The 56599-nt window shown below is 73.5% G+C and carries 50 protein-coding genes and 7 tRNA genes (2 of these 57 cut by a window edge); 14 read left to right on the plus strand and 43 right to left on the minus strand.

Going from position 1 to position 56599, the window contains the following annotated elements; all coding sequences use genetic code 11:
• The 5 genes from rpsD to J5Y05_RS24865 all read right to left on the minus strand — a co-directional run.
• Positions 1-96, minus strand: partial view of a 30S ribosomal protein S4 gene (gene rpsD, locus J5Y05_RS24845; protein ID WP_210875307.1) — the 5' end (the start) only. Its footprint begins 519 nt before the window's first position; the window shows 96 of its 615 coding nt (coding positions 1-96); it begins with the start codon at positions 94-96; its stop codon lies off the left edge, out of view.
• 341 nt (positions 97-437) lie between these two features.
• Positions 438-1793 (minus strand): replication-associated recombination protein A, encoded by a 1356-nt coding sequence (locus J5Y05_RS24850; RefSeq protein WP_210875308.1) that lies wholly within the window; start codon positions 1791-1793, stop codon positions 438-440.
• Positions 1794-1838: 45 nt separating this feature from the next.
• Positions 1839-2504 (minus strand): vitamin K epoxide reductase family protein, encoded by a 666-nt coding sequence (locus J5Y05_RS24855; protein ID WP_210875309.1) that lies wholly within the window; start codon positions 2502-2504, stop codon positions 1839-1841.
• A gap of 204 nt (positions 2505-2708) precedes the next feature.
• Entirely contained in the window at positions 2709-3971 is a 1263-nt protein-coding gene (hisS, locus tag J5Y05_RS24860; RefSeq protein ID WP_210875310.1) for a histidine--tRNA ligase, read from the minus strand.
• Positions 3972-3984: 13 nt separating this feature from the next.
• Positions 3985-4692, minus strand: a complete 708-nt coding sequence (locus J5Y05_RS24865; protein ID WP_210875311.1) for an MBL fold metallo-hydrolase — start codon at positions 4690-4692, stop codon at positions 3985-3987.
• 184 nt (positions 4693-4876) lie between these two features.
• Here J5Y05_RS24865 and J5Y05_RS24870 point away from each other — a divergent pair, with 184 nt between their 5' ends.
• Both J5Y05_RS24870 and J5Y05_RS24875 read left to right on the plus strand, forming a co-directional pair.
• Positions 4877-5695 carry a peptidylprolyl isomerase gene (locus J5Y05_RS24870; RefSeq protein WP_210875312.1) on the plus strand — a complete coding sequence of 273 codons (819 nt, stop codon included), beginning with the start codon at positions 4877-4879 and terminating at the stop codon, positions 5693-5695.
• A gap of 135 nt (positions 5696-5830) precedes the next feature.
• Complete coding sequence (locus tag J5Y05_RS24875; protein WP_210875313.1) at positions 5831-7060, plus strand: DUF349 domain-containing protein; 1230 nt, start codon at positions 5831-5833, stop codon at positions 7058-7060.
• Between the two features lie 120 nt (positions 7061-7180).
• On the opposite strand, the gene relA is transcribed toward J5Y05_RS24875, so the two are convergent.
• The 15 genes from relA to pgsA all read right to left on the minus strand — a co-directional run bounded on the left by relA (position 7181) and on the right by pgsA (position 22807).
• On the minus strand, positions 7181-9730 hold the full coding sequence (relA, locus tag J5Y05_RS24880) for a GTP pyrophosphokinase (RefSeq protein ID WP_210875314.1): 2550 nt from the start codon (positions 9728-9730) through the stop codon (positions 7181-7183).
• Positions 9731-9901: 171 nt separating this feature from the next.
• Positions 9902-10450 carry an adenine phosphoribosyltransferase gene (locus tag J5Y05_RS24885; protein ID WP_210875315.1) on the minus strand — a complete coding sequence of 183 codons (549 nt, stop codon included), beginning with the start codon at positions 10448-10450 and terminating at the stop codon, positions 9902-9904.
• Positions 10447-11562, minus strand: coding sequence for a protein translocase subunit SecF (gene secF / locus J5Y05_RS24890; RefSeq protein WP_210875532.1), 1116 nt, complete (start codon positions 11560-11562; stop codon positions 10447-10449). Before secF ends, J5Y05_RS24885 begins: the two co-directional genes overlap by 4 nt.
• A gap of 2 nt (positions 11563-11564) precedes the next feature.
• The gene (secD, locus tag J5Y05_RS24895) at positions 11565-13415 is read right to left on the minus strand and encodes a protein translocase subunit SecD (RefSeq protein WP_210875316.1); all 1851 of its coding nucleotides are present in this window, start codon (positions 13413-13415) and stop codon (positions 11565-11567) included.
• A 135-nt stretch (positions 13416-13550) separates the two neighbouring features.
• A complete protein-coding gene (gene yajC / locus J5Y05_RS24900; RefSeq protein ID WP_210875317.1) occupies positions 13551-14114 on the minus strand; it encodes a preprotein translocase subunit YajC in 564 nt (187 codons plus the stop codon).
• A 176-nt stretch (positions 14115-14290) separates the two neighbouring features.
• Positions 14291-15361: a Holliday junction branch migration DNA helicase RuvB gene (gene ruvB, locus J5Y05_RS24905; RefSeq protein WP_210875318.1), complete on the minus strand. Its 1071-nt coding sequence runs from the start codon at positions 15359-15361 to the stop codon at positions 14291-14293.
• Positions 15362-15388: 27 nt separating this feature from the next.
• Complete coding sequence (ruvA, locus tag J5Y05_RS24910) at positions 15389-15997, minus strand: Holliday junction branch migration protein RuvA (RefSeq protein WP_210875319.1); 609 nt, start codon at positions 15995-15997, stop codon at positions 15389-15391.
• A complete protein-coding gene (gene ruvC / locus J5Y05_RS24915) occupies positions 15994-16560 on the minus strand; it encodes a crossover junction endodeoxyribonuclease RuvC (protein WP_210875320.1) in 567 nt (188 codons plus the stop codon). Before ruvC ends, ruvA begins: the two co-directional genes overlap by 4 nt.
• Before the next feature lie 193 nt (positions 16561-16753).
• Positions 16754-17506 carry a YebC/PmpR family DNA-binding transcriptional regulator gene (locus J5Y05_RS24920; RefSeq protein ID WP_210875321.1) on the minus strand — a complete coding sequence of 251 codons (753 nt, stop codon included), beginning with the start codon at positions 17504-17506 and terminating at the stop codon, positions 16754-16756.
• Positions 17507-17554: 48 nt separating this feature from the next.
• Positions 17555-18163, minus strand: a complete 609-nt coding sequence (pdxT, locus tag J5Y05_RS24925) for a pyridoxal 5'-phosphate synthase glutaminase subunit PdxT (RefSeq protein WP_210875322.1) — start codon at positions 18161-18163, stop codon at positions 17555-17557.
• A 6-nt stretch (positions 18164-18169) separates the two neighbouring features.
• Positions 18170-19081, minus strand: coding sequence for a pyridoxal 5'-phosphate synthase lyase subunit PdxS (gene pdxS, locus J5Y05_RS24930; RefSeq protein ID WP_210875323.1), 912 nt, complete (start codon positions 19079-19081; stop codon positions 18170-18172).
• A gap of 147 nt (positions 19082-19228) precedes the next feature.
• Positions 19229-19771, minus strand: a complete 543-nt coding sequence (locus J5Y05_RS24935) for a LemA family protein (protein WP_210875324.1) — start codon at positions 19769-19771, stop codon at positions 19229-19231.
• Between the two features lie 173 nt (positions 19772-19944).
• Positions 19945-21144 carry a glycosyltransferase family 4 protein gene (locus tag J5Y05_RS24940; RefSeq protein WP_210875325.1) on the minus strand — a complete coding sequence of 400 codons (1200 nt, stop codon included), beginning with the start codon at positions 21142-21144 and terminating at the stop codon, positions 19945-19947.
• Positions 21141-22088 (minus strand): phosphatidylinositol mannoside acyltransferase, encoded by a 948-nt coding sequence (locus tag J5Y05_RS24945; protein ID WP_210875326.1) that lies wholly within the window; start codon positions 22086-22088, stop codon positions 21141-21143. The genes J5Y05_RS24940 and J5Y05_RS24945 overlap by 4 nt, the downstream gene beginning before the upstream one ends.
• The gene (gene pgsA, locus J5Y05_RS24950; RefSeq protein WP_210875327.1) at positions 22085-22807 is read right to left on the minus strand and encodes a phosphatidylinositol phosphate synthase; all 723 of its coding nucleotides are present in this window, start codon (positions 22805-22807) and stop codon (positions 22085-22087) included. Before pgsA ends, J5Y05_RS24945 begins: the two co-directional genes overlap by 4 nt.
• A 197-nt stretch (positions 22808-23004) precedes the next feature.
• Between pgsA and J5Y05_RS24955 the strand changes: the two genes are divergently transcribed.
• Together J5Y05_RS24955 and J5Y05_RS24960 are read left to right on the plus strand one after the other, a co-directional pair.
• Positions 23005-25260 (plus strand): elongation factor G-like protein EF-G2, encoded by a 2256-nt coding sequence (locus J5Y05_RS24955; protein WP_210875328.1) that lies wholly within the window; start codon positions 23005-23007, stop codon positions 25258-25260.
• Between the two features lie 241 nt (positions 25261-25501).
• Positions 25502-27163, plus strand: a complete 1662-nt coding sequence (locus tag J5Y05_RS24960; protein ID WP_210875329.1) for an AbeC-like domain-containing protein — start codon at positions 25502-25504, stop codon at positions 27161-27163.
• A 67-nt stretch (positions 27164-27230) separates the two neighbouring features.
• Here J5Y05_RS24960 and J5Y05_RS24965 read toward each other — a convergent pair whose 3' ends face one another.
• On the minus strand, positions 27231-27788 hold the full coding sequence (locus J5Y05_RS24965) for an HIT family protein (protein ID WP_210875330.1): 558 nt from the start codon (positions 27786-27788) through the stop codon (positions 27231-27233).
• Between the two features lie 81 nt (positions 27789-27869).
• Complete coding sequence (gene thrS, locus J5Y05_RS24970; RefSeq protein WP_210875331.1) at positions 27870-29846, minus strand: threonine--tRNA ligase; 1977 nt, start codon at positions 29844-29846, stop codon at positions 27870-27872.
• Between the two features lie 512 nt (positions 29847-30358).
• Between thrS and J5Y05_RS24975 the strand changes: the two genes are divergently transcribed.
• The gene (locus J5Y05_RS24975) at positions 30359-31105 is read left to right on the plus strand and encodes an exonuclease domain-containing protein (protein ID WP_210875332.1); all 747 of its coding nucleotides are present in this window, start codon (positions 30359-30361) and stop codon (positions 31103-31105) included.
• A 46-nt stretch (positions 31106-31151) separates the two neighbouring features.
• Here the strand turns inward: J5Y05_RS24975 and J5Y05_RS24980 are convergent.
• The 4 genes from J5Y05_RS24980 to J5Y05_RS24995 form a co-directional block, all read right to left on the minus strand.
• Positions 31152-31223, minus strand: a tRNA-Val gene (locus tag J5Y05_RS24980).
• Between the two features lie 39 nt (positions 31224-31262).
• Entirely contained in the window at positions 31263-31709 is a 447-nt protein-coding gene (locus J5Y05_RS24985; protein ID WP_210875333.1) for an SRPBCC family protein, read from the minus strand.
• 412 nt (positions 31710-32121) lie between these two features.
• Positions 32122-32193, minus strand: a tRNA-Val gene (locus J5Y05_RS24990).
• A gap of 81 nt (positions 32194-32274) precedes the next feature.
• A complete protein-coding gene (locus J5Y05_RS24995) occupies positions 32275-32730 on the minus strand; it encodes a TIGR02611 family protein (protein WP_210875334.1) in 456 nt (151 codons plus the stop codon).
• Between the two features lie 191 nt (positions 32731-32921).
• Here J5Y05_RS24995 and J5Y05_RS25000 point away from each other — a divergent pair, with 191 nt between their 5' ends.
• Complete coding sequence (locus tag J5Y05_RS25000) at positions 32922-33335, plus strand: SsgA family sporulation/cell division regulator (protein WP_004002642.1); 414 nt, start codon at positions 32922-32924, stop codon at positions 33333-33335.
• Between the two features lie 243 nt (positions 33336-33578).
• Entirely contained in the window at positions 33579-34139 is a 561-nt protein-coding gene (locus J5Y05_RS25005) for a CGNR zinc finger domain-containing protein (protein WP_210875335.1), read from the plus strand.
• Between the two features lie 93 nt (positions 34140-34232).
• Here J5Y05_RS25005 and J5Y05_RS25010 read toward each other — a convergent pair whose 3' ends face one another.
• Both J5Y05_RS25010 and J5Y05_RS25015 read right to left on the minus strand, forming a co-directional pair.
• Positions 34233-34412: a hypothetical protein gene (locus tag J5Y05_RS25010; protein ID WP_210875336.1), complete on the minus strand. Its 180-nt coding sequence runs from the start codon at positions 34410-34412 to the stop codon at positions 34233-34235.
• Positions 34413-34600: 188 nt separating this feature from the next.
• Positions 34601-35053 (minus strand): hypothetical protein, encoded by a 453-nt coding sequence (locus J5Y05_RS25015; RefSeq protein ID WP_210875337.1) that lies wholly within the window; start codon positions 35051-35053, stop codon positions 34601-34603.
• A gap of 209 nt (positions 35054-35262) precedes the next feature.
• Here J5Y05_RS25015 and J5Y05_RS25020 point away from each other — a divergent pair, with 209 nt between their 5' ends.
• A complete protein-coding gene (locus J5Y05_RS25020; RefSeq protein ID WP_210875338.1) occupies positions 35263-35787 on the plus strand; it encodes a DsbA family protein in 525 nt (174 codons plus the stop codon).
• A 77-nt stretch (positions 35788-35864) separates the two neighbouring features.
• On the opposite strand, the gene J5Y05_RS25025 is transcribed toward J5Y05_RS25020, so the two are convergent.
• The 3 genes from J5Y05_RS25025 to J5Y05_RS25035 form a co-directional block, all read right to left on the minus strand.
• The gene (locus J5Y05_RS25025; protein WP_210875339.1) at positions 35865-36689 is read right to left on the minus strand and encodes a GNAT family N-acetyltransferase; all 825 of its coding nucleotides are present in this window, start codon (positions 36687-36689) and stop codon (positions 35865-35867) included.
• A gap of 75 nt (positions 36690-36764) precedes the next feature.
• The gene (locus tag J5Y05_RS25030; protein ID WP_210875340.1) at positions 36765-37586 is read right to left on the minus strand and encodes an aminotransferase class IV; all 822 of its coding nucleotides are present in this window, start codon (positions 37584-37586) and stop codon (positions 36765-36767) included.
• Entirely contained in the window at positions 37583-38629 is a 1047-nt protein-coding gene (locus tag J5Y05_RS25035; protein WP_210875341.1) for a chorismate-binding protein, read from the minus strand. Before J5Y05_RS25035 ends, J5Y05_RS25030 begins: the two co-directional genes overlap by 4 nt.
• Before the next feature lie 178 nt (positions 38630-38807).
• Between J5Y05_RS25035 and J5Y05_RS25040 the strand changes: the two genes are divergently transcribed.
• The 5 genes from J5Y05_RS25040 (at position 38808) to J5Y05_RS25060 (ending at position 39260) form a co-directional block, all read left to right on the plus strand.
• Positions 38808-38880: transfer RNA gene (locus J5Y05_RS25040), tRNA-Gly, on the plus strand.
• A 38-nt stretch (positions 38881-38918) separates the two neighbouring features.
• Positions 38919-38992 (plus strand) — tRNA-Cys (locus tag J5Y05_RS25045).
• Between the two features lies 1 nt (position 38993).
• A tRNA-Val gene (locus J5Y05_RS25050) sits at positions 38994-39065 on the plus strand.
• A gap of 40 nt (positions 39066-39105) precedes the next feature.
• Positions 39106-39177: transfer RNA gene (locus J5Y05_RS25055), tRNA-Val, on the plus strand.
• An 11-nt stretch (positions 39178-39188) separates the two neighbouring features.
• Positions 39189-39260: transfer RNA gene (locus J5Y05_RS25060), tRNA-Val, on the plus strand.
• 55 nt (positions 39261-39315) lie between these two features.
• Here J5Y05_RS25060 and J5Y05_RS25065 read toward each other — a convergent pair.
• The 3 genes from J5Y05_RS25065 to J5Y05_RS25075 all read right to left on the minus strand — a co-directional run bounded on the left by J5Y05_RS25065 (position 39316) and on the right by J5Y05_RS25075 (position 41187).
• Positions 39316-39597, minus strand: coding sequence for a TFIIB-type zinc ribbon-containing protein (locus J5Y05_RS25065; protein WP_210875342.1), 282 nt, complete (start codon positions 39595-39597; stop codon positions 39316-39318).
• A 100-nt stretch (positions 39598-39697) separates the two neighbouring features.
• A complete protein-coding gene (locus J5Y05_RS25070; RefSeq protein WP_307854082.1) occupies positions 39698-40669 on the minus strand; it encodes a phosphotransferase in 972 nt (323 codons plus the stop codon).
• 353 nt (positions 40670-41022) lie between these two features.
• Positions 41023-41187 (minus strand): hypothetical protein, encoded by a 165-nt coding sequence (locus J5Y05_RS25075; RefSeq protein ID WP_210875343.1) that lies wholly within the window; start codon positions 41185-41187, stop codon positions 41023-41025.
• A gap of 579 nt (positions 41188-41766) precedes the next feature.
• On the opposite strand from J5Y05_RS25075, the gene J5Y05_RS25080 reads away from it, so the two are divergent.
• Positions 41767-43311, plus strand: coding sequence for a serine/threonine-protein kinase (locus J5Y05_RS25080; protein WP_247615279.1), 1545 nt, complete (start codon positions 41767-41769; stop codon positions 43309-43311).
• 207 nt (positions 43312-43518) lie between these two features.
• Here the strand turns inward: J5Y05_RS25080 and J5Y05_RS25085 are convergent, their stop codons facing one another.
• The 9 genes from J5Y05_RS25085 to J5Y05_RS25125 form a co-directional block, all read right to left on the minus strand.
• The gene (locus J5Y05_RS25085) at positions 43519-44370 is read right to left on the minus strand and encodes a TrmH family RNA methyltransferase (RefSeq protein WP_210875344.1); all 852 of its coding nucleotides are present in this window, start codon (positions 44368-44370) and stop codon (positions 43519-43521) included.
• 1 nt (position 44371) lies between these two features.
• Complete coding sequence (gene cobA / locus J5Y05_RS25090) at positions 44372-45604, minus strand: uroporphyrinogen-III C-methyltransferase (RefSeq protein ID WP_210875534.1); 1233 nt, start codon at positions 45602-45604, stop codon at positions 44372-44374.
• Positions 45605-45773: 169 nt separating this feature from the next.
• Entirely contained in the window at positions 45774-50525 is a 4752-nt protein-coding gene (cobT, locus tag J5Y05_RS25095; RefSeq protein ID WP_210875345.1) for a nicotinate-nucleotide--dimethylbenzimidazole phosphoribosyltransferase, read from the minus strand.
• Positions 50526-50977: 452 nt separating this feature from the next.
• The gene (cbiE, locus tag J5Y05_RS25100) at positions 50978-52198 is read right to left on the minus strand and encodes a precorrin-6y C5,15-methyltransferase (decarboxylating) subunit CbiE (protein ID WP_210875346.1); all 1221 of its coding nucleotides are present in this window, start codon (positions 52196-52198) and stop codon (positions 50978-50980) included.
• A gap of 119 nt (positions 52199-52317) precedes the next feature.
• Positions 52318-52953 carry a GNAT family N-acetyltransferase gene (locus tag J5Y05_RS25105; RefSeq protein WP_210875347.1) on the minus strand — a complete coding sequence of 212 codons (636 nt, stop codon included), beginning with the start codon at positions 52951-52953 and terminating at the stop codon, positions 52318-52320.
• Between the two features lie 126 nt (positions 52954-53079).
• Entirely contained in the window at positions 53080-53907 is an 828-nt protein-coding gene (locus tag J5Y05_RS25110) for a MetQ/NlpA family ABC transporter substrate-binding protein (RefSeq protein ID WP_210875348.1), read from the minus strand.
• Positions 53908-53985: 78 nt separating this feature from the next.
• A complete protein-coding gene (locus J5Y05_RS25115) occupies positions 53986-54723 on the minus strand; it encodes a methionine ABC transporter permease (RefSeq protein WP_210875349.1) in 738 nt (245 codons plus the stop codon).
• Positions 54720-55760 (minus strand): methionine ABC transporter ATP-binding protein, encoded by a 1041-nt coding sequence (locus J5Y05_RS25120; RefSeq protein WP_210875350.1) that lies wholly within the window; start codon positions 55758-55760, stop codon positions 54720-54722. Before J5Y05_RS25120 ends, J5Y05_RS25115 begins: the two co-directional genes overlap by 4 nt.
• 406 nt (positions 55761-56166) lie before the next feature.
• Positions 56167-56599, minus strand: the 3' portion of a protein-coding gene (locus tag J5Y05_RS25125) for an HAD family hydrolase (RefSeq protein WP_210875351.1). The gene runs 224 nt beyond the window's last position; the window shows 433 of its 657 coding nt (coding positions 225-657); its start codon lies beyond the right edge, outside the window; it ends in the stop codon at positions 56167-56169.

Below are 56599 nucleotides of genomic sequence, written 5' to 3' on the forward strand. Positions count from 1 at the left end.
GTAGGGGCGGGCCTCGAAGTACTTGACGGCCTTCGGGGTCAGCGCGATACCGAGGGCACGCGACTTCTTGACCTTGGGGCGGGACTGGTTCGCCATGAACCGAACACCTCGTGTCTCTGTAATGAATACGGCTTCACCAGGGTTAAGGGAGGTCGCATCCGCAGTCGGGGAAACCCCGCGGGCCCTCATCGGGCCTGCCGGGCAGCCGTCCCCTGGTCTGGGCACATACGTGCAGCACGCGAGTGGCCCACCGACCGGTCCCGGAATCCCGGGTGGTGGTGGGCGGCCCGCGACACCGTTCGCCGGTGCGCGACGCTCCTGGATCGCCGCCTCCCTGGGGAGGCGGTTCTCCGGCTGGATGTCCCGTTCTGGTGGTGTCGGCTCCTCGACGGAGGCCGGACACGGGACGCAGCGCTCCGCAGGAGTCTACAGGGTGTCTACGGCCGCTTGCGACCGAGGTGGCCGCGGGTCCACTCCACCGCGTCCGCGTACCGCGCCTCGGCTCCGTGCCGGGTCGGCGTGTAGTAGGAGCGGTCCTTGAGGGCGTCCGGCGCGTACTGCTGGGCGGCGATGCCCTCGGGCAGATCGTGCGGGTACACGTACCCCTGGCCGTGGCCCAGCTTGCCCGCGCCCTGGTAGTGGCTGTCGCGCAGGTGGGCGGGGACGGGACCGGCGAGGCCCTTGCGGACGTCCTCCAGGGCGGCGCCGATGGCGGTGGTCGCGGAGTTGGACTTGGGGGCGAGGGCCAGGGCGATGGTGGCGTGGCTGAGGGTGAGGGCGGCCTCGGGGAAACCGATCAGGGCGACGGCCTGGGCGGCGGCGACGGCGATCTGGAGGGCGTTGGGGTCGGCGAGGCCGATGTCCTCGCTGGCGGAGATCATCAGGCGCCGGGCGATGAAGCGGGGGTCCTCGCCGGCCTCGATCATCCGGGCCAGGTAGTGCAGGGCGGCGTCCACGTCGGAGCCCCGGATGGACTTGATCAGGGCGCTGGCCACGTCGTAGTGCTGGTCGCCGTCGCGGTCGTACGTCACCGCGACCCGGTCGACGGTCTCCTCCAGCGTGGTCAGCGTGATCTCGGCCTCGCCCTTGTCCAGCGCGGCTCCGGCGGCGGCCTCCAGCGCGGTCAGCGCGCGGCGGGCGTCGCCGCCCGCGATGCGCAGCAGGTGCGCCTCGGTGTCCTCGGGCAGGGTGACGGCGCCGCCGAGACCGCGCTCGGCGGTGAGGGCGCGGCGCATGAGTCCGCGCAGGTCGTCGTCGGTGAGCGGTTCGAGGGTGAGCAGGAGGGAGCGGGAGAGCAGCGGGGAGATCACCGAGAAGTAGGGGTTCTCGGTGGTGGCGGCGATGAGGGTGACCCAGCGGTTCTCGACGGCCGGGAGGAGGGAGTCCTGCTGGGCCTTGCTGAAGCGGTGGATCTCGTCGAGGAAGAGGACGGTCTCCTTGCCGTACCCGCCGACGGCGCGGCGGGCGCCGTCGATGACCGTACGGACCTCCTTGACGCCCGCGGTGATCGCCGACAGCTCGACGAAGCGCTTGTTGGTGGCCTTGGAGACGACGTACGCCAGGGTGGTCTTGCCGGTGCCGGGCGGGCCCCAGAGGATCACCGAGGAGGGGCCGGCCGGGCCGGCGGCGCCTTCGCCGACCAGCCGGCGCAGCGGCGATCCGGGCTTGAGCAGGTGCTGCTGGCCCACCACCTCGTCGAGGGTGCGCGGGCGCATCCGGACGGCGAGCGGGCTGCCGGCCGGGTCCTTCTCCTGGCGTTCTTCTGCTGCGGCGGTGAACAGGTCGGGCTCCACGTCGGAAACCCTAGTTCACCGCACCGACAGCGCGACGGGGCCCGGTCAGGCGGTCCAGAAGTCCCACCAGCGGGTGAGGATCATCATGCCGACGATGCCGATGTGCAGCACCGGCAGGACCCAGGTGAACTCGCCGAGGAAGCCGCGCACGGCGGCCGGGGCGGGCAGGAAGCCCTTGCGGACGTTGAAGGAGGTCAGGTACCAGAACATGAGGATCGTGGCGACCCAGGCGAGGCAGCACCACAGGCAGAGCGCGTTGATCCGGTACAGGGACTCGAACTGGAGCCAGCTCACGAAGCCGACGCCGAAGAGGCAGCCGGCGTTGAAGGTGAGGTGGAACCAGCGCGGGAAGCGGGCCCCGGCGAGCAGGCTCATGCCGACGCAGATCACGATGCCGTAGGCGACCAGGCCCAGCATCGGGTTGGGGAAGCCGAAGACGCTCGCCTGGTCGCTCTCCATGACGCTGCCGCAGGAGACGACCGGGTTGAGGCTGCACCCGGGGGTGTAGGTGGTGCCGGCGACCTTGGCTTCCAGCAGCTTGAACTTGTCCAGGGTGATGACCCACGCGGCGAGCACCCCGGCCGCGCCCGTGAGCACCAGCAGCAGGGCGAAGGCCCGGCTGCCTCCCTCGGTGCGCGGGCGGGCGGTGTCGGGCTCCGGCGCGGCCGGCTCCCGGTCGGTGGAGGCGTCCCTCACTGTCGTCTTGCTCATCACGCCGATTCCGTCACTGGAGAGGAGAGCTGCTTCGGGCAGGGCCATTGTGCCGCATGGGCCTTTGCGGCCACTGTTCGATGAACATAAGAACGCACCGGTGAACGCCCTGGGGAGTCGGAATCCGGCCGACAGCCGTTCGCCGGGGGCACACGCGAGCGAACACGCGGGCCCCCGGGGACGGACGGCGGACCGAGGTCGGTCCTAGGCGAGCCGGGACTCCAGCTCCGCCACGACCTCGTTGACGCCGATCGGGGTCTGCTCGCCGGACTCCATGTCCTTGAGCTGGACGACCCCCTCGGCCAGGTCGCGTTCGCCGAGCACCAGCGTGTAGCGGGCGCCGGAGCGGTTGGCGGCCTTCATCGCGGCCTTGAGCCCCTTGCCGCCGTAGGCGAAGTCGGCGGCGACGCCGTTCTTGCGCAACTCGGTGACCTTGGCGAAGAGCACCCGGCGGGCCTCCTCGCCGAGCGGGACGGCGAAGACGGAGGTCGTGGCGGGCAGGTCCGGCGCGATGCCCTCCGCCTCCAGGGCGAGGACGGTGCGGTCGACGCCGAGGGCCCACCCCACGGAGGGCAGGGAGGGGCCCCCGATCATCTCGGAGAGCCCGTCGTACCGGCCGCCGCCGCCCACCGCCGACTGGGAGCCCAGCCCGTCGTGGACGAACTCGAAGGTGGTGCGCGTGTAGTAGTCCAGGCCGCGCACGAGCCGCGGGTCGTCCTCGAAGACCACTCCGGCCGCGGTGATCAGCTCGCGGACCTCCTCGTGGTACCGCTTGCAGGCGTCGCACAGGTAGTCGCGCAGCAGCGGCGCCCCGGCGAGCTGCTCCCGCACCTGGGGGCGCTTGTCGTCGAGGACGCGCAGCGGGTTGATGTCGGCCCGGCGCAGGGTGTCCTCGTCCAGGTCGAGCCCGCGCAGGAAGTCCTGGAGGGCCGAGCGGTAGACGGGGCGGCACTCCTGGTCGCCGAGGCTGTTGAGCAGGATGCGGAAGTTCCTGAGGCCCAGCGAGCGGTACGCCTGGTCGGCGAGGATGATCAGCTCGGCGTCGAGCGCCGGGTCCTCGGCGCCGATCGCCTCGGCGCCGACCTGGGAGAAGTGCCGGTAACGGCCCTTCTGCGGACGCTCGTAGCGGTAGTACGAGCCCGAGTACCAGAGCTTGACCGGCAGGTTGCCCTGCTTGTGCAGGCTGGCCTCCAGCGCGGCGCGCAGCACGGAGGCGGTGCCCTCGGGGCGCAGCGCCAGCCGGTCGCCGCCCTTGGTCTCGAAGGCGTACATCTCCTTGGTCACGATGTCGGTGGACTCGCCGACGCCGCGGGCGAACAGCTCGACGTTCTCGAAGCCGGGCGTCTCGACGTAGCCGTAGCCGGAGTCGCGCAGCGGCGCGGAGAACGCCTCCCGGACCGCCAGGTACGTGGCGGATTCCGGGGGAAGCAGGTCGTACGTGCCCTTGGGGGCCTTGAAGGTGCTCACGGAAGGTCTCTCGTCACATTCCTCGTCGGGGAGCCCCGGGGGCTCCCTGGCCGTCCGCCACCTGCCGCAGGTACGGGTTGGTGGCGCGTTCGCGGCCGATGGTCGTCTGGGGCCCGTGGCCGGACAGCACCACGGTCGAGTCGTCGAGCGGCAGGCACACGCGGGCCAGCGAGTCGAGCATCTCGGCCATGTCACCGCCGGGCAGGTCGGTGCGTCCGATGGAGCCGGCGAACAGCAGGTCGCCCGAGAAGAAGACCGGCGGGACGTCCGCCGCCTCGGGCAGGCCGAAGGTCACCGACCCCTTGGTATGGCCCGGCGCGTGGGCGACCGTCAGCTCCAGACCGGCCAGTTCCAGCCGGGCGCCGTCGGCCATCTCCCGGACGTCGTCCGGCTCGCCCACGGTCAGCTCCCCCATCAGCGGCATGCCGATGGACCGGCCGATCCCCTTCTCGGGGTCGCTCATCATGTACCGGTCCGCGGGGTGGATCCAGGCGGGTACGCCGTGCGCGCCGCAGACCGGGACGACCGAGGCCACATGGTCGATGTGGCCGTGGGTGAGGACGACGGCGACGGGCTTCAGCCGGTGCTTGGCGAGTGCCTCCTCGACGCCGGGAGCGGCCTGGTGGCCGGGGTCGATGATCACGCACTCCTCACCGGCGGCGGGGGCGACGACGTAACAGTTCGTCCCCCAGGCCCCGGCGGGGAACCCGGCAATGAGCACGTTCGTCCTTCGTTCGAGGTCGGTACGGGTGGCTTGCGGGCGGCCCTCGCCCGTGGTCAGAGCCTACCGGCGGTGCCGTTTCCTCAGCGAACCCATATACGGTACGGGGCTACACGCAGGCGGTCGGCGCGTCGCGCGCAGGCGGAGCGGCCGGCACCCGACGAGGCATGAGGGAGAGAACCCGGTGGTCAGCCAGGAGCAGCGGCGGCGTCAGCTCGCCCGGGAGAAGTTCTTGCGGCAGCAGCAGCGGCGGACCTCCGCCCGGCGCAAGTCGCGGGCGCGCAACGCGGCGATCGCGTCGGTGCTGGGAGTGGTGCTGATCGGCAGCGCCGCGCTGTACACGACCGGGGCCCTCAAGGGTGACGACAAGACCGCCGCGGGCGCCGAGGTCACGCCGAGCCCCGCCGAGACCAGCAAGGCGCCCGACCCGTGCGCGAAGCCCGCCGAGGGCGAGCCCACGACGCAGACCTGGGAGAAGGAACCGAAGCTGACCGTCGACAAGTCGGCCTCGTACACCATGAAGCTGGCGACGACCTGCGGTGACGTGGACATCGCGCTGAAGGCGTCGGCGGCCCCGCACACGGTCAACTCCTTCGACTTCCTGGCGTCCAAGGGCTACTTCGACCACACGCCCTGCCACCGCCTCACCACCGGCGGCATCTACGTGCTCCAGTGCGGCGACCCGACGGGCCAGGGCAACGGCGGCCCCGGCTACACCATCCCGGACGAGAACCTGAAGGACGAGAGCCTCAAGGGCGACGTGTACCCGGCGGGCACGGTGGCGATGGCCAACACCGGGCAGCCGGGCTCCGGCGGCAGCCAGTTCTTCCTGGTCTACCAGGACAGTCCGCTGCCCCCGAGCTACACGCCGTTCGGCACCGTCTCGGAGGCGGGCATGAAGGTGCTCAAGAAGATCTCCGACGCCGGTGAGAACACCGGAGCGGGCGACGGAGCACCGAACGCGACGGTCGTGATCGACAAGGCGACGGTCACGAAATCCTGATCCCCATCTGCGTAACTTCGGTCGCGCGGGATGCGGACAGGCCCCCCGCCGGTCGCCTATGTTGGCCGTGACGAAACTGTGGACGATGCCCGGGGGTAGCGAATCCCTCCGCAGGCATCATGTGGAGGAGGCGCTGTGAGCAGCGACCCGTGGGGCCGCGTCGACGAGACGGGGACCGTGTACGTGCGTACGGCCGACGGCGAGAAGGTCGTCGGTTCCTGGCAGGCGGGCTCCCCCGAGGAGGCGCTGGCCTATTTCGAACGCAAGTACGAGGGCCTGGTGGTCGAGATCGGCCTCCTCGAAAAGCGCGTGAAGACCACCGACCTCTCGGCGAAGGACGCCCTGGCCGCCGTGGACCACCTGCGCGAGCAGGTCGACGCGCACCACGCGGTCGGCGACCTCGACGCCCTCCGGGCCCGCCTGGACCGGCTCGTCGAACTGGTCGACAAGCGCCGCGAGGAGCGCCGGGTCCAGCGGGCCCGGCAGTCCGACGAGGCGCGCTCGGCCAAGGAGGCCCTGGTCACGGAGGCCGAGGAGCTGGCCCGTTCCGACCAGTGGCGAGCGGCCGGCGAGCGGCTGCGGGCGCTGGTGGACACCTGGAAGGGGCTGCCCCGGCTGGACCGCAAGTCCGACGACGAGCTGTGGCACCGCTTCTCGCACGCGCGCTCGGCGTTCTCCAAGCGGCGCAAGCAGCACTTCGCCCAGCTCGACGCGCAGCGCGAGGAGGCCCGCCAGATCAAGGAACGGCTGGTCTCCGAGGCCGAGGCGCTGTCCGGCTCGACGGACTGGGGTCCGACGGCGGCGCGCTACCGCGACCTGATGGCCGAGTGGAAGGCCGCGGGGCGTGCCCAGCGCGAGCACGAGGACGATCTGTGGAACCGCTTCCGCGGCGCCCAGGACGTCTTCTTCGCCGCCCGCGGCTCGGTCTTCGCCGAGCGTGACGCCGAGCAGGCGGAGAGCCTCAAGCTGAAGGAGGAGCTGGCCGAGGAGGCCGAGCGGCTGCTGCCGGTCACGGACCTCAAGGCGGCCCGCGCCGCGTTCCGCTCGGTCAACGAGCGCTGGGAGGCCATCGGCCACGTGCCGCGCGACGCCCGGCCGCGGGTCGAGGGCCGCATGCACGCCGTGGAGCGCGCCATCCAGCAGGCCGAGGAGGCCGAGTGGCGCCGGACCAACCCGGAGGCCCGCGCGCGGGCCGAGGGTCTGACCGGTCAGCTCCAGGCCGCCGTGGACAAGCTGCGCGGCCAGATCGAGCAGGCGCGCGCCCAGGGCAACAACGCCAAGGCCGACAAGCTGGAGCGCGAGCTGGAGAGCCGGCAGGCGCTGCTGGACCAGGCGCTCAAGGGGCTCCACGAGTTCGGCGGCTGATCCCGCGCCCCGGCGCGTACGCGAAGGGCTCCCGCACGGTGTGTGCGGGAGCCCTTTCCGTCTGTGCACGCGCCGTGCGCGCCGTGCGCGCCCGTCCCGTGTGCCTCGCGGCGCGCGGCGCTAGGAGGGCCTGCGCGCCGAGGTGACCCGGTACACGTCGTAGACGCCCTCCACGCCCCGTACGGCCTTCAGGACGTGTCCGAGGTGCTTGGGGTCGCCCATCTCGAAGGTGAAGCGGGAGGTGGCGACGCGGTCGCGGGAGGTCTGCACGGCCGCCGAGAGGATGTTGACGTGCTGGTCGGACAGGACCCGGGTGACGTCCGACAGCAGCCGGGAGCGGTCCAGCGCCTCGACCTGGATGGCGACCAGGAAGACCGAGGACTGGGTGGGCGCCCACTCGACCTCCAGGATGCGTTCCGGCTCGCGGGAGAGCGAGTCCACGTTCACGCAGTCGCTGCGGTGGACCGAGACGCCGCTGCCCCGGGTGACGAAGCCGATGATCGGGTCGCCGGGCACGGGCGTGCAGCAGCGGGCCAGCTTGACCCACACGTCCTCGACGCCCTTGACGACGACGCCCGGGTCGGCGCTGGTACGGCGCTTGCGCCCGCGTCCGCGGGCCGGCGGCACCGCCTCGTCGATCTCCTCGGTGGCCGCCTCCTCGCCGCCGAGCGCCTGGACCAGCTTCTGCACGATGTTCTGCGCGGAGACGTGGCCCTCGCCGATGGCGGCGTAGAGCGCGGAGATGTCCGAGTAGCGCATCTCGTGCGCCAGCGTGACCAGGGAGTCCCCGGTCAGGATGCGCTGGATCGGCAGGTTCTGCTTGCGCATGGCCCGCACGATGGCGTCCTTGCCCTGCTCGATCGCCTCGTCGCGGCGCTCCTTGGAGAACCAGGCCCGGATCTTGTTGCGGGCCCGCGGCGATTTGACGAAGCCGAGCCAGTCGCGGGAGGGGCCGGCGCCGGCCGCCTTGGAGGTGAAGACCTCGACCAGGTCGCCGTTGTCCAGGGTGGACTCCAGCGGGACCAGCCGGCCGTTGACCCGGGCCCCTATGGTGCGGTGGCCGACCTCGGTGTGGACGGCGTAGGCGAAGTCGACCGGCGTGGCCCCGGCCGGGAGCGCTATGACGTCTCCCTTGGGGGTGAAGACGAAGACCTCGTTGCGGGAGAGGTCGAAGCGCAGCGACTCCAGGAACTCCCCGGGGTCCTCGGTCTCCTTCTGCCAGTCCAGGAGCTGGCGCAGCCACGCCATGTCGTTGATGGCCGCGTTGTCCTTGCCCGCCTTGCCCGCCGGGGACTTGGGCACGTCGGTGCGGACCTTGGACGCCCCGGCGACCGCCTCCTGCTTGTACTTCCAGTGCGCGGCGATGCCGTACTCGGCGCGGCGGTGCATGTCGAAGGTGCGGATCTGCAACTCGACCGGCTTGCCGTTGGGCCCGATGACCGTCGTGTGCAGCGACTGGTACATGTTGAACTTGGGCATGGCGATGTAGTCCTTGAACCGCCCCGGAACCGGGTTCCAGCGGGCGTGGACCGTGCCCAGCGCCGCGTAGCAGTCACGGACGGTGTCCACCAGGACGCGGATGCCCACCAGGTCGTAGATCTCCGCGAAGTCCCGGCCGCGGACGATCATCTTCTGGTAGACGCTGTAGTAGTGCTTCGGGCGGCCGGTCACGGTCGCCTTGATGCGGGCCGCGCGCAGGTCCTGCTGGACCTCGTCGGTCACGATGGCGAGGTACTCGTCCCGCTTGGGGGCGCGCTCGGCGACCAGGCGGACGATCTCGTCGTACATCTTGGGGTAGAGGATCGCGAAGGCGAGGTCCTCCAGCTCCCACTTGATGGTGTTCATGCCCAGCCGGTGGGCGAGCGGCGCGTAGATCTCCAGGGTCTCGCGCGCCTTCTTCTCCTGCTTCTCGCGCTTGAGGTAGCGCATGGTGCGCATGTTGTGCAGGCGGTCGGCGAGCTTGATGACCAGGACCCGGGGGTCCTTGGCCATGGCGACGACCATCTTGCGCACCGTCTCGGCCTGCGCGGCCTCGCCGAACTTGACCTTGTCCAGCTTGGTGACGCCGTCGACGAGGAGGGCGACGGTGTCGCCGAAGTCGCGGCGCAGTTGTTCCAGGCCGTACTCGGTGTCCTCGACCGTGTCGTGCAGCAGCCCCGCCATGAGGGTGGCCGGGTCCATGCCCAGCTCGGCGAGGATGGTGGTCACCGCGAGCGGGTGCGTGATGTACGGGTCGCCGCTCTTGCGCTTCTGGCCCCGGTGCCAGCGCTCGGCGACCTGGTAGGCGCTCTCGATCTGGCGCAGCGTCGCCGTCTCGATCTTGGGATCGTTGCCCCGCACTATCCGCAGCAGCGGCTCCAGCACCGGGTTGTACGGGTTGGCGCGCTGGACGCCGAGGCGGGCGAGGCGGGCGCGGACGCGGTTGGAGGAGCCGGAGCGGGCGGACTGACCGGCGGGGGTGCGGACGACCGGGGCGTTCGCCGCGCGGCCGGGCGGGGCGGGCTTGGGCCGCGGCTGCTCGGCGGGCTTGTCGACCGGGGCGGCCGGGGCGTGCTGGATCGGCCCGCGGGTGTCGTTCTTCGCGTGCGGCGCGCTGGGCGCGGGCTTCGCCGCCGCCGCCGAGGCGGACTCGGGCTTGGCGGCGGTCAGTGGCTGGGCCTCGTCTGCCAAGAGGACTCCTCGTGCGCGATCCGGGTCCCCGGTCAGGCTCCGGAAGGCCCATGGTAGCGATCCCCGGCCCCAGGATCGCCTTCAGGCCACAGGGGGACCGTTCACCCCAGCACAACACCGGAGGCGGGCGCCGGATTCCTCCGGGGCCCGCCTCCGGCGGTGGTGCGGGGCTCAGACGGTGAGCAGCGACCTCAGCGGGGCCCCGGCCAGCGCGGGCTCCAGCTTGGCCCGGCCGCCGAGGAAGCCCAGCTCCATCAGTACGGCGAGGCCCGCGACCTGCGCTCCCGCCCGGCGGATGAGCCGGAGGGACGCCTCGGCGGTGCCGCCGGTGGCGAGGACGTCGTCGACGACCAGGACACGGTCGCCGGGGGTGAGGTCCTCGGCGTGCACCTCGATCTCGGCCGACCCGTACTCCAGGTCGTACGCCTGTCCGAGGGTGGCTCCGGGGAGCTTGCCCGCCTTGCGCACCGGGACGAAGCCGAGGCCGGCCCGCAGGGCGACGGGGGCGCCGAGGATGAAGCCCCGGGCCTCCAGTCCGACCACCTTGGTGGCGCCGACGCCCTCCGCGAACTCGGCGAGCGCGTCGGTGAGGGCCGCGAACGCCACCGGGTCCGCGAGCAGCGGGGTGATGTCCTTGAACACCACACCCGGCTCCGGGTGGTCGGGCACGTCACGGATGCGGCTGAGCAGCAGCCCCGTGATGTCGGTCAGCTCGGTCATCGGTGCCTTTCCGAGGGTCCGCCGCGGCCCCGGGTGCGGGTCGCGGACTGGTTGCGGGGCCCGACGACCGCCGCCGCCGCGCCCTCGTGTACGCCGTCGAACACCCCGTCGCCGGCGGACTCCCCGTTCTCCCCCCGGGCGGCGGCCTGCGCCCGTTTGGCGAGGACGCGCTTCCTGAGGGACTTCATCTGCGGCTCGCGCTCCTTGAGGTCGGCGACGAGCGGCGTGGCGATGAAGATCGAGGAGTACGCGCCTGCCGCGAGGCCGACGAACAGCGACAGGGAGATGTCGTTCAGCATACCGGCGCCGAGGACACCGCCTCCGATGAACAGCAGGCCGGCCACCGGCAGCAGGGCCACCACCGTGGTGTTGATCGAGCGGACCAGGGTGCCGTTGATCGAGCGGTTGGCGATCTCGGAGTAGGTCCAGCGGCTCTGCCTGGTGATGTCCTTCGTCTGTTCCTTGAGGCTGTCGAAGACGACGACGGTGTCGTAGAGCGAGTAGCCCAGGATGGTGAGCAGGCCGATCACGGTGCCCGGGGTGACCTCGAAGCCGACCAGGGCGTAGACGCCGGTGGTGATGGTGAGGTCGTGGACCAGGGCGACGAACGCGGCGACGGCCATCCGCCACTCGAAGGCGATCGCCAGGTAGATCACCACCAGGACCATGAAGATCGCCAGGCCCTTCCACGCCTTGTTGGCGATCTGCTCGCCCCAGCTCGGGCCCACCAGGTCGGCGTTGATGTGCTCCGCGTCGACCTTGAGGTCGGTGGCGAGGTCCCGCTTGATCGTGTCCGACGCGCCGGTGTCGATGCCGGCGATCTGGATGCGCAGGCTGCCGTCGCCGAGCTTCTGGACGATCGCGTCGTGCCCGGAGGCGTCCTCCGCGTAGCCCTCGGCCTGGGAGACGGAGGCGCTCATGTTCTTCGGGGTGGTGAAGACCGCGCCGCCCTGGAACTCGATGCCCATGTGCAGTCCGCGCACGGACAGGCCGAGGATCGCGGTGATGGTGATCAGGACGGAGAGTCCGTACCAGATCACGCGGTTCCTGACGAAGTCGTAGCCGATCTCCCCATGGTGGAGCCGGGCTCCGAGGGTGCCGAGTTTCGACATGCTCACGCCTCCTTCGTCGTGACGGGGGCGGAGGGGCGACGGCTCGCGCGCAGGGGCGGTTTCGCGCCGAGGGCCTTCGGATCGAGCCCGGACCAGCGGTGGCCACGGGCGAAGAACCGGCGGCGGGCCATCAGCGTGAGCAGCGGCTTGGTGAAGAGGAAGACCACGACCACGTCGAGCAGGGTGGTCAGCCCCAGCGTGAACGCGAAGCCCTGCACCTTGCCGACGGTGACCACGAAGAGCACGGCGGCGGCGAGGAACGACACGAAGTCGGAGACCAGGATGGTGCGCCGGGCGCGCGGCCAGCCCCGTTCGACGGCGGGGCGCAGCGAGCGGCCCTCCCGGATCTCGTCGCGGACCCGTTCGAAGAAGACGATGAACGAGTCCGCCGTGATCCCGATGGCGACGATGGCCCCGCACACGGCCGGCAGGTTCAGCGCGAAGCCGATGGTCGGTCCGAGCAGCGACATGATCGCGTACGTGAGGGAGGCGGAGACCATCAGCGAGGTGATCGCGATGAACGACAGGCCGCGGTAGTAGACCAGCAGGTAGAGGACGACCAGCGCGAGCCCGATGGCACCCGCGATCAGACCGGCGTGGAGCTGCTCACCGCCGAGCGCGGCGGTGACGGTGGTGACGCTGTCCTCCTTGAAGCTCAGCGGGAGCGCGCCGTAGGACAGCATGTTGGCGAGGCTCTGGGCCTCCTCCTGGCCGAACTGCCCGGAGATCTCCGCGTTGCCGCCGGTCAGGGCCTGGCTGACGTACGGGTCGGAGACGACCTCGTTGTCCAGGACGATGGCGAACTGGTTCTGCGGGGACTGGTTCTGCGCCAGCTTGCCGGTGATGTCCGCGAACTTCTTCGCGCCGCCGCCGGTGAAGTCCATCGTGACGGTCCAGCCCGCGGCGGTCTGCGTGTTGAAGACGGCCTGGGCCTTGTCCACGTCCGTGCCGTCGACGGCGGCGGGGCCGAGGATGTACTTCTGCCACTGGCCCCGGGCGTTGGTGCCGCAGGCCACGGTGGGGTCGGTGGGCAGGGCGCCCTCGCCGGCCTTGGCGCGCGCGGAGCCGTCGGTGCAGTCGAGCGCCGCGTACTGGGCCTGGAGCTTCTCGGAGACGCCGTCGCCGGCTCCGTCGGAGGCGCCGTCGGACGGTGCCGGGGAGGCGCCGCCGGAGGCGGTGGCGGAGGGGCTGGGGTCGGCCTTCAGCGCGTCGGTGACGGCGCGGCCCTGGGTGGTGGCGCTCGGGGAGGCGGCGGGGGTGTCCCCGGCCGTGTCGCCCGTGGCGCCTTGCGCCTTGTCGCCGGTGGTGTCCTGCGCCTTGTCGCCGGTGGCGTCCGCCGTCGGGGCTCCGGTGCCGTCGCCCGTCGCGTCACCGCTCGGGTCGGTGGCCTTGTGGGAGGCGCCGTCGGAGGCGTCGGGTGCGGGCGTGCCGGCCGCGTCGGGGCCGGACAGCTCGGTGGTGAGGACCGGGCGGAAGTAGAGCTTCGCGGTGGTGCCGACCTGCGCGCGGGCTTCCTCGGAGTTCATCCCCTTGGGGATGTTGACGATGATGTTCCGGGTGCCCTGGGTCTGGACTTCGGCCTCGGAGACGCCGAGGCCGTTGACACGGCGCTCCATGATCTCGACCGCGGTGTCCATGTTGGTCTTGTTGATCGCGGACTCCTGGCCCGGCTCGGAGACGGCCCGGAGCGTGATGCTCGTACCGCCCGCCAGGTCGATGCCGAGGCGCGGAGTCGTGTTCCCGGAGGCGATCATGCCTCCTGTGAGCGCCGCAATGACGATCACCATCAGGGCCAGCGAGCGTCCGGGCTTGCTCTGGACGCTCGCTTGCTTTCCCTTTTTGAGGGCTGCCACCTTGTCTTGACTCCCTTTCGGGCCGCGTCGCACCGCCGGGGCGGCATACCGGCGGCCATCGCGTGGTGGGTGGGGGGTCCGTGCGAACGACGCGGCGCGGGGGGCGCGGGCGGACCCGCGCACCCCGGGGCACGGCTACTTCGTCTCGGAACCGCCGTCGGTCTTCTTCGGCTGGTCGTCCACCGGGGCGGCGGCGTCCACCGTCTCGTCCGCCTTGGCGTCCGAGGGCTTGTCGGCCTTGGCGTCGGCGTCGGCCTTGGCGTCGGCCGGCTCGTCGGCCTTGGCGTCCGAGGGCTCGTCGGCCGGCTCCTTCTTGCCGAGGTCGACGGAGCGGTCGCCGGAGGCGTCCGCGTCGCTCTCGGTGAGGGAGGAGGCGTCGTCGGGGACGACGTGGGCGTCGTCCTTCAGGTCGTGCTCGATGCCGTGGACGATGCGGTTGTACTCGTCGTCGCTCAGGACGGCACCGATGGAGTTCTTGGCGAAGAGCAGCTCGACGCCCGGCCCGGCGTCGAGGAGGACCGTGTCCTCGCTCACCTCCTTGACCGTGGCGTACATGCCCCCGATGGTGCGGACACCGGAACCGGGCTGCATCTGGTTCCGCATGTCGACGGCCTGCTGCTGCTTCTTCTTCGCCGACCGGGTCATCAGGAACATGGCCCCGATGAGCACGATGAACGGGAGGAGGGTCACGAGACTCACGGGTCGGTACTTCCTTCACACGACCGCGATGGTGAGCGGCCTTGTCGGTTGGGGGTGTGGGCGCCGCCGGCAACGGTGGCATCGGCGGAGTCTAGGCGAGTCCGCGCGCAGGGAACAACGCTCAGCATGGCACCGGGGTTCCTGCTCAGGCCAATGTGCCGGTCGGGGCGGTGGCGTCACGCCCCGAACAGGTCCTGTTGTCCGGTTCCCCGCGCGGCGGCGCCCGGCGGGGTCAGGCCGAGGTGCGCCCAGGCGGCGGGGGTCGCCACCCGTCCCCTGGGCGTGCGGGCGAGCAGTCCCTCGCGGACGAGGAAGGGTTCGGCGACCTCCTCGACGGTCTCCCGCTCCTCCCCCACGGCCACCGCGAGGGTGGAGACGCCGACGGGCCCGCCACCGAACAGCTTGGTCAGGGCCTCCAGGACGGCGCGGTCGAGCCGGTCCAGCCCGCGGGCGTCGACCTCGTAGACCGCGAGGGCCGCCGCGGCGATCTCGCGGGTGACCACCCCGTCGGCCTTGACCTGGGCGTAGTCGCGGACCCGGCGCAGCAGGCGGTTGGAGATGCGGGGGGTGCCGCGGGAGCGGCCGGCGATCTCGGCGGCGCCCTCGGGGTCGATCTCGACGTCGAGGAGGCCGGCCGAGCGGTGCACCACCCGTTCCAGTTCGGCGGGGCCGTAGAACTCCATGTGGGCGGTGAAGCCGAAGCGGTCGCGCAGCGGGGGCGGCAGCAGTCCGGCGCGGGTGGTGGCGCCGACCAGGGTGAAGGGGGGCAGTTCGAGGGGGATGGCGGTGGCGCCGGGGCCCTTGCCGACGATGACGTCGACGCGGAAGTCCTCCATCGCCATGTAGAGCATCTCCTCGGCGGGCCGGGACATGCGGTGGATCTCGTCGAGGAAGAGGACCTCCCCCTCCTGGAGGGAGGAGAGGATCGCCGCGAGGTCGCCCGCGTGCTGGATGGCGGGGCCGGAGGTGATGCGGATGGGGGCGCCCATCTCGGCCGCGATGATCATCGAGAGGGTGGTCTTGCCGAGGCCGGGGGCGCCGGAGAGCAGGACGTGGTCGGCGGTGGCGCCGCGGGCGCGGGCGGCGCGCAGGACCAGGTCGAGCTGTTCGCGGACCTTCTCCTGGCCGATGAACTCGCCCAGGTCCTTGGGGCGCAGGGCCGCCTCCACGGCCTGGTCCTCGCCGTCGGCGGACGCGCCGACAAGGCGCTCGGCGGCGTCGGTGTCGGTCGTCTCGTCCCAGTTCATGCGGTGTGCCTCGGCTCTCGGTACGGACTATCGGGCGCGGTTCAGCGTCTGGAGGGCGGCCTTGAGCAACTGGCCCACGGGCGGTGTCCCGCCGGCCGCCTCGGCCTGGGGCGCCACGGCCGAGACCGCCTCGTCGGCCTCGCGGCTCGCGTAGCCGAGGCCGATGAGCGCGGCGTGGAGCTGGTCGCGCCAGCCGGCGGCGGGCGCCGCGAGGGCGGCGGAGGGGGAGCCGACCGGCTCGCCGAGGCGGTCCTTCAGTTCCAGGAGGAGCTTCTGCGCGCCCTTCTTGCCGATGCCGGGGACGGCGGTCAGGGCCTTCTCGTCACCGGTGGACAGGGCCCGGCGCAGCGCGTCGGGGGTGTGCACGGCGAGCATCGCCTGGGCGAGGCGGGGGCCGACGCCGCTGGCGGTCTGGAGGAGCTCGAAGACCTGGCGCTCGTCGTCGTCGGCGAAGCCATAGAGGGTGAGCGAGTCCTCGCGGACCACGAGGGAGGTGGCGAGCCTCGCGGCGGTGCCGACCCGGAGCCCGGCGAGGGTGCCCGGGGTGCACTGGACGGCCATGCCGACCCCGCCGACCTCCACCACCGCGGAGCCGGGGGCGAGGGCGGCGACGGTGCCGCTGACGAAGGCGATCATGACGTACGGCCTTTCGGTGCGGGCGGGACGCGGACCGCCCGGGAGGGGTGCGCGGCGTGCAGGGCGGCGGCCTGCCGGAGCCGGTTCTGGGCGGGGGCCCGCCAGATGTGGCAGATGGCGAGTGCGAGGGCGTCGGCGGCGTCGGCCGGCTTCGGCGGCGCGTCGAGCCGCAGCAGGCGGGTGACCATGGCGCCGACCTGGGCCTTGTCGGCGCGGCCGGAGCCGGTGACGGCGGCCTTGACCTCGCTGGGGGTGTGCAGGGCGACCGGGATGCCGCGGCGCGAGGCGCACAGGATGGCGACGGCGCTGGCCTGGGCGGTGCCCATCACGGTGCGGACGTTGTGCTGGCTGAAGACGCGCTCGACGGCGACGTACTGCGGCCGGTGCTCGTCGAGCCACTGCTCGATGCCCTGTTCCACGGCGACGAGGCGGTGACCGAGGTCGGCGTCGGCCGGGGTGCGGACGACGCCGACGCCGATCATGGTCAGCGGGCGGCCCGCGACGCCCTCGACGACGCCGACCCCGCAGCGGGTCAGCCCGGGGTCCACCCCCAGTACGCGCACGCGCGCCTCCCCTGCTTCACGGCTGCACCGCCGCCGCTCCCGCGGACCCGGCCGATCACCGTCGGGGCCGCCCGGTCGGCGGTCGCGGCCCGCGGCCGGTGATCTTTGACATGCGCCAGGCTATCGGGTGCCACCGACAACGCGGCGGGCCGACGGGGTGTGTTCCCGCCGGCCCGTCGACGCGGGGGACGCGCTACGCGTCGACCTTCTCCATGATCTCGTCGCTCACGTCGAAGTTGGCGAAGACGTTCTGGACGTCGTCGCTGTCCTCCAGGGCGTCGATCAGCTTGAAGATCTTCCGGGCGCCGTCCTCGTCCAGCTCGACCTGCATGGTCGGCACGAAGTGGGCGTCGGCCGACTCGTAGTCGATGCCGGCGTCCTGGAGGGCGGTGCGCACCGCGACCAGGTCGGTCGGCTCGCTGACCACCTCGAAGCTCTCCCCGAGGTCGTTGACCTCCTCGGCGCCCGCTTCCAGGACGGCGCCGAGGACGTCGTCCTCGCTCAGGCCCTCCGAGGGGACGATCACGACGCCCTTGCGGTTGAAGAGGTACGACACCGAGCCGGGGTCGGCCATGGAGCCGCCGTTGCGGGTCATCGCCACCCGGACGTCGGAGGCGGCGCGGTTGCGGTTGTCGGTGAGGCACTCGATGAGCACGGCGACGCCGTTCGGGCCGTACCCCTCGTACATGATCGTCTCGTACTCGGCGCCACCGGCTTCCAGGCCGGCGCCGCGCTTGAGCGCGGAGTCGATGTTCTTGTTGGGAACGGACTGCTTCTTCGCCTTCTGGATGGCGTCGTAGAGGGTGGGGTTGCCTTCGGGGTCGGCACCCCCCATGCGGGCCGCCACCTCGATGTTCTTGATGAGTTTTGCGAAGAGCTTTCCGCGCTTGGCGTCGACGACGGCCTTCTTGTGCTTCGTCGTGGCCCATTTGGAGTGGCCGGCCATCTGTCAGTCTCCTTCGCGTAACCCGTCTTCGTCCGAACGTCAGGAATCCTACAAGGACTCCACCGTCCGGTTTGCGCGCACCATGGCGGCGAAGAGGCGGTGGACGCGGTGGTCACCGGTGAGTTCCGGGTGGAAGGAGGTGGCCAGCGCGTTGCCCTGGCGGACCGCGACGATGTGGCCGTCGTGCTCGGCGAGGACCTCGGCGCCGGCCCCGGCGGACTCCACCCAGGGGGCGCGGATGAAGACGCCCGAGACCGGGCCGCCCGCGACGCCGCGCAGGTCGACGGCGGCCTCGAAGGACTCGTTCTGCCGGCCGAAGGCGTTGCGGCGCACGATCATGTCGATGCCGCCGACCGTCTGCTGTCCGGAGCGCGGGTCGAGGATCTTGTCGGCCAGCAGGATCATGCCGGCGCAGGTCCCGTAGACCGGCATGCCGGCGCGCACGCGGGCGCGCAGGGGCTCCATCAGCCCGAAGAGCACGGCCAGCCGGGAGATGGTGGTGGACTCGCCGCCGGGCAGCACCAGGCCGTCGACCGCGGCGAGTTCCCCGGGGCGCCGCACCTCCCTGGCCGCGGCGCCGGCCGCGGCCAGGGAGGCGAGGTGCTCCCGTACGTCGCCCTGGAGTGCCAGGACGCCGATGACGGGTGTCTCGCTCACGGGTGCTTACCAGCCGCGGTTGGCGTAGCGCTCGGTCTCGGGGAGGGTGTCGCAGTTGATGCCGACCATGGCCTCGCCCAGGTCGCGGGAGGCGTCGGCGATGACCTTCGGGTCGTCGTAGAAGGTGGTCGCCTTGACGATGGCGGCGGCGCGCTTGGCGGGGTCGCCGGACTTGAAGATGCCGGAGCCGACGAAGACGCCCTCGGCGCCGAGCTGGCGCATGAGCGCGGCGTCGGCGGGGGTGGCGACGCCTCCCGCGGAGAAGAGCACGACCGGGAGGCGGCCGAGCGCGGCGGTCTCCTTGACCAGCTCGTAGGGGGCGCGCAGGTCCTTGGCGGCGGCGTACAGCTCGTTGTTGTCGTAGCCGCGCAGGCGGGCGATCTCGTTCTTGATCTGGCGCAGGTGGCGGACGGCCTCGACGACGTTGCCGGTGCCGGCCTCGCCCTTGGAGCGGATCATCGCGGCGCCCTCGGCGATGCGGCGCAGGGCCTCGCCGAGGTTGGTGGCGCCGCAGACGAAGGGGGCGGTGAAGGCCCACTTGTCGGAGTGGTTGACCTCGTCGGCCGGGGTCAGCACCTCGGACTCGTCGATGTAGTCGACGCCGAGGGACTGGAGGACCTGGGCCTCGACGAAGTGGCCGATGCGGGACTTGGCCATCACGGGGATGGAGACCGCCTCGATGATGCCCTCGATCATGTCGGGGTCGGACATCCGGGCCACGCCGCCGTCCTTGCGGATGTCGGCGGGGACCCGCTCCAGGGCCATGACGGCGACGGCACCCGCGTCCTCGGCGATCTTCGCCTGCTCCGGGGTGACGACGTCCATGATCACGCCGCCCTTGAGCTGTTCGGCCATGCCGCGCTTCACGCGGGCGGTGCCGGTCTCGGTGGCCTGGTTGTCGGAGAACGAGTCGGACACGGGTACCTCGCTGAGGGGAAGTGGTCTGGTGCGACACGAGCAAACGCGACCCGACCAGTCCACAACAAGGGCCACCGGTCAGGCGGTGGCTCGTTTTCCCGGGCCGGGGGCGGCGCGGGACCCGTGCCCGCCCGGGGTGGACCGGGTTCAGGCGGCGCGGTCGACGAGGGCGGCGGGGGGCTCGTCGTCCATCTCGAAGGCCAGCGGGAAGGGCGCGTGTCCGGCCAGCCGGAACCAGCGCACCTTGCGGTGTTCGCGCAGGCGGCGGGCGGCGCCCACGGCGTCGTTGTGGAAGCGGCGGGCCATCGGGACCCGGCGGACCGCCTCGGCCAGTTCCCGGGTGGCCTCCTCTCCCCCGGGCGCCTCGCGGACGGCGTCGACCTGCGCCGGTTCCTCGAACACCGCCCGCAGCGCCTGGGTCAGCTCGCTCTCGGCGACCTCCCGGTGCTCCTCCTCGGCCTGCCGGGCCCCGTGCGCGGCCTCGTACAGGACGATGGAGGCGGCGGGGTCGAGGACGCCCGAGGTGGCCAGCTCCTGGGCGACGGAGGCCCGGCGCAGCAGTTGCGCGTCGAGCGCGGCGCGGGCGGCGTCGATCCGGGCGTGGAGCCGGTCCAGGCGGCCCGCCGTCCAGCTCAGGTACAGGCCGATCGCCACGAGGACGGCCAGGGTCCAGATCAGGGTTGCGGTCACGGGCGGCAAGGCTACCGGTGCGTCCCGGGGAGCCGGCCGGACGCCTCACGGGTCCCCCGGAGCGCGGGGGCACCGGACGCGGGCCGGCGGGCCGGGCGGAAGACCCGGACCACCACGCGCGCCGCCGCCCCCGCGTCCCCTCGGTCCCGGGCCGGAACCGAGCCGGCCCCGGGTCAGTCCCGTGCCAGCCCGAGGCGGGCGCGCAGGCCCGTGGCCCGTTCGTCGGCGGCAACGGCCGCCGCGCCCGCCGTCACCGTCTCGTAGACCGAGAGGATGTCCGCGCCCACCGTCGACCAGTCGAAGCGCCGCACGTGCGCGCTGCCCCGCTCCCGCAGCCCGGCCCGCCGCTTCGGGTCGCCCAGCAGCCGTACCGCCGCGGCGGCCAGCGCGCCGGCGTCCTCGTTGGGGAACAGCTCGCCGGCCTCGCCCTGGTCCAGGACCTGCGCGAAGGCGTCCAGGTCGGAGGCGAGGACCGGGGCGCCCGCCGACATGGCCTCGACGAGGATGATGCCGAAGCTCTCCCCACCGGTGTTGGGCGCCACGTACAGGTCGACGCTGCGCAGGAAGCGCGCCTTGTCCTCGTCGCTGACCATGCCGAGGAACTCGACGCGGGAACGCAGCCCGGCCGGCAGGGAGGCGACCGCCTCCTTCTCGTCCCCGCGCCCGGCCACCAGCAGCCGGGCCCCCGGCCGGGCGGCGAGGATCTCCGGCAGGGCCCGCATGAGCACCGGGAGTCCCTTGCGGGGCTCGTCGATGCGGCCTATGAACCCGATCGTGCCGCCCGCCTCCTTGCCGGTGAGGCCCCGCGCCTCGTCGGACTGCCACTCGGGGCGGGGCTCGGCCTTGGCGAAGAAGTCGACGTCGACGCCGTTCGGGATCACCACGGCGTCCCCGCCCAGGTGCTCGACGAGGGTGCGGCGCGCGTACTCGCTGACGGCGATCCGGGCACTGATCTTCTCCAGCGCGGCCTGGAGGATCGCGTACGCGGCGATCATCGCGCGGGAGCGCGGGTTGGAGGTGTGGAAGGTGGCCACGATCGGGCCCTGCGCCGCCCAGCAGGTCAGCAGGCCCAGCGAGGGCGAGGTCGGCTCGTGGATGTGGATGACGTCGAAGGCGCCCTCGTGCAGCCAGCGCCGTACCCGGGCCGCCGACAGGAAGCCGAAGTTCAGCCGGGCCACCGAGCCGTTGTAGGGCACCGGCACCGCGCGGCCGGCGGAGACGACGTAGGGCGGCAGCGGGGTGTCGTCGTCGGCCGGCGCGAGGACGGACACCTCGTGGCCGAGCCGCAGGAAGTACTCGGCGAGGTCCCGGATGTGGAACTGGACGCCGCCCGGGACGTCCCAGGAGTACGGGCAGACGATGCCGATCCTCACGGGGCACCCCGCTCCGGTGCGCCGTCCCCGCCCCGGGCGCCCGGCGCCTTCGCGGGGTCGAGGTCGGCGAGCCACAGGCGCTGGAGCATGTGCCAGTCCTGCGGGTGCTCGGCGATGCCGCCGGCGAAGGCGTCGGCGAGGGCCTGCGTCATCACGGCGGTCCGCTCGGCCCGCGTGCCCCGCTCGGGGACCTCGACCGGCGGGTGGACCCGGCCCCGCATCACCGGGGAGTCGTCGTACCAGAGCGTGACCGGCAGCAGCGCCGCGCCGGTCTGCTGGGCGAGCAGGGCGGGTCCGGCGGGCATCCGGGCACTCGCGCCGAAGAACTCGACCTCGACGCCGGAGGCCGACAGGTCGCGGTCGGCGACCAGGCAGACCAGGCCGCCCTCGCGCAGCCGCCGCGCGAGGGTGCCGAAGGCGGTGCCGCCGCTGTGCGGGAGGACCTCCATGCCCAGGCCCTCGCGGTAGGCGACGAAGCGGTCGTAGAGGCTCTCCGGCTTGAGGCGCTCGGCGACCGTGGTGAAGGGGATGCCCAGGTGCGTGGTGACCCAGGCGCCCGCCAGGTCCCAGTTGGCCAGGTGGGGCAGGGCGAGGACGACGCCCTTGCCGGCGGCCATGCCGTCGGTCAGGTGGTGCAGGTCCTTGGGGGCGAAACCGGACTCGATGCGTTCGACGCCCCAGGCCGGGAGGCGGAAGGACTCCATCCAGTAGCGCAGGTAGGAGCGCATGCCCGCGCGGGAGAGCGCGGCCAGTTCCCCGGGGCCCGCGTCGGGCAGCACGCGCGCGTAGTTGCCCTCCAGCCGGCGCACACCCGCGCCGCGCCGCTTCCAGGCGGCGTCCGCGATGGTGCGGCCGAGGCGGACGGCGACGGGCTCGGGGAGCCTCTTGACCGCGCCCCAGCCGGCTCCGTACAGGGCGTCGGTCAGCCGGTCCCGGGCGCTCACGTGGCCGCCTCGGAGCCCTGGCCCTCCTCGGCCGCCTCCGCCTCGGCGGACTCGCGGCGGACGGTGACGACCCGCTGGACCAGCGTGACGAGGCTGCCGACGGCGACGATCCACAGGGCGACGGGCAGCAGGTACTGGATACCGGGCACGCCGAACTTGTGCAGACCGGCGAAACCGGCGGCGACCAGCGAGATCACCAGCCGCTCGGCCCGCTCGACCAGCCCGTTGACGGCGACCGGCAGCCCGATCGACTCGCCGCGCGCCTTGGTGTACGAGACCACCTGGCCGCTGGCGAGGCAGAAGATCGCGACGGCGCACAGGAGGGTGTCGTCACCGCGGCCCGCGTACCAGAGGGCGAAGCCGGCGAAGACCGCGCCGTCGGCGACCCGGTCCAGGGTGGAGTCCAGGAAGGCGCCCCAGCGGCTGGACCGGCCGAGCTGGCGGGCCATGTTGCCGTCGACGAGGTCGGAGAAGACGAAGAGGGTGATCACGACCGTGCCCCAGAAGAACTCTCCCAGGGGGTAGAAGACCAGCGCACCCGCGACCACACCGGCCGTGCCGATCAGGGTGACCGTGTCCGGGCTGACGCCCCGGCGGATGAGAAACGCGGCGAACGGTGTGAGGACACGCGTGAAGAATGCACGCGCGTACTTGTTCAGCATGGCCTTCCCGGAGGTCGGTGTCGCCGCGCGGCCCCTGCTGGCCACCGGCTGGCCCATCGTAGTCACGCGGCGGCGCGGCCGACGGCGGTACCCGGGCCCGTCCCGGCGCAGGGACGGGGATCGGGCCCGTCGTATGGACGCGGGATGACGGGAGTGGAAAGCTCGAAGTACCGCGGGCGTCGCCGGAGCCGCCGGTGCACGCGGCCCGCCCGTCCGCGCCCCCAGCGACCTCACCGTGCACGGGAGGCAAGGACATGGGCGACAAGGCACACACCCACCCCGGAGCCGCCGGCAGGGCGACATCGGCCGGCCATCCCGCGTCCGTACGGAACGTGGTGCTGGTCGGCCCCTCCGGAGCGGGCAAGACGACCCTGGTGGAGGCGCTCGCGCTGACCGCGGGGGCGGTGAACCGGGCGGGCCGCGTCGAGGACGGCGGCTCCGTCTCCGACTACGACGAGATCGAGCACCGGCAGCGGCGCTCGGTCCAGCTCTCCCTGGTGCCGGTCACCTGGGACGGAGTGAAGATCAACCTCCTCGACACCCCCGGGTACGCCGACTTCGTCGGGGAGCTGAGGGCCGGTCTGCGGGCGGCGGACGCGGCCCTCTTCGTCGTCTCGGCCGCCGACGGCGTGGACGGCCCGACCCGCGTGGTCTGGGAGGAGTGCGCGGCCGTCGGCATGCCCCGGGCCATCGTGATCACGCACCTGGAGGCCGCGCGGGCGGACTTCGAGGAGATGACCCGGCTGTGCGCGCGGGCGTTCGGCGCCGACGACCCCGACGCCGTGCTCCCGCTCCACCTGCCGCTGCGCGGCCCCGCCGGACCCGACGGGCACGCGCCCGTGACCGGGCTGACGGGGCTGCTCTCGCAGCGGCTGTACGACTACTCCGCCGGGGAGCGCACCGAGTCCGCGCCGGGTCCGGAGCACCTGCCGCTGATCGAGGAGGCCCGCGCCAGGCTCATCGAGGGGATCATCGCGGAGAGCGAGGACGAGACCCTCATGGAGCGCTACCTCGGCGGCGAGGACGTCGACCTCAAGACGCTCGTCCAGGACCTGGAGCGGGCGGTGGCCCGGGGGACGTTCTTCCCGGTGCTGGCCGCCGCCCCCGCCGCCGAGGGGGCCCGGCAGGGGCTCGGCACGGTCGAGCTGCTGGAGCTGGTCACCGGCGGGTTCCCGACCCCGCGCGAGCGCACCGTGCCGCCGCTGACGACGCCCGGCGGAGCGCCGCGCGAGCTGCGCGCCTGCGATCCGGACGGGTCGCTGGTCGCCGAGGTGGTGAAGACGTCCTCCGACCCGTACGTGGGCCGGATCTCCCTGGTCCGCGTCTTCTCCGGCACCCTGCGCGCCGACCAGACGGTGCACGTCCTCGGGCACGGTCCGTCCGGCAACGGCCACGGCGACGGCCGGGCCGGCGGCGGCACCGGCGGCACCGGCGACCACGGCGGGGACGGCGAGCTGCACGAGGCGGACGAGCGGGTCGGCGCGCTGACCACGCCCTTCGGCAAGCAGCAGCGGCCGGTCGCCGAGGTGATCGCCGGTGACCTCGCGTGCGTGGCCCGGCTGGGGCGGGCGGAGACCGGGGACACCCTCTCGGCCCGCGACGACCCGCTGCTGATGGCGCCCTGGGAGATGCCGGACCCGCTGCTGCCGCTCGCCATCCGGGCGCACGGCAAGGCGGACGAGGACCGGCTCTCGCAGGGGCTGGCCCGGCTGGTCGCCGAGGACCCGACGATGCGGCTGGAGCAGAACCGGGACACCCGCCAGGTGGTCCTGTGGTGCCTGGGCGAGGCGCACGCGGACGTCGCGCTGGAGCGGCTGCGCGGCCGGTTCGGCGTCCAGGTGGACGTGGTGCCGCACCGGGTCGCGCTGCGGGAGACCTTCGGAGGGCGGGCGTCCGCGCGCGGGCGGCACGTCAAGCAGTCCGGCGGGCACGGGCAGTACGCGATCTGCGCGATCGAGGTGGAGCCGCTGCCGGCCGGCTCGGGCGTCGAGTTCGTGGACCGGGTGGTGGGCGGCGCGGTGCCGCGCCAGTTCATCCCGTCGGTCGAGAAGGGCGTGCGCGCCCAGGCGGCCCGCGGGGTCGCCACCGGTCATCCGCTGACCGACGTGCGGGTGACGCTGCTGGACGGCAAGGCGCACTCGGTGGACTCCTCCGACGCCGCCTTCCAGACGGCCGGGGCGCTGGCCCTGCGGGAGGCTGCCGCGGACGCCGTCATCCTGCTGCTGGAACCGGTGGCGGAGGTGAGCGTCCTGGTCGCCGACGACTACGTGGGCGCCGTGCTGAGCGATCTGTCGGGGCGGCGCGGGCGGGTGCTCGGCACCGAGCAGACCGGGGGCGGCCGGACCCTGGTCCGCGCAGAGGTCCCCGAGACGGAGATCGGCCGGTACCCGGTCGACCTGCGCTCCCTCTCGCACGGCACCGCGCGGTTCGGCCGCCGGTACGTGCGCCACGAACCGGTGCCGCCGCAGATCGCCGAGCGACTGCGCGAGGCGGTGGGCGCGGCGTCCTGACGGGGCGGTGGCGTGACGGACCCGTGTCCTGACGGGCGTCGGCGGGGGGCGCCTCCGGGTGCCACCGCCCGGCGCGCGAGGGGCGCACCTCGGGGTCAACGGGCGCATCCGGGGGCGGCTTTGGCCGTCCCCCGACGCGCGGCCCCACCGGCGGATACGCTGATGACCTGATCAACAGGTGTGCGAGGCAGGGAAGTCGGGAAGGCCCGAGGAGCAGCAGTGGTGGCGATCGGGGGCGGGAATGAGCGCTGACGGCGGGTTCGCGGACTTCTTCGGACCGCAGGTTCCGCGGGCGGGGGCCGGAGGACAGGCGCCCACCTTCGCGCTGGCCTCCGCCGCGTACCGGGACAACGAGATGGAGGAGATCAAGAAGGCCGACAACGACTGGCACAAGACCTCGGTCAACGCCGGCCGCTCGTGGGCCACGATCTTCCGTCCCAACCTGGGCGAGGCGTTCTCCAACGCGGTGATCGCCCGCATGCTGGGCGGCGGGCGCAACGCGCTCATCCAGTCCTTCGGCACCGAGCCGCAGGTGGTGGTCGAGCACTGCCTGGCCGCCAACGGCATCCGCAAGGCCCGGGACAACAAGCTGACCACGGTGATCCTCCTGTGCGGTGTGCTCTTCCTGCCCGGGATGCTGGTGTGGCTGCTGGGGTTCCAGATCCGCACCACCGTCGCCAAGGCGCAGAACAAGCGGGCCGGGAGCCTCGGCACCGCGGTGCTCGCCGCGATCGGCGTCCTCGCCGTGCTGTTCCTGATCAACATGCCGTTCGCCGGCTTCTGGGCCTGGTACGCGCGGGCGGCCGTGGTGATGCCCGTGGCCGGCTGGTTCCTGGCCAAGCGGATCTGCGAGGCGACCGCCAGGGACCTGCGTGAGCGCTGGGACGGGCTGCTCTCCGGCAGCGGCATCGGCGCCAAGGTGCCCGAGGCCGTCCCCAGCAACCCGAACGAGACCGCCGCCGAACAACTGCGCCAGTCGCTGGCGAAGCTGAGCGCCGAGCAGCAGTCCAACTCGGTCTTCTACGCGGGCCCCAAGGGCATCCTCGGGATGGGCACCCGCTGGGGAAGCTGGCAGCTCGCGGAGGAGCTGGTCCCCGCCGACCCGGACCGGGAGATCCACCCCTTCCGGAGCTGGGACGTCATACGGTCCATCCACGACCAGCTCGCCCAGTTGGAGCGCGGCCCGCTGAACACGGGCGGCTTCCCGAAGCCCTCCGTACGGCACTGGATCGTCACGCCGGTCGGGGAGAACGCCGGCTCGGTCTCCCGTCCGGGCGGCACGGACGTCGAGGCGTACCAGGTCAAGCCGCACGCCATACAGGAGATCTGCAACAAGCAGCAGTTCGGCGCGGGCGACCGGCACTACCTGGGCGTCCAGTGGACGCTGTGGGACGGCCAGTTGGTGATCACGATGCTGATCACGGTGACGGTGCTCCACTCCACGCTGCGCATCGAGGTCACCGGCCACGCCCTGGGCCCGGTGAACTCGCTGTTCACGACCAAGCCGTCGGCCCCGTCGAAGTCGGTCACGAAGGCGTTCAAGCCGTGGGAGAGCCGCACGGTCAAGCTTCCGCTGGTGAACGCGACCGAGGTGGTGCGGCTCGCGGTGCGGGCGCCGCTGACCTGGTATCCGCCGCTGCTCAACTGGCTCGGCGGCACGATGGGCCTGCCGGAGCCCTTCGGTCTGCGCCACGCCTGGGCGGACCAGCCGTGGCGGCACCGCTTCATGGCCGACGACGCGCTGCGCGCGGCCACGCCCGTCCTGCGGGCGGTGCACTCGGCCGCGCTCCGCGTCCTCGACGAGAACGGCGTGGACACGTCCAAGTTCGGTGCCCGCTCGGCGGCGCTCAGCGGAGCGGTGCAGGACGCGGCACCGAAGAAGGCCGACCTCTACGACGCGTAGGGCCGCGGGTGCGGGCGGCGCCGGGCGGGGCGGACCTCGCCCGGCGCGGTGCTGTCGGGTCCGGCGCTCAGGCGGGCCACGCCTCGGCCAGCAGGGCGCGGGTGTCGCCGAGGAGCTGGGGCAGCACCTTGGTGTGGCCGACGACCGGCATGAAGTTCGTGTCACCGCCCCAGCGGGGCACGATGTGCTGGTGGAGGTGGGCGGCGATGCCCGCGCCGGCGACCGCGCCCTGGTTCATGCCGATGTTGAAGCCCTGGGCGCCCGAGGCGGCGCGCAGGGCCGTCATCGCCTGCTGGGTGAGGAGCGCCAGCTCGGCGGTCTCCTCCCCGGTCAGCTCGGTGTAGTCGGCGACGTGCCGGTAGGGCACGGTCATCAGGTGGCCGCCGGTGTACGGGTAGAGGTTGAGCAGCGCGTAGACGTGCTCGCCGCGCGCGACGATGAGCCCTTCCTCGTCGGACATGGCCGGTACCGCGCAGAAGGGGCAGCCGTCGTCGGCCCCGGGGCCGCTCGGCTTGTTCTCCCCCTGGATGTAGGCCATCCGGTGGGGTGTCCACAGGCGCTGGAACGCGTCCGGCGTCCCCACCCCGATCTGCTGCTCCGGCTCACTCGTCATACCAGGCAGCATATGGCGTCGCACGGGGGCCCGGAGCAAGGCCCCCGGGATGGCTCTCCCGGGGGCCCTGGCCGTACTGTCGCGCCGCGTCGTCTAGACCTGGACGCGCCGCTCGACGGCGTCGACGAGCTTGGCCAGCGCCTGGTCGCGCGGGATGCCGTTCTCCTGCGATCCGTCGCGGTGGCGGAAGGAGACGGTGCCCCCGTGCATGTCGTCGTCCCCGACGATGATCATGAACGGGACCTTCTGCTTCTGGGCGTTGCGGATCTTCTTCTGCATGCGGTCGGAGGAGGCGTCGACCTCCACCCGCAGGCCCTTGCGGCGGGCCTCCGCGGCGAACTCGCGCAGGTACTCCACGTGCGCGTCGCCCACCGGGATGCCCACGGCCTGGACCGGCGCGAGCCAGACCGGGAAGGCGCCCGCGTAGTGCTCCAGGAGCACGGCGAAGAAGCGCTCGATGGAACCGAACAGGGCGCGGTGGATCATGACCGGGCGCTGCTTGGTGCCGTCGGCCGCGGTGTACTCCAGGTCGAAGCGCTCCGGCAGGTTGAAGTCGAGCTGGACGGTCGACATCTGCCAGGTCCGGCCGATGGCGTCGCGGGCCTGGACGGAGATCTTCGGCCCGTAGAAGGCGGCGCCGCCCGGGTCGGGGACGAGGGGCAGGCCCTGCTTCTCGGCGACCTGGCGCAGCGCCTCGGTGGCCTCTTCCCAGGCTTCGTCGGAGCCGACGAACTTGGTCTCGTCCTTGGTGGACAGCTCCAGGTAGAAGTCGGTGAGGCCGTAGTCGCGCAGCAGGTTCAGGACGAAGGTGAGCGTCTTGTCCAGCTCGTCGGCCATCTGCTCGCGGGTGCAGTAGATGTGCGCGTCGTCCTGGGTGAAGCCGCGGGCGCGGGTGAGGCCGTGCACGACGCCCGACTTCTCGTAGCGGTAGACCGTGCCGAACTCGAACAGCCGCAGGGGCAGCTCACGGTAGGAACGGCCCCGGGCGTCGAAGACGAGGTTGTGCATGGGGCAGTTCATGGGCTTGAGGTAGTAGTCCACGCCCTCGTCGAGCTGCATGGGCGGGTACATGCCGTCGGCGTACCAGTCCAGGTGGCCCGAGGTCTCGAAGAGCTTCCCCTTGGTGGCGTGCGGGGTGTAGACGAACTCGTAGCCCTCTTCCTCGTGGCGGCGGCGCGAGTAGTCCTCCATGACCCGGCGGATGATGCCGCCCCGGGGGTGGAAGACGGCGAGGCCGGAGCCGATCTGCTCGGGGATCGAGAAGAGGTCCAGTTCGGCACCGAGCTTGCGGTGGTCGCGCTTCTCGGCCTCGGCGAGGAACTCCAGGTGCTCCTTGAGTTCGGCCTTGGAGGGCCAGGCGGTGCCGTAGATGCGCTGGAGCTGCTTGTTCTTCTCGTTGCCGCGCCAGTAGGCGGAGGCGTTGCGCATCAGCTTGAACGCCGGGATGTTCCGGGTGGAGGGCAGGTGGGGGCCCCGGCAGAGGTCCTTCCAGCACAGCTCGCCGGTCTTGGCGTCCAGGTTGTCGTAGATCGTCAGCTCGCCGGCGCCGACCTCGACGTCCGCGCCGTCGTCGTGGGAGGCGGAGCCCTTGAGGCCGATCAGCTCCAGCTTGTACGGCTCGTCGGCCAGCTCCTCGCGGGCGGCCTCGTCGGTCACGACGCGGCGGGAGAAGCGCTGGCCGCGCTTCTGGATCTCCTGCATCTTCTTCTCGATGGCCTTGAGGTCATCGGGGTGGAAGGGCTCCTCGACGTCGAAGTCGTAGTAGAAGCCGTCCCGGACCGGCGGGCCGATGCCCAGCTTGGCCTCGGGGAACAGCTCCTGCACGGCCTGGGCCATGACGTGCGCGGTGGAGTGGCGCAGGATGTCCAGTCCGTCGTCGGAGGAGATGTCGACGCCCTCGACGGTCTCGCCGTCGGCGATCTCGTACGCGAGGTCCCTCAGCTCTCCGTCGACACGGGCGGCGACGACCGAGCGCTCGCCCGCGAAGATCTCGGCGGCCGTAGTGCCCGTCGTCACCACGCGTTCTTCCCGCTCGGAATCGCGTTGGATGATCACACGGACGTCTGACACCGGTCTCTCCTGACTGAAGGTGGGGCCGCGGCGCCATACCGGAGCGCACGCATGGGGGCGATGGTACCGACCCGGGACGGCCCACCGCGAAATCTTTCCCCGCCGCCGGGCGCGCGCGGCCCGTGGGGGCGGGGGCCCGGGGGAGGCGGGGCGGCGGGTCCCCGGGGGCTCCGGTCACCCCCGCAGGAGGGGGCCCGTCCACCGGGTGCGGCGAGGACGGAGACGGAGACGGGGACGGCACTTGTACGGCTCTCTCTCTCCCCCCCCCCCCCCCCCCCCCCCCCCCCCCCCCCCCCCCCCCCGCCCGGCCGTCCCGGCAGGCGCGGCGCCTGCCGCTCAACGGCCGGACGTGGCACCGGTACTCCCCCGTCCCGTCCGCGAACGCCGCTGCCCGGCGCTCCCGTTGGGCCGCCCCGGCGTACGGCCCGTACGGCCCGGGTATCACCGGTCCTACCGGGGCGACACGGGAAGGCGCGTCAGCGCCCGTGGGTGAGCGAGGAGTTGGGTGCCTTATGACGAGCTGGATCGAGGGACCGCTGGCCGCCTTCGACACGGAGACGACGGGCGTGGACGTCGAGGCCGACCGGATCGTGTCGGCGGCCGTCGTCGTCCAGGACGCCGCCGGACGGGTGCCGCGGGTCACCCGGTGGCTGGTCAACCCGGGTGTGCCGGTGCCGGAGGCGTCGACGGCGGTGCACGGGCTGACCGAGGAGCACCTCCAGCACCACGGCCGCTGGCCGGCGCCGGTGATACACGAGATCGCCGAGGCGCTGACCGAGCAGGCCGCCGCCGGACGCCCCGTGGTGGTGATGAACGCGCCGTTCGATCTGACGCTGCTCGACCGGGAGTTGCGCCGTCACCGGGCCTCGTCGCTGGGCGCGCGGCTGGACCGGGCGCCGCTCTACGTCCTGGACCCGCTGGTGCTCGACCGGCATCTCGACCGGCACCGGGAGGGCCGGCGCACCCTGGCCGGCCTGTGCGCGCACTACGGCGTCGAGGTGGAGCGGGCCCACGACGCGGCGGCCGACGCGCGGGCCGCGCTGGAGCTGGTACGGGCGGTGGGGCGCCGCCACGCGGCCCGGCTGGAACCGCTCTCCGCCGCCGAACTGCACACCTTGCAGGCGGTGTGGCACGCCGGACAGGTGCGCGGGGCACGGCCCTGGTTCGCGCCGGACGCGGCGCGGGAGCCTGCGGACCCGGCGCACAAGCCGGCGGACCCGGCCTGGCCGCTGCGGCCGGACCTGCCGGCGGCGGCCTGAGCACATGAGAAAGCCGGTCCGTCATCGACGGACCGGCTCTTCCCGGTGGGCGATACTGGGTTCGAACCAGTGACCTCTTCGGTGTGAACGAAGCGCTCTCCCACTGAGCTAATCGCCCGGGAACGGACTGAACCATACAGGTCCCGGCCGCCCTCCTTCAAACCGCCGCCAGTTGTGCGGTCAGACCGCGCCGGCCCGACCGCATCATCAGGGCGTGGTTGGCCCGGAACAGCGCCCGTCCGGGCACCGCGAGCCGGCGCAGCAGGGGTTTGCGGAGGTCGACCTCCTGGTCGTAGCGGACGAGGGTGCCCTCCGGCCGGGGGGTGAGCGTCCAGCGGGCCCGGCCGTCCATGTCGCCGCCGAGGACCGCCTCCAGCACCCCTGCCCCGGGGGAGCGGGCGGCCTCGCGCAGGGTGATGGTGAGGTCGTACGGGAGCAGGGAGCGGATGCGCAGGACGGCGCCGGTGTCGTCGAGGCGGGTGACCTCGCGCACCTGGGGCCACCAGCCCGGGTAGTCCTCGACGCGCTCCAGGGCGCGGTACACCTCGCCGGGCGGTGCGGGCAGGGGCCAGAGGCTGCGGAAGCGGTAATGGTTCCAGTCCACGCGGGCAGTCTGCCGTGCCCGGCCTCGACCTGTTCATCGAGAACGCGCGGAACATTCTTTGCGCCGTATTTACGGAGATATCCGGGGTCACTCGCGGTATCCGGCGAATTCGCCCCGATCACCTGCGCGTTGGCCTTCCGCGGGAGGGGCGCCGCACGGCCGGAACTCATCCTTGACCCGGCATCGGGGAGCGTACTCGCCGGGGAGCGCGGGGCGCCGCCGGGCCTCCCGACCGACCGGCCGGACCCCGGCCGGAAGTAACGGAACGTGACCATCCGCCGGTGCCGGGAGGCGCCCGGACGGGAGCGCGCGACCGCTGAACCGATTCAAAAACTCCTCGTCGGAGCCTTCGGGGCCACACGACGAGGCGGCCCGGCTCACATGGAGTGAGCCGGGCCGCCTGTCGATCCGGTGGGCGATACTGGGTTCGAACCAGTGACCTCTTCGGTGTGAACGAAGCGCTCTCCCACTGAGCTAATCGCCCGGACGCAGGAAGAAGATTACCGCATGTCAGGGGGTGCTCATGACCGGCTGCGCACGACTCGGCACCGCCCCGCTCGCGGACTCACCGATCTTCTGTGGCCCAGGGCGCCCGGAAGCCGAACTTCGCCAGATAGACGCTGATCAGCGCGGCCGTGACGACCGTCCCGATCACGGTCAGGACGATGTTGCGGCGCCGCACCCTCGGGTCGAGCGCGCGCTGCGCCGCCTCGGTGACCTTGCGCTTGGTCCAGCGCAGCACCAACTGGGCCCAGGTGAACTCGGTACCCCAGATCGCCATGCCGCCGAAGATCACGACCCAGCCCGGTCCGGGCAGCGCCAGCATCAGGACGCCGGCCACCACGACCGCGAGCCCGACCAGGAAGACCGCGACCTGCCAGCTCACGTGCAGGGCACGCCGCTCCCGCACGAAGGCCGGGGCCCGGGAACCGAGCGCGCGCCCGCCGGAGGCGGCCCCGTCCGCCTCCGCCCGGTCCGCCTCCGCGTTCCGGTCACCATCCCTGTCACTCCCCGTGTTCATGAGGCCGAACACTACCGAAGCGAAACGCATCACCGGAATGGGTGTGGACCTCGAACGATCACTCGGCCGGAAGGGTTACATAAAGACACGCAAAACACTCAGAGGGGTTTACAACGGCACCGTAGGTGGCATGTCGATTTCGCCGACGTGCGAATCCCCGAGCGCACACTGAGCGAAAGGCCCTGGCGCTTATGAACACCACGGTCAGCTGCGAGCTGCACCTGCGCCTCGTTGTGTCGAGCGAGTCCTCCCTGCCCGTCCCCGCAGGCTTGCGGTACGACACGGCCGATCCCTATGCCGTGCACGCCACCTTCCACACCGGAGCCGAGGAGACCGTCGAGTGGGTGTTCGCCCGCGACCTCCTCGCCGAAGGACTCCATCGCCCCACGGGCACCGGCGACGTCCGGGTCTGGCCGTCCCGCAGTCACGGCCAGGGCGTCGTGTGCATCGCCCTCAGCTCCCCGGAGGGCGAGGCGCTGCTGGAGGCCCCCGCGCGGGCCCTGGAGTCCTTCCTGAAGCGCACCGACGCCGCCGTGCCGCCCGGCACGGAACACCGGCACTTCGATCTCGACCAGGAGCTCTCGCACATCCTGGCGGAAAGCTAGGGCGGGACCCCGTGAAGCAGCCCGTCGCCGTCGACTCGGGGTGACGGCACGGGCCTGGACAACCGCATAGGGCACAGACCGGCGTCGTCGCGGCGGACCTCCGCCGCGGCGACGCCGGTGCGCGCGTGCCCGCGGGCTCCCTCCCCGGGGCCTGGAGCGGGGCCGGTGCGCCCGGCGTGGAAGCCAGTACGATCGGCCAGCATCGGCGGGCGCCCGCCCGACCCCCAGGCCAGGGAGCAGAACGTGCTGATCACCCACGACATCCGGTGCGCCCTCGACACCGTGGTGGATCTGGTGAACACCGTCCCCGAGGACGATGCGACGCCCGACGGGCTGCCGGACGTGGCGGCCCTGGAGGAGTTCGTGGGCACGCACGCCATCAGTGACGTCGGCGCGCTGGCGGACCACGACCTCACTGCGGTGCGCTCGGTGCGGGCGCGGTTCGCGGCGGTCTTCGCCGCGCCCGACGCCCGTGCCGCGGCCGGGCTCATCAACGAGCTGGTCGCCGCCGCGGGCACCACGCCCCGGCTCACCGACCACGACGGCTACGACTGGCACATCCACTACTTCGCGCCCGGCGCCTCCGTCGCCGACCACCTCGCCGCGGACTGCGGGATGTCGCTGGCGTTCTTCGTGGTCGCCGGTGAGCAGGAGCGGCTGCGGCGCTGCGAGGCCCCCGACTGCCGGCGGGCCTTCGTCGACCTGTCCCGCAACCGGTCGCGCCGCTACTGCGACAGCCGGACCTGCGGAAACCGGCTGCACGTGGCGGCGTACCGCGCGCGGCGCAAGGAGGCCGCGCGCTGAGGCCCGCCCACCCCCGGTCTTGCCCCTTGAGGACGGGTCGCCCGTGGGGGACGCGTTCCCCGGCGGGTGACGCCGGGGAGCGCGGTGTACGGCTCACAGCAACAGCAGGTCGTGCAACGACGCCATGAGCAGCAGGGTCCCGATCACCGCCAAGAAGATCATCAGCGGTGGCTGGGAGAGGGCGAAGAGGCAGCCGCGCGTCTCGTCGGGCGGGGGCGCGGTGGCACTCTGTCTCGTATCCGGCTGTACGTCCAGCCGAGTGGGGTCGGGCATCTCGCGGCGATGATGACCCAGCGTGCCGGGCCGGCGCGATCCGGGCACCCGCGGAGACCGGATGCCCGCACGTTCCGCAATGTCCGCTTCGGCTCGTGATCATTACGGAGCGTCCGCTGACGGGCTCGGATCACTGGGACGTTTCAGTGCGCGGACGCCATCACGTCCGCGCACCGGTACGAGCCGCCTCAGATGCCGTGCTTCTTGAGGATGGCCTCGATGTCGCTGAAGTCGTCCTCGCCCTTGGCCGGCGTCCCGGAGGACCCGGAGGGCCTGGCCGCCGGACGGGAGGCGGAGGAGCCGAGGGAGGGCCGGGAGGCGCCGGGCGCCACCGGACCGTGCTCCGCCGCGGCCTCGGCCTCCCGGCGCTGCCCGCGGGTACCCCCGCGGCGGCGCTCCACGGCGCGCGTGATCATGAAGAGCAGCCAGGCCAGGCCCAGCACACCGAAGCCGGCCCATGCCGTCGGGCTGAAGGCGGTGTCGGCGAGCCACTTGACGACACCGGTCATCACGAGGCCGACGGGGACCAGCGCGTAGGCGGCGACGCGGACCGCCGCGAGGAAGCGCCTGCGGTACGCGGTGACCGCCGCGATGCCCAGCCCCGCCGCGGACACCGCTGAGCAGACGGTCTCGGCAATCATCCGGTCCTCCTGGTCGGGCTCGGGTCGGGGACGAGCGTTTCGCCCCTTCCATCCTGCACCCCCCACGCCCCCGGAGGCCACGCCCGGACCCGAAGATCAGGGAGATCTCCGGGTCGGGTTCTCCGCGGGAGCCCGCGGAGCGGGTCGCGGACGGCTCCGGCCCACCGGCCCCGTCCGGTGCGGTGCGGCCGGGCTGGGAGACTGGGGGGATGAGTGACTTCTCCGCCGATCGTTCCGCCGTCGCCGTCCTCGACGTGTGGTGCGAGTTGCAGTGTCCCGACTGCCGTACCGCCCTGGACGACCTGACCGCCCTGCGCGCCCGCTACGGCGACCGCCTCGACGTACGGCTGCGGCACTTCCCGCTGGAGAAGCACCGGCACTCCTTCGCCGCCGCGCAGGCCGCCGAGGAGGCCGCCGAGCAGGGGCAGGGTTGGCGGTACGTGGAGGCCGTGCTGCGCCGGGTCGAGGAGCTGGACCGGGGCGGGGAGCCCTTCCTGATCGAGGTGGCCCGCGAACTCGGCCTGGACGCCGAGGAGTTCGACACCGCGCTGATCGACGGCCGGCACATCCTGATCGTCGACGCCGACCACGCCGAGGGCAAGGCCATCGGTGTCACCGGCACCCCCACCTATGTCATCGGCGGCGAGCGGCTGGACGGCGGCAAGAGCCAGGAGGGGCTGCGCGAGCGCGTCGAGGAGATCGCCGACCGGCTGCTGGCCGGCGCCGGGGAGTGAGGCGCCCGGGTGAGGCGCCGGGGGCCAGGCGGCGGAAAGTGCGGCGCCGGGGGTGAGCCCCGGGGGGCGCACCCCCGTTACAGCAGCGGTTTCCACAGGTGGTGCCGGACCGTCTCGTAGCCGAGGGACGCGTAGAGCCGCTCGGCCGGGGTGTTGCCGGCGAAGACGTTGAGGCCGAGGCGGCGGCGTCCGGCGGCGATCGCCTGGCCCTCCGCCAGCAGCATCAGCGTGCGGCCGTGGCCCCGGCCCCGGTGGGCCGCGTCGACCTCGACGTCGAAGACGAACGCCTCCTCCTCGCGCAGCGCCAGCCACAGCGTGCCGACCGGAGTGCCCTCCTGTTCGACCACGCTGAACAGCGTGTTCTCGGTGTCCGGCCCCTGGGGCAGCAGCCTCTCGTGGTCGCCCCGGGCCTTGGCGCGGGCCACCTCCTCGGGCACGCCCCGCTCGATCCAGGTCCGCGCGTACCGCTCGGCCTCCCGCACGCTCCAGTCGGCGTACTCGTCCCGGGTCATGGAGCGGGCGCGGCAGCCCGGCGGGAGGGCGGGCGGGGTGGTGCCGAGCGGCTTGGTCATGAGGCGGTTGCGCGGGACGTACCCCAGCGCCCCTGCCAGCAGCAGGGCGGGGGCGGCGTCGGCGGGGACGCTCGCCTCGATCTGCCGGCAGCCCCAGCCCCGCGCCACCTCCTCGGCGGCGAGCGCGGCGACCGTGGCCCGGCCGCGGCGCCGGTCGGGCTCGTCGACGCGCAGGTCGAGGATCACGGCCACCGTGTCGCCGAGGCCGGAGGAGGTGCCGAGGTGGACCGTGCCGACCGGACGGCTGTTCACGCACACCTGGTAGCGGCGTGAACGGCTGCCGTCGGGGGCGAGTCGAAGCGGCTCGGCCGGCCGCAGGGTGGTGGTCATCAAAGGAGTTCTACCCGACCCGGGCCGGCCGTGACCTCCGGTTTTCCGGGCGGGCTCCGGCGCCTCGCGGGCCGGTCAGGGGTCCAGGTCGGCGGCGGAGCGCTCGTCGAAGATCCGCATCGCCTTGGCGGTGACCGGGCCGGGCGCGTCGTGCAGCGCGCGGCCGTCGACGCGGTGCACGCCCTGCACGTCGCGCAGCGTGGAGGTGAGGAACACCTCGTCGGCCCGCTCCAGGACGTCGAGCGGGAGGTCCGTCTCCCGGGCGCCGGTCCATTCGACGGCCAGGGCGCGGGTGATGCCGGCGAGGCAGCCGGAGTCCAGCGGCGGGGTGTGGAGTTCGCCGTCGAGGACGACGAAGACGTTGGAGCCGGTGCCCTCGCACAGCCGGTCCCGCGTGTTGCCGAACAGGGCCTCGGTGGCGCCCTGTTCGCGGGCGCGGGCCAGCGCGACCACGTTCTCGGCGTACGAGGTGGTCTTCAGGCCGGTGACGGCGCCGCGCTCGTTGCGCGTCCAGTCCACGGTGACCACGGCCGTGGTGTCGGGGCGGCGGGTGGTGGCGCCGACGGCGACGAGCAGGGTCGTTCCGGCGTCGCCGCGGTCGGAGCCGAGCGGGCCGGGGCCGCCGGTGTAGGTGATGCGCAGCCGGCCCAGCGCCACAGGGTGGGCGTCGAGCACGGCGGCGCAGGCGCGGCGGACCTCGTCGAGGTCGGGTTCGGGCAGGCCCAGGCCGGTGGCCGAACGGACCAGCCGGTCGAGGTGCCGGGTCAGGGCGAACGGCTTGCCGTGCACCGCTTTGACGGTCTCGAAGACGCCGTCGCCCACGGTCAGTCCGTGGTCGAAGGCGGAGACGCGGGCGGCTTCGGTGTCACGCAGCCCGCCGTCGAGCCAGATCTTCACGTCGGTAGTCCCTCTCCACTCACCTCGTACGCGCCCGACGCTACCGCGAGCAGCCGGGCCGCCTTCAGTTCGGTCTCCCTCCACTCCCGCTCCGGGTCGGAGCCCCAGGTGATGCCGGCGCCGGTGCCGAAGCGCAGCAGCCCCTCGGCCCGGTCGATCCAGAAGGTGCGGATGCCGACCGCCAGCTCGCCCGTGCCCCGGTCGGCGTCGACCCAGCCGACGCCCCCGCAGTAGGGGCCGCGCGGCGCGGTCTCCAGCTCCTCGATGATCCCGAGGGCGCTCGGTTTGGGGGCGCCGGTGACCGAGCCGGGCGGGAAGGCGGCGTCCAGCAGGGCGGGCCAGCCGGCGTCCGGGAGCAGCTCCCCGCGCACCGTCGAGACGAGGTGGACCAGGCCGGGGTGCTTCTCCACGGCGCACAGGTCGGGCACGGCGACACTGCCGGGGACGCAGACGCGCCCGAGGTCGTTGCGGACCAGGTCCACGATCATGACGTTCTCGGCGTGGTCCTTCTCCAGCAGGTCGGCCTCGGTGCGCCCGGTGCCCTTGATGGGGCCCGACTCGACGACGGAGCCGTCGCGCCGCAGGAACAGCTCGGGCGAGGCGGTGGCCAGCTCGACCCCGTGCTCCGGCAGGCGAATCGTTCCGGCGTACGGGGCGGGGTTGCCGCGGGCCAGCAGGGCGGTGAGGGCGTCCACGTCGGCGCCGGGGGCGACGGGGGCCGACAGCACCCGGCACAGGTTGGCCTGGTAGACGTCGCCGGCGGCTATGTGGTCGCGGATGCACCGGACGGCGGCGGTGTACGCGGCGCGGTCGAGCGAGGACGCCCAGTCGCCGGTGCCCGGACCGGCCCAGGCGCCCGGCACCGGCACGGGGACCGGCGCATACCGGACGTCGGCGAAGCGCGCGCAGGTCAGACGGCCCTCGAAGTCCGCGCAGACGGCCCAGAAGCCGCTGGATTCGAGCGCGGCGGGGTCGCTCGTGACATCGAGGAGGCCGGTCGCGAGGCGATCGCGGAAACGGGCCAGGGGCGAGAGTTCGGACACATGGCCGAGTCTAGGCGGGACCGCAGGCAAATGACTCGAACGTGTCCTTCCGGTGGGCCTGACCGGGTACACGGCCACGGGCACCGCAGCACGCTGCACAAACGCGTTTTTGTCCTGGCCCCGGAATCCGCTAGAGTTCAACCCGTCGCCGGGACGCGGGAGCGTACCGAACCGACAGGCGGACGTAGCTCAGTTGGTAGAGCGCAACCTTGCCAAGGTTGAGGTCGCGAGTTCGAACCTCGTCGTCCGCTCGCTGGACACAGGGGGCCTCCCGGTCCCCTACACTCCTGGTGGAGTGGCCGAGAGGCGAGGCAACGGCCTGCAAAGCCGTCTACACGGGTTCAAATCCCGTCTCCACCTCCAAGGACGATTAGCTCAGCGGGAGAGCGCTTCCCTGACACGGAAGAGGTCACTGGTTCAATCCCAGTATCGTCCACTGGTCCGACAGGACCGATACGATCCACGAGGATCACCCCGCGCGATTAGCTCAGCGGGAGAGCGCTTCCCTGACACGGAAGAGGTCACTGGTTCAATCCCAGTATCGCGCACGCAGTCCCGAGGACGATTAGCTCAGCGGGAGAGCGCTTCCCTGACACGGAAGAGGTCACTGGTTCAATCCCAGTATCGTCCACACCACCGGAGCCCCCGGCCGTCACCTGCGGCCGGGGGCTTCGTCGTGCCCCGTCCTAGCTGGAGAAGAGCATGCGGCCGAAGCCGCGGTGGCGGTGGTGGCCGTAGTGGGCGTGGCCGCCGTGCGGGGCGCCCCAGGCGGGTGCCGGGGCGGACGGGTACGCCTGGGGGGCGGGCTGCGCCGGCGGGGCGGGCGGGGACCACTGGGCCTCCAGCCGGGTCAGCGCCTCCAGTTCCCCGTAGTCGAGGAAGATCCCCCGGCAGCCACTGCACTGCTCGATCTGAACGCCGTTACGGTTGTAGGTGTGCATCGGTGCGTGGCACTTGGGGCACTGCATCGTGGGCTCAACTCCTCGCCGGTCGGTGCTGTTTCGTCTCTCGCCGGGACAGACACCGCCCGGCCGCGGTCGGTTGCAGCCTACGTCGCGCGGCTCCCGGTCAACTCCCCGATGCGGCAAGGGGGACGGAGGCCATACGGGCGCAGGCGCCGACGAACTCCTCCTCCACGTCGTCCAGCGGGCGTCCCTCGGCCACGGCCTTGGTGACGGACCGTGCGGCGGTCTGCGCGGTGAGGGCGCGGGCCGGGACGTCCAGGGCCGGCCAGGGGTCGCCGTCCGCCGGGACGGCCGGGCCGCCCGCCGCGCGGTAGGCGGACAGGAAGCGCTGCCATGCCTCCGGCGGCAGCAGCCCGCACGCGTACCAGGCGGCCGGGCGGGCCAGGTCCCAGGCGGGGGTGCCCACGCCGAGGTCGTCCACGTCGATCAGCAGCCAGGGCCCGCCGGGCGCGGGGTGGCGGACGAGCTGGCCGAGGTGGAGGTCGCCGTGGCAGAGCGTGCCGGCGCCCGGCGGGGCGGCCTCGCCGCGGGCCCAGGCGGGCAGGGCGGCCCAGGCGCTCAGGACGGGGGCCGTACCGGGGTGGTGCGGGGCACGGGCGCGGAGCCGGGCGACGGCCTGGGCCGCCTTCGCGGGGCCGCGCATGGGCGGCAGGGGGAAGGGGGCCGGGGTGCGGTGGAGCCGGGCGAGCAGGGCCGCCGCGTCCTCCCAGGGGGCGGCGTCCGGGTCGTCGGGGTCGACCGGGGCGCCGTACGGCCAGTGGGTGACGAGGCGTCCGGCCAGGCGGGCGGGGGCGTCCGGGGTGTCGAGCGGGGGCAGGAGGACGCCGGTGAGCCGGGCGGCGACGGCGACCCGCAGGGCCAGTTCCGCCGGGTCGGTGTCCGGGGCGTGGGCCTTGGCGACGGTGCCCGCGTGCCGTACGACGGTGCCGTCGGGGCGGTCGGCGAGGGTGACGGCCTCCGTGGGGCGGGGGCAGGGGCAGGGGTGGGCGGCGCTGTGGGCGGGGGCGCGGGTCTCGGCGTGGGCCATCGCCGCGGTGTGGGAGGCCAGCGCGGACAGGAGGGGGTCCGGTGTCACGGGGGTGAGGGTACGGGGACCGGCGGGGGCCCGGGAGGGCCTTGCGGCGGGGGGCCGTTGCGGCCGGTGGCCGGTGTCGTGCGGGGGTGTCGGGGGGTGTCGGACACGGGGCGGCCGTTGCCGCGGCCGAGGGGGGCCGGGGCCGGTGCGGTGCCAGGGAGGCCGGGGCCGGTGCGGTGCCAGGGAGGCCGGGGCCGGTGCGGTGCCAAGCGGGCGGAAGGCGGGCAGGGAAATGCCGGGCGCGGCTCCCCAGCCGCGCCCGGCATCGTGCCGTCCGCCGTACCCCCGTCCCCACGGGGTTTCATGGATGGATGTCCCCGCCCGGACCGCTCTTCCGGGCCTGGGGTCGCCGCTCAGCGCCCCAGCATCACACCCACGGACGACGCCTGTGTGGCCACCGTCTCCCACCCGTCGAAGACGAGCAGGAGCAGGGCCGCCAGGGGCAGGGCCATGAGCGTCGCCACCACGGGGTGGCGGCGTGCCGGACGTTCCCGCGTCCGCGGTGCCGTCTGCGTCATGGTCCCTCCCTGACCGTTCATGAGGTCTTCTCCGAGTCCTCTTGCCGCGGTGGGTGCCCGGCCCTCGGGGACGAGTGCCGTCTCCACCGCTCGGTCTCGAATCTATGCGCCGGGCCCGCCACGGGCGTCATGCCCGCGTACCGATTGCCGGGCCTCCCCGAGGATGAGCCGCCCGGCGCGGTGTACTCCCCTGGGTGGAGAGCCGGTCCTCCGCCTCGGGGTCTTCCCGGAGGGGACTGCCACGGGCGGGTGACTTCTCTCACTTCTGTACCAGTACGGCACACCGGCCTCTCCCCTGTGCCACCCGCCCCGCCTCCGCGCGCCGGGCGGCGGCCGGTCACCCGGCGGGCAGCCGCCGGGGCTCGGGCGATCCGGCCTCACGCTTCGTCAACCTCATTTATCCGAAAGGAGGTTGGTGGTGTACCCGATACGGGGCGGGTCCCGGCGCGGCGGCGCAGGTGGGCCGCCCGGTGGGCGACGTGGTGGGGGCGACCCGCCGGGCCGGGCGGGCGCGGCCTCTGCGCGCGGGCGGCCGGGGAAACGTAAGCTGAGGCACGTCACAGGGACCGGGCAGCGGGGATGAACATGGCGATGATGCGCCTCAGGCGCGAGGACCCGCGTGTCGTCGGCTCGTTCAGACTTCACCGGCGACTCGGCGCGGGCGGGATGGGCGTGGTCTACCTGGGCTCCGACAAGAAGGGGCAACGGGTCGCGCTGAAGGTCATCCGGCCGGATCTGGCGGAGGATCAGGAGTTCCGCTCCCGGTTCGCGCGCGAGGTCTCGGCCGCGCGGCGGATCAGGGGCGGGTGCACCGCGAGGCTGGTCGCCGCCGATCTGGACGCGGACCGGCCGTGGTTCGCCACCCAGTACGTTCCCGGGCCCTCCCTGCACGACAAGGTCGTCGAGGAGGGCCCGCTCTGCGCGGCGGACGTCGCCGCGGTCGGCGCCGCCCTCTCCGAGGGGCTCGTCGCGGTCCACGAGGCCGGGGTGGTCCACCGCGACCTCAAGCCGTCCAACATCCTGCTGTCCCCCAAGGGGCCGCGGATCATCGACTTCGGCATCGCCTGGGCGACGGGGGCCTCCACCCTCACCCACGTCGGCACGGCGGTCGGCTCCCCCGGGTTCCTCGCCCCCGAGCAGGTGCGCGGGGCGGCCGTCACCCCGGCCACGGACGTGTTCTCGCTCGGCGCCACGCTGGCGTACGCCTCGATGGGCGACTCGCCCTTCGGGCACGGCAGTTCCGAGGTGATGCTGTACCGCGTGGTGCACGAGGAGGCGCAGCTCCACGGCGTGCCGGACGCGCTGGCGCCGCTGGTCCAGGCGTGTCTGGCCAAGGACCCCGAGGAGCGGCCCAGCACGCTCCAACTGTCGCTGCGGCTCAAGGAGATCGCCACCCGGGAGGCGCAGGGCCTGGGCGACGTCCGGCCGCCCGCGCCGCGTACCGGGGAGGCCGACCGGCTCGCCGAGGGCTACGCGGAACGCCCCGTACGCCGTTCGCCGGGGCAGACGGGGACGCGGGGCACGCCCGCCGCACGCGGTACCGGCGGTCCGCGGGGGTCCGGCGTGTCGCGGGGCGCCGCCCCGTCACGCGGCGGACCGGCCTCACGCGGGGGCCCGGCGCCTCGGGGCGGCGCCGGTTCACGCGGCGGTGGCGGTACGGGGGCGCGGTCGGGAGCCCGTCCCGCGCCCGCCTCCCGGGGCGCCGGGCGTGGCGGACCCCGTTCCGGTACGGGCAACCGGCCCCGCCCGCACGGGAGTGCCCCGCGCGCGGCGCCGAGGAACACCCAGGCCGGGCGGCGTCCGGCCAATCCCCGGCTGCTGCGGCAGCGGCTGATCGTCTTCGTGGTGGTGACCCTGCTGGTCGCCCTCGGCATCGCCGCCGCGCAGGGCTGCCAGGGCCCGGCGAGCGGCTTCGGCACCGAACGGGTCGGCGTGTCGGCACAGGGGGCCCCGGGTGGCGGGGCCGGTGTGTCGGCGGAGGCGGGCATGAGCGCGGGCCCGGAGGCGGGCACGGGTGCGGACGCGGGTCCGGACGCCGGCGCGGACGCGGACGGCGGTGGACCGGCCGGTGTGTCGGCACCCGGGCGTCCGGATGGCGCGGACGGCGTGTCGGCGCACCGGTAGGACGACTGTGCGGACGGCGTGTCGGCATACGGGCGGCACGGCGCCACCGTGTGCGGAGGACGTGTCGGCACACGGCAGGCGACACGCCAGGGCCCGCGTGTCGGCAGCACACGGGCGGCGCGGCCCCCACCGTCGGCGTGTCGGCAGTCGGTCGGGGGACACGCCCGGCGACACGCCCGGACCCGGGTTCGCCCGCGGCCGTGACCGTCAGGTGCCCGGCGGGCGGGTCGCGTAGAAGACGACCGCCGAGGCGGCGGCCACGTTGAGGGAGTCCACGCCCGCGTCCATGGGGATGCGGACGTGTTCGTCGGCGGCGTCGAGCGCCACGCGGGTCAGGCCGTCGCCCTCGGTGCCGAAGAGCAGGGCCAGTCCGCCGTGTTCCCGGGCGGCGAGGTCGTCGAGCGGGACGGCGCGGTCGCTCAGGCAGAGCGCGGCGACGGTGAACCCGGCGGCGCGCAGCACCTCGATGTCGTACGGCCAGGACTCCAGGCGGGTCCAGGGCACCTGGAAGACGGCGCCCATCGAGACCTTGACGGACCGTCGGTAGAGCGGGTCGGCGCAGCGCGGGGTGAGGAGGACCGCGTCGACGCCGAGGGCGGCGGCGTTGCGGAAGGCGGCGCCGATGTTGGCGTGGTCGACGATGTCCTCGAAGACGGCGACGCGTCGCACCGGACGTCCCGCGCGGCCGGGCGGCCGTCCGCCGGTCAGGGTGTTCAGCAGCTCGGCGGCGGCCGGCAGCGGTTCGCGGTGCATGGCGGCCAGCGCGCCGCGGTGCACGTGGTAGCCGGTGACCTGCTCGGCGAGGGCCGGGTCCACCAGGTACACCGGCGCGGGCGTCGTGTCGATCACGTCGCGCATGACGTCGAGCCACTTGGCCGACAGCAGCAGGGAGCGCATCCGGTGGCCGGCCGCCAGCGCCCGCCGGATGACCTTCTCGCCCTCGGCGATGTAGAGGCCCTCGGCGGGTTCGCGGCGGCGGCGCAGCGCGACGTCGGTCAGGTCGGTGTAGTCGCCGAGGCGCGGGTCGCCCGCGTCCTCGACGATGACGGGCTCGGCCATGTCACGCCGTCCCCGCCGGGCCGACCCGGACGACCTCGCCGACGACGATGACCGCGGGCGGCCGGATCTCCTCGGCGACGACCGTCTCGGCGACCGTGGCGAGGGTGGCGTCGACCCGGCGCTGGGCGGCGGTCGTGCCCTCCTGGACCAGCGCGACCGGCGTGTCGGGGGACCTGCCGTGCGCGACGAGGGTCTCGGCGATCCGGCCGATCTTGTCGACGCCCATGAGGACGACCAGCGTGCCGGTGAGCCGGGCGAGGGCCGGCCAGTCGACGAGGGAGCGCTCGTCGTCCGGGGCGACATGGCCGCTGACCACGGTGAACTCGTGGGCGACGCCCCGGTGGGTGACCGGGATGCCTGCCGCGCCGGGCACCGAGATCGAGCTGGAGATGCCGGGGACGACGGTGCAGGGGATGCCGGCCTCGGCCAGCGCCTGCGCCTCCTCCATGCCCCGCCCGAACACGAAGGGGTCGCCGCCCTTGAGGCGCACCACGGACTTGCCCTGCTTGGCGTGGTCGATCAGCGCGTTGTTGATGGCCTCCTGGGCCATGAACCGCCCGTACGGGATCTTCGCCGCGTCGATCACCTCGACGTGCGGCGGGAGTTCGGCGAGGAGGTCGCGCGGGCCGAGCCGGTCGGCGATGACGACGTCGGCCTCGGCGAGCAGCCGCCGGCCCCGGACGGTGATCAGGTCCGGGTCGCCGGGGCCGCCGCCGACCAGGGCGACGCCGGGGGTGCGGGTGCGGTGGTGCGGGGCGACGAGGGTGCCGTCGCGCAGGCCCTCCACGACCGCGTCGCGGATGGCGGCGGTGTGCCGGGGGTCGCGGCTGCGCGCCCGGGTGGTGAGCACGGCGACCGTCACCCCCTCGCTGGTGCCGGTGGCCGGGGTCCAGGCGGTGGCCCGGTCGGCGTCGTCGGAGCGGACGCACCAGACACGGTGGCGTTCGGCCTCGGCGGAGGCGGCGTCGTTGGCCTCGGTGTCGCCGGTGGCGATCAGGGCGTACCAGGCGTCGGCGAGGTCGCCGGACGCGTACCGGCGCCGCTCCCAGGTGATCTCCCCGGTGTCCGCCATCGCCTCGACCGAGGGGGTCGCCTCGGGCGAGACGAGCAGGACGTCGGCGCCCGCCGCGACCAGGGCGGGCAGACGGCGCTGGGCGACCTGTCCGCCGCCGAGCACGACCACACGGCGGCCGAAGAGGCGGAGACCTACGGGGTAGGCGGGGTGTTCGGCCATGAGGGCAGGCTCCTCGTCCTGGCGGTGCGGTGGGGCGCTGCGGCTCTGGAGCAGCCCTGACGTGCGCATTCTATCGAGCGGTACGGAAGGGATGAGGGGTGGCGGGCCGGCGGCGGGGGCGGGGCGGGCGGGCCGTTCGCCGGCCGCGCCGCCCCTCCCCCGCGGCGGGTCACTTCTCGGTGACGCCCGCCGAGTCGAACGTCGCCACCTCGTGCATCGCCCGTGCCGTGCTCTGCACCATCGGCAGGGCGAGCAGGGCGCCCGTGCCCTCGCCGAGGCGGAGGTCGAGGTCGACCAGGGGGCGCAGGCCGAGCTTGTTGAGCGCGGCGACGTGGCCCGGTTCGGCGCTGCGGTGGCCCGCGATGCAGGCCGCGAGGACCTCGGGGGCGATGGCGCGGGCGACGAGCGCCGCGGCACCGGCGCTGACACCGTCCAGGATCACCGGGGTGCGCAGGGAGGCGCCGCCGAGCAGCAGGCCGACCATGGCCGCGTGTTCGAGGCCGCCGACCGCGGCGAGGACGCCGATGGGGTCGGCCGGGTCGGGCTGGTGCACGTCGAGGGCGCGGCGGACGACCTCCGTCTTGCGGGCCAGCGTCTCGTCGTTGATGCCGGTGCCGCGCCCGGTGACCTCGGCGGGGTCGGCGCCGGTGAAGACGGAGATCAGGGCGGCGGACGCGGTGGTGTTGGCGATGCCCATCTCGCCGGTGAGCAGCGCCTTGTTGCCGGCCGCCACCAGGTCGCGGGCGGTCTCGATGCCGACCTCGATGGCCTGCTTGGCCTCCTCGCGGGTCATCGCGGGGCCGGTGGTCATGTCGCCGGTGCCGGAGCGGATCTTGCGGGGCAGCAGCCCGGGGGTGGCGGGCAGGTCGGCGGCGACGCCGACGTCGACGACGCACACCTCGGCGCCGACCTGGGCGGCGAAGGCGTTGCAGACCGCGCCGCCGCCGAGGAAGTTGGCGACCATCTGCGCCGTGACCTCCTGCGGCCAGGGCGTGACGCCCTGGGCGTGCACCCCGTGGTCGCCGGCGAAGACGGCGACGGCCGCGGGTTCCGGGACGGGCGGCGGGCACTGGCGGGAGAGTCCGGACAACTGGGCGGAGATGATCTCCAGCATGCCGAGCGCGCCGGCCGGCTTGGTCATGCGCTTCTGCCGCTCCCACGCCGCGCCGAGCGCCTTGGCGTCCAGCGGGCGGATCTGCGCGACGGTCTCGGCGAGCAGGTCGTGCGGGTCCTCGCCGGGCAGGGCGCGGCGGCCGTACGTCTCCTCGTGGACGACCCACGACAGCGGGCGGCGCTTGGACCAGCCGGCCCGCATCAGCTCGGGTTCCTCCGGGAACTCGTCGACGTACCCGACGCACAGGTACGCGACGGCCTCCAGGTGCTCGGGCAGGCCGAGCGTGCGGACCATCTCGCGTTCGTCGAAGAAGCTGACCCAGCCGACGCCGAGGCCCTCGGCGCGGGCCGCCAGCCACAGGTTCTCGACGGCGAGCGCGGAGGAGTAGGGCGCCATCTGCGGCTGGGTGTGGCGGCCCAGGGTGTGCCGGCCGCCGCGGGTGGGATCGGCGGTGACGACGATGTTGACCGGGGTGTCGAGGATGGCCTCGATCTTCATTTCCTTGAACTGCTTGGCCCGGCCCTTGGGGAGGGACTTGGCGTAGGCGTCGCGCTGGCGCATCGCCAGTTCGTGCATGGCCCGCCGGGTGTCGGCGGAGCGGATCACGACGAAGTCCCAGGGCTGCGAGTGGCCGACGGAGGGCGCGGTGTGGGCGGCCTCCAGGACCCGGAGCAGCACCTCGTGCGGGATGGGGTCGTCGCGGAAGCCGTTGCGGATGTCACGGCGTTCGCGCATGACCTTGAGGACGGCTTCGCGTTCGGCGTCGTCGTACGGGGGTGCGGCGGGGCCGGTGGGGCGGGGCGCCTCGGCCGGGGCCGGCTCGTGCGGGCCGTCCTCGCCCTCGGCCGCCGCCGGGGCCGGGTGGTCCGCCTGGCCGGAGGCCCGGGTGTCCAGGTCGCCGGCGTGCTGGAGCAGCGCGGGGCCGTCCTCGCGCGGGGCGGGGACGGTGGTGCCGGGCGGCTGCTCGCCCTGCTGCGGCAGGACGGTGGGCTGCGGCGGGGTCGGGGCGAGGTGGGGGGTGGTGGGCACCTGGCCCTCCACCGGCACGAACCGGCCGACGGGCTGGTCGGGGTGGGGCATGAAGGTCTCCGCGGGGTCCGCCGCGCGCGGGGCGTGGGCGGCCGTCAGGGTCTGGGGACCCTGGGCCGGCTCCGCCCCCGGTACGGGGGCCCCGGTCACGGCCTGCCCGTCGGCCGCCTGTCCGGCGGGGGCCGGGAGTGCCTGGGGGGACGGCTCGGTCAGGGGGGTGGTGGATGTGGGGGTGGGGGTGCCGGGGGCCTGGACGCCGGGTTCGGGGGCGGGAGGGTGCTGCGGGGCCGGGTCCGCACCGGCGCCCCGCGGGGCCTGCCGGCCGGCCGCCTCGGCGGGGGCCGGTGTGGCGCCGTCCGTCTGTGACGGGGCGCCGGATGCGGGGGTGTGCCCGCCCGGCTCCGCGGTGGCGGGCTCGGGGACGACGGCGGGCGCGGTCGGGACCGGCTCCGGGGTCGCCACGGCGACGGGAGCCTCGACGACCGGTACGGCGTCACCCTGGGCGGCCTCGGGGACGGGGACGACCGTCGGGCCCTGGGGGGCGTCCGGGGCCTGCGGGGTGTCCGGCGCATGCGGGGCGTCCGGCGCCTGGGCGACCTCAGCGGCTGCTGCGGCGTCAGAGGCCGGGGCGGTGACCGGGGTCGGGGTGCCGGGGGCCTGTGCGGTGACCGGAGCCGGGGCGGCATCCGGGGTCGGGGCGGGGGCCGTGGCCTGGGCGGTGACCCGAGCCGAGGGGGCATCCAGGGTCGCGGCGGTGCCCGAGGCCGGGGTGGTCTCCGGGGCCTGGACGGTGACCGGAGCCGAGGGGGCATCCAGGGTCGCGGCGGTGCCCGAGGCCGGGGTGGTCTCCGGAGCCGAGGGGCCATCCGCGGTCGGAGCAGTGCCCGAGGCCGGAGCGGCGCCCGAGGCCAGGGTGGTCTCCAGGGTCGGGGCGGTGCCCGTGGCCGGGGCGGTCTCCGGGACCTGGGCGGCGTCCAGGGCCTGGGCAGCTTCCGGGGCGGCATCGGCTTCCAGGGCCTGGGCAGCTTCCCGGGCGGCATCCGCTTCCGGGGCCTGGGCAGCCTCGGGAGCCGGTACGGGGTCGGCGGCCTGCGCGAGGTCCGGGCCGGGAGCCGCCTTGGGTGCGGGTACGACGTCCGGGCCGGGTACGGCCTCGGGTGCGCCGACGGGGTCCAGGGGCTGGACAGCGTCCGAGGCGGGGGCGACGGCCTGGGCCTGGAGGGCATCGGGCGCGGCGGTGACACCCTCAGCCGGAGCGCCCTCCGGCACGGGGGCGGCTTCCGGGGCCTGAGCTGCGCCCGGGGCCTCTCCGGCCTCCGTGGCGGGCTCGGCGCCCGGCACCTCGGCACCCTCGGGTGCCCCGGCGGTGCTCGGCGCCTCGGAGTCCGAGGAGGTGGCCACGGGGTCCTGCGGGGACGCGACGCCAGTTGCCGCCTCCGAGCCCGGCCCGGCATCCGGAGCCTGGGCGGCGTCCGGAGCCTGGGCGGCGTCCGGCGCGGGAGCGGCCTCGGCCGCAGGCACGGCGTCCGGCGCCTCGACAGCCTCCAGTGCCTGACCGCCCTCCGGGCTCTGGGCAGCCTCCGGCGCCTGGACGGCACCCGGCTCCTGGGCAAGGTCAGCAGCCTCGGCCGCCTGGGCGACGTCCGTGCTCTCGGCACCGTCCGAAGCCTCGGCCGGCGCCTCGACAGCCTCCCGCCCCAGGACACCCTCCGGCGCGGACACGCTCTCCGCGGCCTCGCCGACCGGCACCACCGCGGCATCCGACGCGCGCGCGGCCTCAGGAGCCTCGGCGGCATCCGACACGGACGCGGCGTCGGATGCCTGAGCGGCCTCCGCGGCAGGGTCCGTACCGGGCGTCTGTATGGCCTCCGGAGCCGTCACCGGTTCCGGCGTGGGCGCGGCGGCGGGCTCGACCACCGCATCGGCGCCAGGCGCACCCGTCCCCTCCTCGGCCCCTCCGGCCACCGGACCCGACGCCCCCTCAGCAGGGGCGGCGGCCCCGGCCTCTGAGGCCGCCTCAGGCACACCGGGGGCCACCGCCACCGGACCGTTTGCCTGCGGAGCGGCCACGCGGGCGACCAGGGCCTGGGCCGCGCCCATCGTGTCGTGGACCGAAGCCGGAGCCGGAGCGGGAACCGGAGTCGAAGCCGAAACCGGCGCCGGAACAACCGTTTCCCCTGCCGTCCCCCCGGAAGCCACCGGACCCACCGGCGTCACCACGGAAGCGGAAGCCGCCGGAGTCCCCGGAGTTGACGGAGCCGCCGGGGGTACGGGGCCCGCCACGGCCGGCTGCGCGACCCACGGCGTCGCCCCCTGCGCGGGCGCCCCCGCCGGCGGCGGGACGTCGAGGTACTCGGGGCCGGTGGTCGCCGGGCCGGGGTGGCGGACCGGGATGTCGGCCGGGCCGCGCTCGGCGAGGTGCCGGACCGGGCTCGCGGAGGTGTCCGGGATCGGCGGGCCGAGGTGCAGCGGACGGCGCGGCGGGACCGGGACGGACGGACGCGACGGGCGGACGGCACCGAGGTCGACGGAGCCGGTGTCGCGGCCGGAGATCTCGTGCGGGCCCGGCTGGTGCACGGTCTCGACGACCGGCTCCGGCGCGGGCGGCGCGACTTCGTTGCCCCAGGCGCTCTGGGCTCCCGGCAGCAGCAGGTCCTCGTCCTCGGCGGTGGTCTCGGAGAGGTAGGTGTACGCACCGGGCGCGGGGGCCCCCGGATGCTCCACCGTGCCTGCGGTCTCCGGCAGCCCCTCGCCCGGGATCTGGCCGGTGTCGGTCATGCGTACCCCTCGCCCATCGGTTTGTGCCTCTACGACCAGCTCGCCCGGGACGGCGCACCGACCGCCCCGCAGTGAAGAACGAGCGTGCGTGCCCAGCGGCACGAACGACCCGCCGGAAATGACGACAAAGCCACTCGGTGGCATTGTGGCGGGCGTTGCCCCGTCAGGACACCGTGATCCGTGACGGTCCGCTGTGGACTGCGCCACGTTGCGCGTCCTCCGGTTCTGCCGTACCACACCCCGCCTCAGAACTGGCGGGTTTTCCGGACATTGGACGACGAAGCATCGCGTGTCCGAGTGCGGTACAACAATCCGCCAGCTTACCCCGCGCGGTACGACAAGCCGATCACGGGGCGCGGTGCGAAAGCCCCCCGGCAGGCACCCGCCCTACCCCCGGCCGACACCCGTCCGGCACCCGGCCGGCCCCCGCCCGACCCCCGGCCGGGCGCTGGTCAACGAGGGGCTTCGCGCCGCGGGATCTCCGCGCTGAGCAGGAAGACCACGCTCCGCTCCGTCTCCGTCCAGGCGCGGGTGTCGAGTCCGACGGACTGGAGGAGCGCGCACTCGACCCGGTATCCGTGCTCGGTCAGGTCGCGGCCGACGCGTTCGGCGTCGTCGCGGGTCGCGGCGTGGGCGACGATGCGCTGGGGGCGGCGGTCGGCCACCGCGGAGACGACCCGGGCGCCCCCGCCGCCGATCCGGACGACGTCGGGTTCGGGCAGGTCCTCCAGGACGTGCGGGGCGGTGCCGCGGACGATCTGGAGCTGGACGCCGAAGCGGCGGGCGGCGGCGTCGGTGCGGGCGCAGGCGTGCACGTCGCGGTCGACGGCGATGACGGCGGCGCCGGCGCGGGCGGACTCGGTGGCGAAGGCGCCGCTGCCGCAGCCGATGTCCCACACGAGGTCGCCCAGGCGTGGTCCGAGGCGGGCGAGCTGGGCGGTGCGGAGCAGTTCGGTCTCGCCCTCGCCGAAGGGGCCGGTGTACGCCTCGGACGGCAGCGACCAGCCGCGGGGTCCGGCGGCCGGGTCGCGGCCGGTGATCCAGCCGTCGGCGGCGGGGGCCTGGCCGGGGGTGCCGCCGGCGACGACGACCACGTTGGGGTCGCGCCAGGTGTGGTCGGCGGCCCTGTCGGAGGTGACGACGGTGACGCGTTCGCGGTCGGTGCCGAGTTCCTCGCAGATGACGAAGGTGCGGTGCACGCCCTCCATCAGGAGGCCGAGTTCGGCCGGACCGGCGCCCGGGGAGGTGAGGACGGCGACCTTGGGGTGGGCGCGGCACACGTTCACGGCGCGGCGCAGGGTGCGCGGGTGGGCGACGACGACCTGGGCGTCGTCCCAGGGCATGCCGGCGCGGGCGAAGGCGGTGGCGACCGAGGAGACGGCGGGGACGACCTCGACCTCCAGGCCGAACTCGGGGACGCGCAGGGTCCGTACGACACCGAAGAAGCCGGGGTCGCCGTCGGCGAGGACGACGGCCGTGCCGCGGTGGGCGGCGATGCGGCGGGCGGCGAGGGCGACGCTGCCGAGGCGGATGCGTTCGGCGGCGGGGGGCACTTCCGGCAGTGCCAGATGGTGGGCCGCGCCGGCCACCAGGGTGGCGGCGCCGAGGGCGGCGCGAGCTGCCGTGGTCAGCGGCGAGCCGTCCCAGCCGATCACCGTGACCCGGTCGGCCATCGTCGTCAGTCTCCAGGGTTTGCGCAGGTCGTGGTCGCGGAGCCGCCCGAGGGGCGGGGCTCCGTGAGGGTACCTGGTCCGCCGTCGTGACGTGGCCGCGGCGCCGGGGCCCTCGTAGGTCAGTTCCAGTCGGTGAAGGTGGTGAAACCGCTGTCGGCCAGTTGTTCCGCGGCGCCGTCCAGGTCCTCGGGGAGCAGGCTCCAGACGATGAGGTCGGTACGGACGTCGCTCCAGGTGCCGTCCTCGGCGCGGACGTGCGCTATGCAGGCGTTGCGCAGGACGCCCTCGCTGATGCAGCCGATCTTCTGGGCGACCTGCTGGGCGGCGGTGTTGTCGGCGGCGGTGCGCAGCTCGACGCGCTCGAACTTCTGGTCGCCGAAGAGCCAGTGGGCGGCGGCGAGGGCGGCCTCGGCCGCGTAGCCCTCGCCGCGGGCCCAGGGGGCGACGATGTACGACAGTTCGGTGGACCTGACGTGCCAGTCGGTGCGGGTGAGGCGGACGACGCCGACCAGGCGCTGGGTGAGGAACTCGGTGACGGCGAGGTCGAGCCCGCGGCCGGCGACGCGTTCGCCGGGGGCGTCCTCGGTGATCCAGACCTGTGCGTCCTGTTCGCCGAAGGGCTGGGGGACGTCGGTCCAGGCGCCGGTCTGCTCGTCGTTCATCATCGCCGCGAGGGCGGGGACGTCGTCCTCGTCGAGGGGGCGCAGCACCAACCGCTCCGTGCTGATGGAGATGGTGGGGAAGGTGCTCGTCATGCGCCGCTCCGTAACCTGTGTGACCGTCAGGGACTGTCGAACTGCCCAGCATGCAGCATGAAAGCACGCAACCGCACCACGGGGTCCACTCCGGGCGGAGCGGACCCCGTGGTGCGGCGGACGGGATCAGAAGGAGGCGATGACGGCGCCGTCGTACTTCTCCTCGATGAACTTCTTCACCTCGGGCGAGGTGAGCAGCTCGGCGAGCTTCTTGACGCGCGGGTCGTCCTCGCGGCCCTTCTTGACGGCGAGGAGGTTGCTGTTGGGGTTGTTCTCGGCGGACTCCAGGACGAGGGCGTCCTTCGCCGGCTTGAGGTCGGCCTCGATGGCGTAGTTGCCGTTGACGACCGCGGCGTCGACGTCGTCCAGGGAGCGCGGCGTCTGGGCGGCCTCCAGCTCCTTGAACTTCAGCTTCTTCGGGTTGTCGGTGATGTCGGCGGGGGTGGCCGCCGTGCCGACGCCGTCCTTGAGCGTGATGAGCCCGTTGGCGGCGAGGAGCTGGAGGGCGCGGCCCTCGTTGACCGTGTCGTTGGGAACGGCGATGGTCGCGCCGCTCTTCAGCTCGTCGGCCTTCTTGATCTTGTGGGAGTAGAGGCCGAGCGGCTCCAGGTGCACGTCGACGACGGAGACGACGTTGGTGCCGTTCTTCTTGTTGAAGTCGTCGAGGTACGGCTGGGTCTGGAAGTAGTTGGCTCCCACGGAGCCGTCCTCCGTCGCCGTGTTCGGCGTGACGTAGTCGGTGAACTCCTTGACCTCCAGGTCGAGACCGGCCTTCTTCGCCAGGTTGTCCTTGACGAAGTTGAGGATCTCGGCGTGCGGGGTGGGGCTCGCGGCGACGATCAGCGGGCCGGAGGTGTCGGAGGCGGAGTCCTTGTCGGAGCCGCAGGCGGTGAGGCCCAGCGTGAGGGCTCCGGCGGCGAGGACGGCGGTGGTGATCTTGGCGGTGTTACGCACGAAAAGTGCCTTTCCTGAGGTGGTGCGACCCCGTCTCGGTGATACGGGGAGTCTGGGGAGTCTGGGGACGGGCGGGGTCTAGGCGACCTTGCCCGCGTCGGCCGGGGCCGGCTTCCTGGGGCGCAGCAGTCGCAGCGCGGGGGCCGTCGAGGAGCCGGCGCCGCGGCGGTGCAGGGTGCGGGCCGCGAAGTCGCCGGCGAACTGGATGGCCGAGATGGCGACGGCGAGGACGGCGACGGTGACCCACATGAGGCCGGTGTCGAAGCGCTGGTAGCCGTAGCGGACGGCGAGGTCGCCGAGTCCGCCGCCGCCGACGGTGCCGGCCATGGCCGAGTAGCCGATGAGGGCGATGACCGTCGTGGTGGTGGAGGCGATGAGCGACGGCAGCGCCTCGGGGACGAGGACCTTGCGGACGACGGTCCAGGTGTTGCCGCCCATGGCCTGGACGGCCTCGACGAGCCCGTGGTCGACCTCGCGGACGGCGGTCTCGACGAGCCGCGCGAAGAACGGGATGCCGCCGATGGCGAGGGGCACGATGGCGGCGCTGCTGCCGATGGTGGTGCCGGTGACCCAGCGGGTGAAGCTCATCAGGGCGACCATGAGGATGATGAACGGCAGCGAGCGGCCGATGTTCACGATCTGCCCGATGACCCGGTTCACCAGGACGTTCTGGAGCAGGCCGCCCTTGTCGGTCAGGACGAGCAGGATGCCGAGGGGGAGGCCGCCGGCGACGGCGATCAGGGTGGACCAGCCGACCATGATCAGGGTCTCCTGGCCGGCCTCGGCGAGCAGCGGCTGCATCTGGGACCAGGTCACTTGGCACTCTCCTTGACGAGGACCGGCTCGGCGGCGGACTCCACGACGTCGATCTGGAGGCCCTGTTCGCGCAGGAAGCCGACGGGCACGACGTTGTCCTCGTAGCGGCCGGGGAGTTCGATGCGCATCCGGCCGATCTGGAGGCCGCCGACGGTGTCGATGGCGGCGCCCAGGATGGAGATGTCGATGTTGTACGTGCGGGCGAGCTGGGAGATGACCGGCTGGGTGGCGGCCTCGCCGTGGAAGGTGACGTCGAGGACGGTCCGGTCGGCGGCGCTCGCCTCGCCGCCCACCGGGAAGAGGGCGGAGGCGAGTTCGGAGCCCGGGGTGGCGAGGAGTTCGCCGACGGTGCCGGACTCGACGATCCGGCCGTGTTCCATGAGGGCGGCGGAGTCGCAGACGCTCTTGACGACGTCCATCTCGTGGGTGATGAGCAGGACGGTCAGCCCCAGTTGCCGGTTGAGGTCGCGCAGCAACTGGAGGATGGAGCGGGTGGTCTCCGGGTCGAGGGCGCTGGTGGCCTCGTCGGAGAGGAGGACCTTGGGGTCGCCGGCCAGGGCGCGGGCGATGCCGACGCGCTGCTTCTGTCCGCCGGAGAGCTGGGCCGGGTAGGACGTGGCCTTGTCGGCGAGCCCGACCAGGTCCAGCAGGTCCAGCGCCTTGCGGGAACGTTCCTTCCCCGTGATGCCCAGGATCTCCAACGGCAGCTCGACGTTGTCCCGCACCGTCCGCGAGGAGAGCAGGTTGAAGTGCTGGAAGACCATGCCGATACGGCTGCGCGCCTGCCGCAGCGCCCGGCCGGCCCGGGGGCCGCGGCCGGCGAGCGCGGTGAGGTCCTCACCGGCGACGGTCACCGTGCCGGAGGTGGGGCGCTCCAGGAGGTTGACGCAGCGGATGAGCGAGGACTTGCCGGCGCCGGACTGGCCGATGACGCCGAACACCTCGCCCTCGCGGACGTGCAGGTCGACGCCGTCCAGGGCGGTGACCTCGCGGCCGCGTGAGCGGTAGACCTTGGTGAGGCCCGATGTGGTGATCACGTGGGTTTCCGTCACTGTCGAGTGCGCGGCGCGTCAGGTGACGCCGGGCACGGGGGCGTTGTTCTTCGGGGGGCTTCGGAACGCGGCACGGTTCTCGCCGTGGCGAGTGGACCGGGGGGAGAAACGTGTGCGCGGGGCGTGGGCCATCGCGTGCTGCGGTGCACGGCGGCGGACCCGGGCCGTCGCTCGCTTCGGGGCGCGAGTCTCAGGTGGTGCGGGGGCCCTCTAGCAGGCGCACATTCGACACATGCGACGAGCACCGGGCGTCATCATCGCCTCGGTCGCGGGGGTGCGGTCGCTCGTCGTGCTCATGCGGGCCAGTAAAGCAGACCCGCGACCGGGAGCGGACACCGTTGTCCGCATGGTGGACAGACGTGGACGGTGCCCGGTTCCCGGGCGGCGCGGTTCAGCCCCGGACGGATATCTCCACGCCCGCGTCGGTGACCAGCAGCGACAGGGCGGAGAGGTCCTCGACCACCAGGTCGGCGTCGAGTTCGCCGGCCGGGTGGGTTGTGGCCAACGCCACGGTGGTCATGCCGGCGGCCTTGCCCGAGCGGAGTCCGGCGGGGGCGTCCTCGAAGACCACGCAGGCCGCCGGGTCGACGCCGAGGGCGCGGGCGCCGAGCAGGTAGGGCTCGGGGTCGGGCTTGCCGCGGGTGATGTCGGCGGCGGTGACGAGGGTGGTGGGGGCGATGCCGGCCGCGCGGAGGCGGGCCTCGGCCAGGCGCCGGGTGGCCGAGGTGACGACGGCCCACGGGACGGTGCCGCCGGCCAGGGCGCCGAGGACCTCGCGGGTGCCGGGGAGCGGGCGGGCGCCGCCGTTGGGCACGTCCTCGACC

Origin of the sequence: Streptomyces tagetis, from assembly GCF_018069565.1 — a bacterium.
Classification (GTDB): Bacteria; Actinomycetota; Actinomycetes; order Streptomycetales; family Streptomycetaceae; genus Streptomyces; species Streptomyces tagetis.

Bases quoted from the DNA above. Each gene is read 5' to 3' on its own strand.
- J5Y05_RS24975 (WP_210875332.1), top strand. From the start codon at position 30,359: ATGACGAGCTGGATCGAGGGACCGCTGGCCGCCTTCGACACGGAGACG.
- ruvB (WP_210875318.1), bottom strand. From the start codon at position 15,361: ATGAACTGGGACGAGACGACCGACACCGACGCCGCCGAGCGCCTTGTC.
- J5Y05_RS25015 (WP_210875337.1), bottom strand. From the start codon at position 35,053: ATGATTGCCGAGACCGTCTGCTCAGCGGTGTCCGCGGCGGGGCTGGGC.
- J5Y05_RS25065 (WP_210875342.1), bottom strand. From the start codon at position 39,597: ATGCAGTGCCCCAAGTGCCACGCACCGATGCACACCTACAACCGTAAC.
- ruvA (WP_210875319.1), bottom strand. From the start codon at position 15,997: ATGATCGCCTTCGTCAGCGGCACCGTCGCCGCCCTCGCCCCCGGCTCC.
- J5Y05_RS24955 (WP_210875328.1), top strand. From the start codon at position 23,005: ATGGGCGACAAGGCACACACCCACCCCGGAGCCGCCGGCAGGGCGACA.
- J5Y05_RS25010 (WP_210875336.1), bottom strand. From the start codon at position 34,412: ATGCCCGACCCCACTCGGCTGGACGTACAGCCGGATACGAGACAGAGT.
- J5Y05_RS25075 (WP_210875343.1), bottom strand. From the start codon at position 41,187: ATGACGCAGACGGCACCGCGGACGCGGGAACGTCCGGCACGCCGCCAC.
- pgsA (WP_210875327.1), bottom strand. From the start codon at position 22,807: ATGGGCCAGCCGGTGGCCAGCAGGGGCCGCGCGGCGACACCGACCTCC.
- J5Y05_RS25105 (WP_210875347.1), bottom strand. From the start codon at position 52,953: ATGACGAGCACCTTCCCCACCATCTCCATCAGCACGGAGCGGTTGGTG.
- J5Y05_RS25000 (WP_004002642.1), top strand. From the start codon at position 32,922: ATGAACACCACGGTCAGCTGCGAGCTGCACCTGCGCCTCGTTGTGTCG.
- secF (WP_210875532.1), bottom strand. From the start codon at position 11,562: ATGTCGAAACTCGGCACCCTCGGAGCCCGGCTCCACCATGGGGAGATC.
- J5Y05_RS24995 (WP_210875334.1), bottom strand. From the start codon at position 32,730: ATGAACACGGGGAGTGACAGGGATGGTGACCGGAACGCGGAGGCGGAC.
- cbiE (WP_210875346.1), bottom strand. From the start codon at position 52,198: ATGGCCGACCGGGTCACGGTGATCGGCTGGGACGGCTCGCCGCTGACC.
- J5Y05_RS24965 (WP_210875330.1), bottom strand. From the start codon at position 27,788: ATGCTGCCTGGTATGACGAGTGAGCCGGAGCAGCAGATCGGGGTGGGG.
- J5Y05_RS24960 (WP_210875329.1), top strand. From the start codon at position 25,502: ATGAGCGCTGACGGCGGGTTCGCGGACTTCTTCGGACCGCAGGTTCCG.
- J5Y05_RS25025 (WP_210875339.1), bottom strand. From the start codon at position 36,689: ATGACCACCACCCTGCGGCCGGCCGAGCCGCTTCGACTCGCCCCCGAC.
- J5Y05_RS24855 (WP_210875309.1), bottom strand. From the start codon at position 2,504: ATGAGCAAGACGACAGTGAGGGACGCCTCCACCGACCGGGAGCCGGCC.
- J5Y05_RS25080 (WP_247615279.1), top strand. From the start codon at position 41,767: ATGAACATGGCGATGATGCGCCTCAGGCGCGAGGACCCGCGTGTCGTC.
- cobT (WP_210875345.1), bottom strand. From the start codon at position 50,525: ATGACCGACACCGGCCAGATCCCGGGCGAGGGGCTGCCGGAGACCGCA.
- cobA (WP_210875534.1), bottom strand. From the start codon at position 45,604: ATGGCCGAACACCCCGCCTACCCCGTAGGTCTCCGCCTCTTCGGCCGC.
- J5Y05_RS24885 (WP_210875315.1), bottom strand. From the start codon at position 10,450: ATGACCGAGCTGACCGACATCACGGGGCTGCTGCTCAGCCGCATCCGT.
- J5Y05_RS24920 (WP_210875321.1), bottom strand. From the start codon at position 17,506: ATGGCCGGCCACTCCAAATGGGCCACGACGAAGCACAAGAAGGCCGTC.
- J5Y05_RS25020 (WP_210875338.1), top strand. From the start codon at position 35,263: ATGAGTGACTTCTCCGCCGATCGTTCCGCCGTCGCCGTCCTCGACGTG.
- J5Y05_RS25085 (WP_210875344.1), bottom strand. From the start codon at position 44,370: ATGGCCGAGCCCGTCATCGTCGAGGACGCGGGCGACCCGCGCCTCGGC.